Below are 57,469 nucleotides of genomic sequence, written 5' to 3'. Positions count from 1 at the left end.
GTTTGGCCAGCGCCAGAGTGGTCGGCAGATCGTTAGTGCCGCCGCCGTACGCTTTACCGCTGGCGTCATACGGGTCCACCCACAGACGCAGACGCAGCGTGTTGATGCCGTTAGCCTTCAGAATGGCTATCGGGTCCTGCAACTGGTTGTTGGCGTTATAAAATTTAACGCCGAGTTTCTCCAGCTCCGGCAGCGTGGAGATATCCGCCCCCTTGACAAAATCGGCAGGCACCGGCCCGATGGGGCGAATATCCGCCGTATTCGCGGCGCAGAGAGGCACAGCCCAGGCCATGGCCAGGGCGAGTAACACTGTTTTTGGCGTCATGATTTATCCCTTAGTACTTCCTGAAGTCAGACCGGAAACGAAGTATTTCTGCAGTGCCAGGTAGAGGATGGCGACCGGTACGGCAATCAGCACCGCGCCTGCTGCATAGGTGGTATAGCTGGCCCCCATTTTTTGCGAGACCAGGTTGTACAGACCAATCGGCAGCGTGAACTGATCGGGGCTGCGCAGAATGGTACTGGAGAGGATGAAATCCCCCAGCGGCCCGGTGAAGGAGAACAGCGCCACCACGGCCAGGATCGGCTTTGAAAGCGGCATAATAATCTCGATAAACACGCGGAAGTTTCCTGCCCCGTCCATGCGCGCTGACTCATCCAGATCCTTCGGAATGGCGTCGAGATAGCCCTTCATCAGATAGGTATTCATCGGGATCATGCCGCCAACATAAATCAGCACCAGCGCCAGATGGCTGTTAATTAGACCCAGCAGCTGCGACAGCACGAAGATGGCAATCAGCGCTGAAAACTGCGGGATCATCTGCAACAGCAGAAACAGCATCAGACCGTTCTGCCGCCCCTTAAAGCGAAAGCGCGAGAACGCATAGGCGGTACAGCTGACGCTGATTAAGGTCAGCACCATGGTAAAGAAACTGATTTTCATCGAGTTCCAGTACCACGTCAGGTACGGCACCGTACCGTTGAACAGATCACGGTAATGCTGTAACGAGGCGTTCTCAGGGATAATGGAACTGCTCAGCAGGCTGTTACCGGCATTCAGTGATGCCCCGACCGTCCACACCAGCGGATAGATGATGATGGTGGATACCACCAGCACCACCAGCCAGGTGAGTGACAGCCGCAGCCACTTTTCACGTTTTATACTGACTGACTTTGCCATGATGCTCCCTTACGCCATCTCATCTTGTTTAAACGATTTGGTGGCGCGGAACTGCCACAGCGCCAGACCGACCACAAAGATCGACAGCAAAATCGTAATGGTGGCGGCAATCGCGTACTGCGATGACGACATGGTGAGTTTGTAGATCCACGACACCAGGATATCAGTGCCGCCCGCGTTCGATCCCGCCACCGCCGGGCCGCCGTTGTTGAACAGGTAAATAATGTTGAAGTTGTTAAAGTTGAAGGTGTACTGGGTGATGATGATCGGCGCAATCGCGTACATCACCAGCGGCAGCGTGATCGTGCGCAGCCGCGTCCAGGGTCCCGCCCCGTCCATCATCGCCGCTTCATACAGATCATCAGGAATGGCCTGTAATACCCCGGTGGTCATGGCAAAGACAAACGGGAAGCCCAGCCAGGTCTGCATCATAATCAGCGCGGTTTTGGTCCAGAACGGATCGGTCATCCAGGCCTTAGGCGCAATGCCAAAGAAGTCGAGGATCGCATTGTTAATCACGCCAAAGCTGTCGTTAAACATACCGGCAAACACCAGGATGGTGACAAAGCCGGGCACCGCCCAGGGCAGAATGAAAATGGTGCGGATCAGCGGCTTAAAGCGCAGGTCTTTCTGGTTGACCAGAATCGCCAGCATCACGCCGACCGAACACTGCAACGTGGTCGCCAGCAGCGTCCAGACCACCGTCCACTGCAATACGTCGAAGAAGGTCGAGCGCCAGATCGACAGGGTGAAGATATTGACGAAGTTTTTCAGCCCCACCCAATCCACCAGCTTCGCGGGCGGCGTGTGGTAGAGGTTGTAGTTGGTAAAGGCGATGGCAAAACCAAACAGGATTGGGAACACCACCACAAACACCAGCAGGATAAACCCCGGCGTAATCATCAGGTAAGGAAAGCCCTCACGCAGCAGCAGCTGATACTGTTTGCGCACCCCGTGCAGCGGTTTCCCCTCATCGCGACGGCAGCCGTTCAGCCACGCATCGCGTACAGACAGCCCCCATAGCGTGATGCCGAAGGCGACGATCAGCACGCTGATAATGCCCTCCGCCAGCAGGAAGATGGAGTTATCGCGGGGGACTTCTTCCCCCAGCGTTGCCAGCCCCCACAGCCCCTGCTGCAGGAAGCGATGAAACACGCCGTAAAAGCTGGTGAGCAGGATCAGAAAACAGAGCCCTTTAGCCCACTGGCGGTGGTAAAACTGGCCGAAACCCGGTAACAGCGCCAGCAGTGCGCCCGTCAGCGCGTGCTGCCGGGTACGCTTGTTGAGCATCAGTTTTTCACTGGGGGAAATCATCACAGCATCATCCTTCTTCATTCTAGCCGCCCGCAGAGCCGGGCCTACTGGTTGCTGGCCTGCATCGCTTCAATCTGCATGGTGATCTGTTTCACCGCGTTATCCAGCGCCACTTTCGGCTCCTGTTTACCGGTCACGCTGAGCTCCAGAGCGGTGTTAGCCGGCCCCCACACTTCCTGCATCTCCGGCACGCCCGGCATGGCAACGGCGCGCTCCGCCTGCACCGCCACGGCATTGGCTTTTTCATCATTTTTAATCAGCGGATCGTTCATCAGGGCCACCACCGGTGGGATCTCCTGGGTCTTCTGGAAGCGCTCTTTGACGTACTGCGGCTGGTTAATAAACTGAATGAACTGCTGCGCCAGGGTTTTGTCTTTACTCCAGGTCGACACCACATAGCCCTTCACGCCGAGGAACGAACTCATCGGTTTACCGTTAGGCAGTTCCGGCAGCGGGGCCACGCCGTAGTTGATACCGGCTGACTGATAAGGCTGGAACGCCCACGGGCCGTTGATCACCGCCGCTGCTTTTTTCTCGGTAAACAGCGAGTCGATGGCATTCAGTCCGTTATCGCCCAGGATGCCGGAAGGCAGCAGGCCCTGAGTGAAGAAACTCTTGAGATAGGTGACGGCTTCCACGCTGCCGGCGGTATTCAGCCCGATATCCTGAGTGTTCAGCCCGCCCTTACCGTCTTTACCAAAGATGTAGCCGCCCATTGGCGCGATAGCGCCCCAGCTGTAGTAAATCTGGTCAAATTTCGCCAGCAGGCCGTACTGCTTCGCTTCGCGCTGCTTCTGGGAAAAAGCGCGATACTCATCCAGCGTTTTCAACGGTGCAGGCAGCAGATCTTTGTTGTAGATCAGCACCAGGGTTTCCACGGCTTTCGGTACGCCGTACACCACGTTGTTCTGAATAAAGGCCGCCATTGCTGATGGGGTATAGGCCGCCTGATGTGCCGCATCAACGTTAATCGGCGACAGCAGTCCCTGCACCACCGCGCTGCCCAGCTGATCGTTAGGGATCACCAGCACATCAGGACCGATACCGGCCGGCCCATCCAGGCGCAGTTTTTCAATCTGCTGAGCAAACGGCATTTCCTGTACTTTGACTTCCACGTTGAACTGCTTCTGAAAATCAGCAATCGCCGTTTTAATGCCGTCCGATTTCTTAATATCTTCCCAGACGGTAAGTTGCTGTGCGGCGTGCGCAGCCTGTCCCAGAGCCAGGGCTGACAGAAGCAGAGTGATGCAGGTTTTGACTTTCATTGCTGACCTCATGTGAAGGTATAACATTTGTCTGTTTTTTATTTCGCTGATGCTCTTAGCAGTACGGCGTAAGTCCCGAAAAATGCGCCTTACAGAAGAGTAAAGGTCACAGCGCGTCGATGTCACACGCTACGCGGATTGGCGCTTCGCCTCCACTCCGTTCTCGCTAATATGTGATCCGTATTACAGAAATCAAAATCCCCCCTAGGGCGCTCTGCATCTGGAGTTTATAGTCAACCCAGACGCCACAAGGGCTAGCGTGTCACAAGAAAGATTGTAATACGTAATACATTTATTTCTTCAACACCCCTTTCGAAGAGGTTCCGCATGTCCAGCATCAGACTGAGAAACGTGGGTAAGCGTTTTGGTAAAACAGAAACGCTCAATAATATTCAACTGGATATAGAAGACGGTGAATTCACCGTTTTTGTCGGCCCCTCTGGCTGTGGCAAATCCACGCTGCTGCGGCTGATTGCCGGGCTGGAAGAGGTGAGCGACGGTGAGATCCTGATAGGCGATGAGCTGATGAACGACGTGGCTCCCGCCCACCGGGGCGTGGCGATGGTGTTTCAGTCCTATGCGCTTTACCCGCATATGACGGTGGCAGAAAACATGGGCTACGGCCTGAAGGTGAACGGCGTGGCGAAAGAGAAGATCCGCCACCAGGTAGAGATGGTGTCCAGAACGCTGCAACTCTCTCATCTGCTGGAGCGCAAGCCGAAAGAACTTTCCGGCGGCCAGCGCCAGCGCGTGGCGATTGGCCGGGCGATTGTGCGTAATCCACGGGTGTTTATGTTTGATGAACCGCTGTCGAACCTGGATGCGGAGCTGCGCGTGGAAATGCGTCTGCATATTGCCAAACTGCACCAGGAGCTGAAAACTACCATGGTGTATGTGACCCATGACCAGATTGAAGCGATGACGCTGGCCGATAAAATCGTGGTGATGAACTACGGCAAGGTAGAACAGGTGGGTTCACCGATGGCGCTCTACTACAACCCGGTGAACCGCTTTGTTGCCGGGTTTATCGGTTCGCCTAAAATGAATTTCCTGCCCGCGCGCGTTGAGCACTGCACGCCGCAGGGGCTGACCGTCACCGTTAATGAAGGGGCGCACACGCTGACGCTGCCTGCGCCTGCGCGTTCCCTCCAGGCCGGTGATGAGCTGACGCTGGGCATTCGCCCGGACCATCTGCGGGTGAACAGCGATGCGCCGTTACAGCTGGACTTTCACTGTGAAGTGGTGGAAAGGCTGGGTAACAATACCTATCTGTTCGGCCAGGTGTACGGTCACGACGGCTTTAAAATGCTGCTGCCGGGCGACGTGCATTTCCGCCCCTATCAGATGCTGCGCCCCGCCTTCTTCGCGCACCAGTGCATGGTGTTCGATCGCGACGGGCTGCGCATCAGCGCGGATATTCCCCTGCCGCAGGATCAGGCAGCCTGACGTTAGCGTCTTCAAGATACTCGCCGATCAAACTTCCCGAGTGGTTTCGGTTGTTGGGCCCGACCTTCTTTTTCGGTCGGGCCCAATGATTGCACCATTCAAAACCGGCCGGTTTTACACCCTCATCAGAACCAGGCTTCCCACATTGCGCCGACGTTGAACGAATCCAGCTGGGTATCGTCATCGGTGCCGTTGATGCGCGCGGTGCGTTTGTTATCGACGTCACCACCGGTCACATAGAAGCGCAGCATCGGACGGAACTCCGGTCCCATGGCAATGGAAACGTTCTGCGACAGCGTCAGCTTCCAGCCGTGGTTATCGCCGCCCTGGTCGTAATCCACCCGCTGATAGCCCGCTTCCAGCCACGTGGAATGCACGTCGTTCCACCAGTACATCGGGCGCACAATCGCCCCGTAGTTGCGCCGGTCGTCGGTGCTGTCTGCTTTATTCGAATAATCGTGGAAGGCCAGCAGGTACTCCACCTGCGCCTGCTGCGTGAACTTGTAGTTGCCTTCAAAGCTGGCGTAGACGGTGGTCAGCTCATCCGTTTTATTAAACACGCTGTTGTCCGAGTTATTGGAATAACGGGTGATGACTTTGTTCACGCCCTTCTCCCCGGTGTGGCTCAGCACTGCACCGCCCTGCCAGGCCTTCAGCCGCTCTTCGCTCTCAATCGCTTTGGAGTCAAAGCCGTAGTTGGCGTACAGCTCCAGGTCCAGCGGACCGACCTTCATGCCGTGAATTTTCGAGGTCAGCGCGTAGTTGCCTTTATCCCCGGTGCCTGAGCCGCCGGTACAGCTGATGCGCGACGGGTTGCCATCTTCATCCATCACTTCCGGGTTACAGGCCTCAACAGAAGCCACCGTCGCCACGTCAAACTTCACGCCGCCCAGTTCGAAGTTTTTCACCCCGGCGCCCTGGCCGTCGTGGTTCATCCAGAAGTAGTCGTTAATCCCCTGCTGTGGGCGCTGGTGGAAATCACGCCCGGCCCACAGGTAGGCGTTGGGATTGGAGTCAAACAGATTGGTGACGCCCGCATAGGCCTTCTTGAGGTTCACCTCATCGCCCCAGTGGTCGATCATCACGTTGACATCCCAGATTGCGCCGTTGTCGCCTTTAAACGCTTTGGAAAGCTGGAACTCGCCGCCGTTGCCTTCGTTGCCCAGGCGACCGATAGCTGAGGATCCGTTATACGAGCCATCCACACCGACGAATTTCTGATCGCCGCCCTGGAACTGCGCGCCGTAGCGGGCATAGCCGGTAAACTGCACGCCGAACGGGATCGCCATATCCGGCGACTGTGCCGCCGTCTGCGGTTCGGTGATCACATCGGCTTTTTTCGCCACCGCCTTATCAATTTTCGCCTGGCGCTCGGCCAGGGCTTTATCCACGGCACCGTCAATTTTGGCCTGACGTTCGGCCAGGGCTTTATCCACCGCTTTCGCCACAATGGCGTCTATCTGTTCCTGCGTAAACTCTTGTGCAACGACGTTTCCAGAGCAAAGGGCTGCCATCACCGCCAGGGTCACTGGCAATTGATTCGCTATTTTCATAATATTCTCTTTATTACTCCGCCCTTTATTTACGCGTCACCGTGCCGCGCAAATAAAGAAGCGTGAGTGCTGTTATTTTAAAGGTAAGAGGTAAGAATACAGTCAGGTTCAATTATTCTGGTATTTAACGCTCCTCGCGATAAGTCATTAATTACTATTAACGCTGATACAGATGAATAATTTCTTCAGACAATTCACGCGCCAGCAGCGACGTCATCAGATGATCCTGTGCATGGACCATAATTAAGGTCATCGGCTGGCGTCCTTCCCCGGCATCCTGCTCAATCAGCCGGGTCTGCATCTGATGCGCCTGACGTGAAAAGCCGTCAGCCTCGTGCAACAGTGCCTTCGCCCTGGGAATATCACCGCCGCGTGCCGCATGCAGCGCCTCAAAACAGAGGCTGCGCGACTGCCCGGCATTGACGATGATCTCCATCACCGCCTCTTCTAAATCAATCATTGTGACTGTCCTCATAGTTAAACCCGTTCTCGGCGGCGGTGCGCGCAAACCACTCCCCGCTTTTCTTCACCGTGCGCTGCTGCGTGGCAAGATCAAGCTGGACAAAGCCGTAGCGGTTTTTATAGCCGTTACACCACGACCAGTTATCTATAAACGTCCACATGTGATAGCCCAGACAGCGGCTGCCTTCGCTGATCCCTTTATGCAGCCACTTCAGATGTTCGCGGACAAATGCGATACGGTAGTCATCCTGAATCTGACCGTTTTCAATAAAGCGCTGTTCATTTTCCACGCCCATACCATTCTCGGAAATAAAGCAGCGCGGATTATCATAATTAACGCGTAAATTTGTCAGAATGTCATAAATACCCGGCTCATAAATTTCCCAGCCGCGATACGGATTCATTTTTCTGCCGGGCATCTCGTAATTATCAAATAACCATTCCGGCATAAACGGCGCTTGCAGATTCACCGCGCTGTCGCGGCACTTCACCCGACGCGGCTGGTAATAGTTAATTCCCAGCAGGTCAATTTTGCCCTCAGCGATCAGGGCCCGGTCCCCCGGCTGGCAGGCTGGCAGCTGATCGTAGCTTTGCAGCAGTGCCATGAGATCCGCCGGATACTCGCCGCGCAGGACCGGGTCAAGGAAACTGCGGTTAAACAGCAGGTCAGCGTGGTGTGCCGCTTTTACATCCGCCGGATTCTGTGAACGCGGGTACGACGGGGTCAGGTTGAGTACAATGCCAATTTCGCCGCTGTACGACCCGGCACGATAGCAGCGTACCGCCTGCGCATGGGCCAGCACCGTGTGGTACGCCGCCGTAGCGGCGCGTTTAAAGTCGACCACGTTCGGATAGTGGAAGTCATACAGATATCCCCCTTCCACCGGCACAATCGGCTCGTTAAAGGTGAACCAGTGCAGCACGCGGTCACCGAACAGTTCAAAGCACATTTTGGCATAGCGGCTAAAGGCATCCACCACTTCGCGGCTCTCCCAGCCGCCCTGCTGCTGCATCGCCACTGGCATATCAAAGTGGAACAGGGTAATAAACGGCTGGATCCCCTGGGCCAGCAGCTCATCGATAACGTTGTTATAAAACGCCACCGCCTGCGGATTGACCTCGCCGGTACCGTCCGGGATTAGCCGCGACCAGCTGAGAGAAGTGCGAAAACTGTTGTGGTTAAGCTGTTTCAGCAGCGCAATGTCTTCGCGCCAGTGCTGATAAAAGGTCGAGGTATTCTGCGGGCCTACCTGCTGGTGAAAACGGCCCGGCTGGCTGGCGTACCAGGCATCCCAGGTGGTTTCGCCCCGTGCGCGGCTTTCCCCTTCGGTTTGCAGAGCCGAGCTGGCGCTGCCCCACCAGAAGTCGTGCGGAAATTTAACCTTCATTTTTTGACTCTCCAGAGTTATCCGTTATTGCGGGCTGTTTCGCCTGAGGGTGCCGCTGCACTTTGTGCTTTCTGCTGTTCGGTTATCAGTAAAGAGCGCTCGTAGGCGCGCAGGAACGGCAGGTACATCAGGGCCGACATCACCATACAGATCAGGCACATCACCACCGGGCTGAACGCCCAGTTAGCAGCCCATGACGCCCCTATTGGCGCCGGCGTGGTCCACGGCGTCAGCGATACCACCTGCGCCAGCCAGCCCAGTTTAGTGGCGCCATAGGCCAGACAGGCGTTGACCATCGGCACGCAGATAAACGGGATAAACAGCATCGGGTTCATGATGATCGGTGCACCAAACAGAATCGGCTCATTGATATTAAAGAAGCTCGGCACCACGCCCATTTTGCCGATGGTCCGCAGGTGCGTCACGCGGCTGCGCAGCAGCAGGAAGGCCAGCGGCAGCGTGGAACCGACGCCGCCAATCAGCAGATAGTGGTCCCAGAAACCCTGCAGGTAGACGTGAGGTAATGCCGCCCCGGCCGCCAGCGCCGCCTGGTTTGCCGACAGGTTCGCCATCCAGAACGGGTTCATAATCCCGGTCACAATCAGCGCACCGTGAATACCGGCGAACCAGAATATCTGGCACAGCAGCACTGACAGCAGGATAGCCGGCAGGGAATCCGACGCCGACACCAGCGGTTCCAGCAGGTGCATAATCGCCTGCGGCATAATCATGCCGGTCTGCGCTTCGATAAACAGATTGAGCGGATGCAGCGTGCCCATCACCACCACCACCGGGATCAGGATCTCAAAGGAGCGCGCCACCCCGGTCGGCACCTCTTTCGGCAGGCGGATAGTGATGTTGTTCTGTTTCAGCCAGGCGTAAACCCGCGTGGAGTAAATAGCGGTGATCAGCGCGGTGAAAATGCCCTGCCCGGAGAGATACTGGGTAGAGATATGGCCGTCAGCATAGGGGGCTGCCACCAGCAGAAAGGCCATAAAGGCCAGCAGGCCGGACATCACCGGATCAAGATTAAACTGCCGGCCGAGGCTGGCACCAATGCCCACAGAGATAAAGAAGGTCATCACCCCCATACTCAGATTGAACGGCAGCATCAGCTGTTCACGGTAGGTCAGGGAGAAATCCAGCCAGCCGCGCGCAAAGCTGTTAGTGGTGTCGGCGGAGAACGGCGGGAAGATAAACACCAGCATAAACGAGCCGATGATCATAAATGGCAGCGCGGCGGTGAAACCGTCACGGATCGCAATCACATATTTCTGCTGGCCGAGACGCCCGGCCAGCGGAGTAATCGATTGCTCGATAACGGCAATCATTGACTGATATAACGAACTCATATGAACACCTTTTAGTGAACCGCGTTAATCATCGACAGCGCGAAGTCCAGCACCTTGTCGCCGCGCTGCATACCGTAGTCCATCGGGTCGATGGGCTGAACCGGGATCCCCTGCACGGCTGCCTTTTCTGACAGTGTTTTCAGCATATATTTGACCTGCGGCCCCAGCAGCACCGCCTGATAGTGCGGAAACTGGCTGTCGAACTCGGCAACGCCATACGCCTCAATATCGACCTCCAGTCCCCTTTCCTTCGCCGCCTCTACCATTTTTCTCACCAGCATACTGGTCGACATCCCGGCAGAGCAGCACAGCATTATCCTGACCATAAACCCGTTACCTCAAAATGTAATAGAACGTAAATGTGGAAACGATTGGACACCATACGGAAACCGTTTTCCATAAAACGGAAACAGAACTGTGAACCTCATCATAAACCCCTTCGGAAAAGGGTTTTTTCCGCGATGACCCTCACATATTTTCGGCCGATATGGACACTTTTGAGGTGATATGGAAAATCGGTTTCCATGAAAAAGAGAAAACCGCTATACTGTCGATGGCGATATTTTGCGCCGTTATTGCGCTTTTTTTGCAGGCCGTTTATTGCGTTGTACAGGGGAGAAAAATGTCAACAATCAACGATGTATCGCGTTTAGCTGGGGTTTCGAAAGCCACAGTCTCACGGGTGTTGAGTGGTTCACGTGGGGTGAAAGAAGCCAGCCGTCTCGCCGTATTGCAGGCCGCAGAGGAGCTTAACTACCGGCCAAATGTCATTGCCCAGTCGCTGCTCTCCCAGTCCACCGGCTGTATCGGGGTGATCTGCGCGCAGGAGAACATTAACCAGACCACCGGCTATCTCTATGCGCTGGAAAAACAGCTCAGCCAGCATCAGAAGCACTTGCTGCTGCGTTTTGCCAACAGCAAAGCGGGCGTGATGAATGCGCTGGATGAGCTCTCCTGCGGGCTGTGTGACGACGTGCTGATTATCGGTGCCCGCTTCCCGCTGAACATCAACGATGACAATGTGATTCTGATCGACTGTGTTGATGCCGACACGCCCAACAGCATTCAGTTCGACCACGCTTTCGCCGCCGAAACCGCCTGCAATTATCTGATTAGCCAGGGTCGCCGCCAGATTGCGCTGATCCATCCCGATACCCGTGGCCATGCGGATCAGGTGCTGCTGGGCTACAAACTGGCGCTGGAAAATAACTTTTTACCGTTTAACCGTAACCTGGTGTTTATGGACTCCACCTCCTCCTCGGTGGCGGTACAGGTGCTGCTGAATAACGCCACCACCGTCAACTTCAACGCGCTGCTGGTCGCCGATGAGCAGGAGGCGCAGCGGGTGATTGGCCAGCTACAGGCGTTTAATAAGGCCGTGCCGGGGGACATTATGATCTTCAGCCTGGCCGGTTCGCTGGACCTGCCGGGCATTCCGACCATTCCGTCGATTGAATATTCGATGGATGCCATGGCGGCGCGTATCGTCAGCTGGCTGACGGAAAAAACTCAGGATATGCTCGGTGCCTGCGTGTTGCGCGGAGACCTGATCGTTCCGGACCGCCGCAAGCGCTAAGCCTGCCACGGTATCATCCCGCCCCGACCGGAACAGCCGGTCGGGGCCGGCAACAGAATCACCCACAGCGGACGCGATGATAACAAGGATGAGGTCAGACGCCGGATGTTTAGCAATAAAATGGGTGAGAATACCCCCGGTGACGACCCGTTATGCCACGCGCAATGATTATGCGCGGGTCGCCTTTCCGTCATCCTTATTTCTTATGTATCTTTGAGAAATAACAAAAGCTTATTGATAATCTTCTTTATTATTCTATTTGCGGCTTAATAATAATCAGATGATAAATAGCCCGAATAAAATGTAAATAAATGTAAATTTACCAATGTTCCTTTGCTTCCTTGCCGATAGTCTTCTTCGACGTGTTGCATCAAAAAACCCAATGTGGTTCTCCTCGCTGAAAGACTAATTATGATTAACAAGGAATTTAATATGATTACGCACGCTTTTAACTTTAATGATTTCTCGATAAGAAAAAAACTCTTTTCCGGATTTATTATTTTGATCGCTATTATTACCGGTGTATCAGGGTACGGTATCTATTCATTAAAATCGATAGAAAGAAACTCGGTAAAAACCGCGATCACCAATGATATTGGTAACCTGCTGGACATTGCCCGACGCAACCGCCTGCTATATTTGCAAAGCGCCGATGAACAGAAAATGAAAGAAAACGGCGCAGCCATCGTCTCCATGCAAACCCTCTACCAGAATGCCACTAAATTTAACTGGCGCGGGGACACGAAGCAATATTTTACCCGGCTGGGCGAAAATATCGATCGCTACAGTAAAACACGCGCGCAATATCATGAGAAAAGCATCAACAGTAACCAGCTGGCTAAAAACCTTCACCAGCTCAGCGATAAACGTTTTTTAGCTGAGCTCAATAATCGCGTACTCAATACTTCGCCGGGTGCTGAATCACGCAGTGCAATTTTTGATTTATTCTTCGCGCTATCCCTTCTCGGCGAAGCGGGCGACACGCTGATTACGCTGCATACGCCGGAGGCCATGTCGGCCGTCGACCAGGCCTATACTCATGCGGAATCTCTTTATAACGACAGCCTGCCCCAGCTGACGGATGAAACCAGAGCGGTGCTGACCCCGGCGTGGGAACATTATCAGTCTCTGAAAGCTCAGGCAGAAACCTACTTTAAATCCATCGTTGAAACGCAAAAATCGGCCGACGTGATGGGGGTGGCAGCGGCCGACCTGAACCATACCGCAGACCAGCTGATTAAGGCGCAGGCGGAATATAACAGCCGTCTCATCGCCGATACCATTATTATCATCTCGGTCCTCGCGCTGCTGGCAATTGTTATCGGGCTACTGGCCGCCTGGATTATCACCCGCAAGATCACCCGCCCGATAGGTGAAAACCTGGCGCTGGCCCAGCGCATCTCCAGCGGTGACCTGACGGCGCAGATCGCCGCTACCTCCCAGGATGAGCTCGGCGAGCTGACGCAAACCATGGGAGCAATGAATGCCCGCCTGCGCGATATGATATCGGGCATCCGTGAGAGCGTCAGCCACCTGGCCAGCGCCTCATCGCAAATTGCCGCCGGAAACACCGATCTCGCTTCCAGAACCGAGCAGCAGTCTGCGGCTGTGGTGGAAACCGCCTCCAGCATGGAAGAGCTGACCTCAACCGTGCGCTTAAACGCCGACAATGCCCAGCAGGCCAGTAAACTGGCGGCCAGCGCCAGCGCTGACGCGCGTAAAGGCGGTCAGATTGTGGGTGAAGTGGTCAGTACCATGAACGGCATTGCCACCAGCTCGAAGAAGATCACCGAAATTATCAGCGTGATTAACGGCATTGCCTTCCAGACCAATATTCTGGCGCTGAATGCAGCGGTGGAAGCCGCCCGGGCCGGTGAGCAGGGGCGCGGGTTCGCCGTGGTGGCGGGTGAAGTCAGAACGCTGGCGCAGCGCAGTGCTGACGCGGCGAAAGAGATCGAATCCCTGATTAATGACTCCGTGGCGCGCATCGGCACCGGCACCGACCTGGTCAACCGGGCAGGCGCCAGCATGGAAGATATCGTCAATTCCGTCACCCACGTCAGTCAGATCATTGATGAGATTTCCAGCTCGTCAAACGAGCAGCGACAGGGCATTGAGCAGATTGGTAAAGCCGTAACCGAGATGGACTCCACCACGCAGCAGAACGCCACGCTGGTGCAGGAATCCTCGGCGGCGGCGGTTTCTCTGGAACAGCAGGCAAGAAAGCTGAGCGAAATGGTCGCTATCTTTAAGATCTCCGCCAGCCGGGTGCATGAGGGTGAATGGGTCAGCGGCGCGGAGAAAAAAACCGCTCAGGTTACTCCCGCCAGAACGCATAAAGCCATCGAAGAGGAGTGGACGTCGTTCTAAAACAGGATGTATCGCCCGCTGAGCTTTCAGCGGGCAACCCCCGCACTCAGCCCCATGACTCCCCGCTGTTAAATACGATGGAATCCCTCTTCAGCCGCGCTGATGGAGCACGCGTGCACGCTAAATCTCTTTTTTAATCGTCACTTCCCACCCCGGTGCTGGCAGGGCAGATTGCTATACAAAATAAAATATCGTATAACAAACGCCTCCGAGGGGTGTCCTGTGATGGGCTGAGATGGCGTAAGCCGAACCCTTTGAACCTGATCTGGGTCATGCCAGCGAAGGGACGGGTTGGCATTTTACTTGCCTGATCACACCTCCGCATACCCGGATCTCCACTTAAATGAGGGGATTCAGTGTCGAAAATCATTCAGTCAGTCGATTTCAGCCACGGCCTGTACGGACGTTTACGCCAGCAGGCGGGTAACGACTGGCAGGACTACGTTGCTCACCCGTTTATCCACCAGCTTGCTCGCGGCACCCTGCCCGAAGCGGCCTTTCGCCGCTACCTGACCCAGGATTACCTGTTCCTGATCCACTTCGCCCGCGCTTATGCCCTGCTGGTCAGCAAGCTGCACACGCTGCCGGAAATGCGCGCGGCCACCGCCTCGCTGAATGCCATCGTCAGTGAACTGCCGCTGCACGTCAGCTACTGCGCAGACTGGGGGCTGAACGAAGCACAAATGGCCGCCCAACCGGAAGCGCCGGAAACTATGAACTACACCCGCTACGTGCTGGATATCGGCCACTCCGGCGATGCGCTCGACCTGCTGGCGGCGCTGCTGCCCTGCGTGGCGGGCTACGCGGAGATCGGCCTGCGTCTGCTGGCGGCAGAGGAAACGGTGCTGACGGACAGCCCTTACGCCTCATGGATCCGTAACTATGCAAACCCGGACTATCTCAGCGGCGTGCAGGCCGCCATCGCGCTACTGGACACGGTCGGCCAGCAGCGTGGAGCAGCAAGCCGCTTCGCCGCGCTGTCAGATATTTTCACCACCGCCACCCGCCTGGAGTCGGCCTTCTGGCAGATGGGACTGAACGCGGGACAACAGCGGTGATCGCTATGCAATCCAGCTCCCCGCCCGGCATCCGGGTACGCGACCTGACGCTGCGCTTTGGCCAGCGCCAGGTTTTCGACCGCCTCAGCATCGAGATTCCCGCCGGACGCTGTGTCGCGCTGCTGGGGGCCAGCGGCAGCGGCAAAACCAGCCTGCTGAAGACCATAGCCGGGCTGATAACGCCCACCGCCGGCACCGTCTGCGGCAGCGACGGCCAGCCGCTGGCCGGACGTATTGCCTGGATGGGGCAGAAAGATCTGCTGTTTCCCTGGCTGTCGGTTCGCGACAACATCACCCTCGGCGCCCGTCTGCGCAGGGAAAACATCGACACGGCGTGGGCCGACCATCTGCTGGAATGCGTCGGACTGCACGGCCACGGTGACGATCGCCCTGCCATGCTCTCCGGCGGGATGCGCCAGCGCGCGGCGCTTGCCCGTACCCTGTATGAAAGGCGACCGATTGTGCTGATGGATGAGCCCTTCTCCGCACTCGACACGCTGACGCGCGCGAAGATCCAGACGCTGGCCGCCGGGCTGCTGGCGGACCGCACCGTGCTGCTGATCACCCACGACCCGATGGAGGCCTGCCGCCTGAGCCACCGCCTGCTGGTCCTCTCCGGCCAGCCCGCCGGGATCGACAGCAGCCACACTATTGGCGGCCAGCCGCCGCGTGCGCCGGACGATGCCAACCTGCTGAAAAGCCAGGGCGAACTGTTGCAGCAGTTGCTGAGGGCTGCAGGATGAGGGGCTGCCTGGCAGCCCGCATGCGTGGGCCATTGATTTTTTGCGGGCTGATCCTGCTGTGGTGGCTGGCGACGCTGAGCGATATCCCCGCCTTTTTATTACCCTCACCCGCCGCGGTAGCAACGGCCCTGTGGCAAGGCCGCGCCTTCCTTGCGTACCACAGTCTGATTACCGCCTCGGAAGTGTTAACCGGGCTGGTGCTGGGCGTCCTGCTGGGATCGCTGCTGGCTATTCTGATGATCTTCTCCCCCCGCCTGCAACGCTGGCTGATGCCGCTGGTGCTGACCAGCCAGGCCATCCCGGTATTTGCTCTGGCGCCGCTGCTGGTGCTGTGGTTCGGCTTTGGCATCAGCGCCAAAGTGGCGATGGCGGTGCTGGTGATTTTCTTCCCGGTCACCTCGGCCTTCTTTGACGGGCTGAAGCGGGTGAACCAGGACTATCTTGACCTGGCCCGCACCATGGGGGCGTCACGCTGGTCACAGCTGCGCCATATCCGCCTGATGGCAGCGCTGCCGGCGTTTGGTTCCGGCCTGCGTATGGCTGCTGCCGTGGCCCCGATTGGCGCCATCATCGGTGAATGGGTCGGGTCCGCCGAAGGGCTGGGCTACGTGATGCTGAACGCCAACGCGCGCATGCAGACCGACCAGTGCTTTGCCGCGTTATTTATCCTGGTGCTGATGACCGTCCTACTGTGGATGGCCGTCGATACCCTGATCCACCGCCTGATTAACTGGGCACCTGAATAGTGCTGATGACCCTGATAAGGAATGCAGAATGATGAAGAAAACCCTGGCCGCCCTGCTGTTAAGCGGCGCTTTCAGTCATCTGGCCGTGGCCGGTGAGAAACTGACGCTGGTGCTCGACTGGTATATCAACCCCGATCACGCACCGGTGATGGTGGCAGAACAGATCGGGGCGTTTAAAGCGGAAGGGCTGGACGTGAAGATTATCCCCCCGTCTGACCCTTCGCTGCCGCCGCGTCTGGTGGCCGCTAAACAGGCGGATCTCGCCATAACCTATCAGCCGCAGCTGCACTTTTTTGCCGACGAGGGTCTGCCGCTGGTGCGCGTGGGAACGCTGATTAATACTCCGCTGAACACGGTCATCACTCTGGATAAAAACATCACCTCCCCCGCCGGCTTACAGGGGAAAAAAATAGGTTATTCCGTCAGCGGCATTGAGCAGGCGACGCTGGAAACCATGCTGAAGCACGAGAACGTCAGCCCGGATAGCGTCAGGCTGATTAACGTTAACTTCCAGCTGACCAGCGCCCTGCTGGCCGGTCAGGTGGATGCGGTGATCGGCGGCTATCGCAATATTGAAGCCGAGGAGCTGAAACTACAGGGTAAAAATCCGCAAGTGTTTAACGTCGAAGACTTCGGCGTTCCGGCCTATGACGAACTGGTGATCGTCGCCCACCGCGACAGCATCAATGCTCCGAAGGTGAAGAAATTCCTCGCCGCGCTGAAGAAAGGCAACGACTATCTGCAACAACACCCGGAAGAGAGCTGGCAGGCGTTTGCTCAGGCGCATCCGGAGCTGAACACCGAGCTGAACCACGTGGCCTGGCAGAAAACCCTGCCGCTGTTTGCGCGCGATCCGGCGCATCTTGATGTGAATCGCTACAACGCCTACGAGCAGTTCCTGTTCGATAATAAGCTGATTAAGAAAATTACCCCGGTGGCACGTTACGCGGTGGAGCTGCGCTAACCATCGACACGGGGCGACCGGAAAAAATGGTCTTCATCGCGTCCATTGCAAACCATCTACACGGGGCGACCGAAAAAAATGGTCGCCCCCTACGACACCCATATTCCTTTGTAGGGGTCGACCTTCTTTTCCGGTCGACCCGCCATCCCAGGCAAAAAAATTCGCCATAGATAATGATAACCATTATCATAAATTCACCCCCCTTCCGCCGGAGTCACCATGTCCACCGAACCCTCTGAACACATCACCACCGACTGCTGCATCGTTGGCGGCGGCCCGGCCGGACTGATGCTTGGCTACCTGCTGGCCCGTGCGGGCGTGCAGGTGGTGGTGATCGAAAAACACAGCGATTTCCTGCGCGACTTTCGCGGCGATACCATCCACCCCTCCACGCTGCAAATCATGCATCACCTCGGCCTGCTGGATGAACTGCTGCGCCTGCCGCACCAGCGCGCGCCGCGTTTGCAGGCGGAAATCGGCGGGGAAGACGTTACCCTGGCGGATTTTTCGCGCCTGCCGGTAAAGTGCCGCTTTATGGCGTTTATGCCGCAGTGGGATTTTCTCAACTTCCTTACCGAGAAAGCGTCTGCCCTGCCCGGCTTTTCCCTGCGTCAGTCCACCGCCTTCAGCGACCTGCTGTATGACAACGGCAGCGTCACCGGCGTGCTCGCCACCCACGCCAGCGGAACCTGCGAGATCCGCGCGCGCCTGGTGGTCGGCTGTGACGGGCGGCACTCCGGGGTCAGACAGCAGGCCGGGCTGACCGGACGCTCATTTGGTTCACCGCGTGATGTGCTGTGGTTCCCGCTCAACAAACGTGACGATGACCCGGAGTGGAACACCGGCCATAAAGGGCCAAAACAGAACTTTATCATGCTCGATCGCGGCAGCTTCTGGCAGTGCGGCTACTCCATCACCAAGGGGGATTACCCGGCAATGAAGGAGAAAGGGATCGAGGCGTTTAAACAGCAGGTGGCTGCCGTCGCCCCGTTCCCGGCGGCGCGTATGGCAGAGCTGACGGACTGGCAGCCGGTGAAACTGCTGGATATCCGCATCGACCGGCTGGACGCATGGATGAAGCCCGGCGTGCTCTGTATCGGAGATGCCGCTCATGCGATGTCACCGATCGGTGGCGTCGGCGTGAACCTGGCGATTCAGGATGCGGTGGCCGCCGCCAATATTCTGACCCCCGCCCTGCGCAGCGGTAGCGTCCCCTTGCGGCTGCTAAAAAAAGTGCAGAAGCGGCGCGAGTTCCCTGCCAGGGCCACGCAGTTTATCCAGATAAAAATGAGCGGTAAAAAGCGCAAAGAAGGCGAAGGCAGCCCGCTGCCGCGCATTATCAGACGTTTCCCCTTCCTGCCCTACGTCTTCGGCTGGATCATCGGACTCGGCTTTCGCCGTGAGAAACCACGCCGCTTCAGGGCAATATCCTGAAATATTTCGCGTGAATTCAACGGTGGCCGTTCAGATATCGTTTAGGTTACGTTTAACAACTCACGAATAAAAATGATAATAATTATCATCAATTTTTTGGCAGGAATACCGATACCATGACCGCGTTTAAAACCTTACCCGCACTGCTGTTAGCCGCTATGCCATCGCTGGCTTTTGCCACCACTTATCCACTGACCGTCACCGATATGGATGGACAGAAGGTGGTGATCTCCCATCAGCCGCAGCGCGTGATCCTGCAGGATGGCCGTGACATCCTTAACCTGGCCCTGCTGGACCGCGAGAACCCCTTCGGACGCGTGGTGGCTTGGAACAACCTGCTGAAAAAGCAGGATACCGGCAGCTGGGAGATGCTGAAAAAACGCTGGCCGGACGCGGAAAAAATCCTCGACATGGGCTTTTCTGATCAGGGAGAAGTGAATCTGGAAACGGTGATCGCTAAGCAGCCTGACCTGATGATCGCTCAGCTGCGGGCCAAACCCGCTCTGAAACAGACCGGCGTACTGGACCAGCTCAGTGCGCTGAAAATCCCGGTGCTGTTTGTTGACGATGAGCTGCATCCGGTTGAAAACACCGCGGCCAGCGTCACGCTGCTGGGCAAAGTGCTCAATCAGGAAGCCCACGCCAAAGCCTACACCGACTATTACACTCAGAAGCTGAATGCCGTTCAGGCCGCCGTGAAAGACGTGTCGCCAAAACCGCGCGTGTTCGTTGAACCGATTGCCGGAATCGGCGGTGGCGGCGCGTGCTGCTTCACCCACGGCCACAACGGCTGGGGCGCGTTAATTGAAGCGACGGGAGCAAAAAATATCGGTTCCGATCTGCTGCCCGGCACCAGCGGCACCATCGCGGTGGAGAAAGTGATCAGCCTGAACCCGGATTACTACGTGATGAGTGGCTCAAAGCGCGGCGGCAAGACCAGCCCGGTGATCCCGCTGGGCTACAACACCGACGTCAGCGAGATCAAAGCCCGCTTCGACAGCCTGCGCAACCGCACCGGCGTGAAAGATATCCCGGCGGTAAAAGCCGGCAAAGTGGCGGCGGTGTATCACCACTTCTACAACCACCCGTATAACATTATCGGCATTGAGATGCTGGCGAAGGACTTCTATCCGCAGCAGTTCAGCCAGACCAACCCGACCGCAGACTACCACCATATTATCCGCACCTTTACCCAACTGCCGGATGAACCGATTAATATCGAATATCACCCGCAGTAGTGATCTCTTCACCCCTTACCGATCGCGCTGAATCTCAGCGCGATCGCGGCGCGCACTCCTGACCTGATTAACGCCACCCTACATTTTACTTAATATTTTACTTCTGAAATCCATGGCCTCTTCAAGGCTATAGCCACCTTCTGAATTCTCTTTTTTTACCTGTTCAATAAGAAAATGGTAACAGCTGCGCCTGACTTTCTCTTGCTGATGGGTGTAATACACCTCATCCTGACTCAGGTTAGTCCTTCCCTTGGCACTGTTGCATGATTTGCATACGGCAATGAGGTTAGTGGGATCGTTGCTTCTGTCAATGGATGCCTTAGTATTCTGGACATAAGAACGGGCTTTCATACCGGGATTAATATGGTCTATCTCGAACGTCATATCTTCATAGATACCAAAACAGTAAATACAGAGCTTCCCTGTAAAGGTATGCATGCCGGAATAAATCATCTGGTCACTCAGCAGGATCTGTCCGACTGATTCTTGCCTTCCAGGCTCCCCACTTTCAATAACAAACCCATCCGGTAAATTAAAATAAAACTGATTTTCACCCTCTTTGTTTATTTCCCCTTCTTTTTTTTGATAATAAATGAAAACATCATGCCACAATAACAGCTCTTGAATTTTGAAATCCGGTCTCTTTACCGATTTGAATGCCACTTCAAAACGCTTAATCAATTCAACAGCAACTGCTTTTTTGGCTTTTTCTTTACTCAAACTCTTCTTGTTTTTTTTGGGGATGTTGTCTGTTTTTACGCCTTCGGGAAAGGCCTCTGATTTCAATTTTTTTAGATTTAAATCAGCCTGATTCATTCTCAGATTATGATCATCTTCATCTTCATCTTCATCAGCGCTGAAATTATTTATTCTTTTTGCATTCAGACCTTTATTAGGGAAAGGATTTAAGAACTCCCCAGCATCCCGTTCAAATGTGCCGTAATCCCGACATGTCACGGGATTCAAATGATACTCCGGCGTAAACTCCGATCTTTTCGCTCGGTTAAATGTTCCTGCAAGGCCCATAAAAATTGAACCCTGACCCGGCAAATCGGTGTTTTCCAGTAGATAAACCTGAACAGGGGTGTCAAAGCTGTAAATTTCGTGCAGTACCTTACGGATACCCTTTATTTTATAGACAAGGCGGTGATACTTCCAGTAAGCCGCATAATTTTCAGCCGATCTGAGTGCTTTATCAAGGTTAATCGTATCGCTTTTCTTGCTGTTACACCGATGGCAACACAAAAGCAAATTTGAGTAATCGTTATAGGCTTTAGTATGAATACTTTCGAAATCCAGTCGTTCAATCTTTAATTCATCAAGTAAAGATGAAGGGCTTTTATTTGGCATCCCCCTGAGCACTCTCTTCTGCGGATCAAAAGATGACAGGTATTCAATATTTTCCTTTTTCATTACACTGACGGCTTGTTCCGCTATGTTAAGTGCAGACTTATAAGCCAGATAACGAACATAAACCTTGTAAGGAATAACATGGTCTGCGCGACACGATCTCAGCGTAATCTTATTCAGGCAGTATGGGCAAATAACCATCGAGACATTCGCTGTTGCTGTCACATCAGGCACTTTTTTTAAATGATATTCTCTGAGGGTCTGATTAAAACCCTGAGCCTGATGTTGATTCACCAGGTCCTCAACATCACCGATGTATTCCGAAAGTAATGTCGTCACGATCAGCTTAGCCAGCGGATTCGTTGGCGTGCTATCCAGCGATTCAACCAAGCCATCAGCGTTTTTTTTCACCCCTTTCCCATTTTTACCCAATGGCATGCTGATACCTCTCACAATACATCGATAAAAGAACCCTCAACTCGAGGGTTCAACGATTCCCGGTCGGTTAATACTGAGAGAGCATCAGGCTCCCTGTCTGGTCAGTATTTTAGGGGTAATCTGCGTAATGTTATTTTCGTCAGGTTTAGCATCTATGCCGATTGCCACAATCAGCTCTTCCTGATCCGCTTTCGTGGCCTGGGCAAGAGCCACCTTCAGACTGCAGGAGTTCATGACCGATGCGCCTGCTGAGAAGCCATTGTTGCTAAAACCGTACCATTTCCCGTTCTTTTCTTCCTGATACTCAAATCTCACGGCGCGCAGGCTCTGACCACAATCACTGGCGGCAAGCCTGAGACTGTAAGGCGAGCGTGTCGGCAGCCGGAAATATAAATAATTATCCTCCAGGAAGGTTTTTCGGTTATCAACCAGGGTCTCGTCGAGATTCGCATTATTGCCCCTCTCATGACTGATGGCGATCTCCTCTCCCTTTTCATTGATACACATGACGATCATGCGCAAAGCATATTTCTTAACACCCCATGAGTCCGATACTTTTTCCAGGAAAAATTCAATCCCGGAAAGTTTTCCCTCAATCACTAAAGGCGTTTTATCAATGAAATTAACGTCGCATATTTCCTGTACATTTTTGCAGGAAACCTGTTTCAGTCGCTTTGCCCCTTCCGGAAGCGTGTCAACGTTTCTGAGCCGCAGCTTTTGTGCATATTTGGCATTTCTTTCCCGCAGCTCTAAGCTACTGCCGCTGACGGACAGACCGTCACGAACAGAGCATGACAGCACTCGCTTAGCCGCCTCAGCCGTTGCGGGTTCAAGCTCTCCGGCAGTAGTGACACTCCACTTCTGTATCAGACTGGGCTTGAACGGGCTGGCAAAAATGCTCCCTGTTGCGTCGTCGGCAGAGAGTAACAGGGGAAGCGACTGATCGTTGATCGTGGTCTTCATGGCGGAGACGAAGCGGCCAGAATTTTCCTGCAGCCAGAACTGGTGACTGCCGCGCGTATTGGGTTGCGCAATGACGCTAAAAGGCCCGGTGGTATTTATCTCGCTTAAATGCTCGACGTTTGCCACGGAAAGGACGGCATCACCCTCCCCGATCGTTATCTGCACCAGGCGGTCTCCGTTACCGTCCGTGAGCGTTTTTTCAATATAGAGCGGGATTTCAGCCAGATACCATAGGTGACTCTGACGGCCGGCCAGTGCGCGTTTGCGCAGCAGCAGCTTGTCTGTCACCGCTTCGAGCACGTAATCATTGCCCAGCGCGCGGCAGGTCAGTTCACCGGAACCGGGATAATCCCAGACCTGAGAGGCCATGTCGCTCAGCTGACACAGGCTGACCGGATAGACATCCTGTGATGTCCCGTCGGCAGCGGCGGATAAATCAACCGTCAGCGCGAAATAGATATTATCTGTTTTGCCATGCGCGGTTTTTCTGCCGGGGGTTCTCAGGACGATCTGGCCGTTTTCCGTCATTCTCCAGAGCTGCGATGAGACGGTTTCAGGCTCCACCAGCACGGCCTCTACGCCTTCGCTGGGAAGCACCGTGTTCACGGCTATCGCCGCGTCGTGGGCGTGGTTCTGAATGCTGAAGTAAACCTCACGCGCTTTGCGCCCCACCCGCTCACCGTATTCTCCGTAAAACAGAAAAAAGGCTTTATATACCGATAAGAGGTCACGCTTGGTGAGACCGTCAGAAAATCGGGTGAGGACCTGCCAGCATTTGTCCCGCAGATCTTCAGGCAGCAGATTGATACTGGGAATCAGATTTTCTCGCTGTACGCTTGCCCAGCGCCGGTAATCATAGAGTGACTCCGCCCAGGCAGCAGCGTCCTGAACCACCGTCCCTTCCCCACCAATAGCATTGAAGGTCATCGTCTGCATTTCACTGGAGGATTTTGTCCTGGTGGCCTCCTGTTTACTGTTTTCATAGCTGCCGCTGGCTTCCACATCAACGTAAACGGTGCTGAGGCTTGCTTTTACGCCGATACCGAAACGATCGGTAAAGTCAGAACTTTTCTCGCTCCCTTCAAAAAGCTTCTTCTCTGTGGCAAAGAGGCGTCCGCCGACCAGAGTCTGCAGCGGGACAAAATGACCAAAGTCATCGAGAACCTTTTTCAGTTTTTCAAAGCGTCGTCTTTCTTCCGGATCGTTTACGGCCGGTTCAACCGCGCTGGCGTCGCTCACGGCAGGGTCAGCCGCGGCCGTGGCAGCAACGGCACGTTCGCAGGCATCAAAAAACGCTCTGCTCGCACAGGCCTGCGTATTATCAAAAGATAATTCAATTTTAGGCAGGTAGAAGTTAGCCGTGGTGTAAACCGTTTTCCCGACAAAACTGCTGCTCTCTTCCTGTCGTCCGTATTTCGTCAGTGATGCACCCAGCGCAACGCTGTTGCCGAACTTCCCGGCGGCCACGCCCAGCGAAAAACTCAGATTAGTGACGCCATTTTTTTGCGTCTGAAATATTGAGTTTGAGGTTGTGTAGTCATTTTCAAAGTAGCCGGAGAAATTGGGCTTGCGGTATAACAGGTGTGCCGGACGTACCGACGGAACATCTTCAGGGCCTGCTCCTTCATCACGGGCATCTGCACGCATCAGCACATCGCGAAATCCGGCCTCAACCGGATTGCTCAGCGAGTGATCAATGACGACCCCCCGGTAAAAACCCACCCGGTCTAACAGGTCTTCGCGCTGAGCGATGCCGAGATCAAAAAAGTCCGGCTCATCTTTAAATCGGGTCTTGTGGGCCCTGAGCAGATCGACCACCTCGCGCGGGGCAAATTCGTGATTTTCATCAGCGAGCGCGCTGAGTTTTTCAAAAAGCGGAGCGGCAAGGTCAGGAACTTCAACTTTAACCGCCTTCAGCAGCCCGGTGCGGTGGTCTGCCAGCTCGGCGCGCTGCCGTTTTTTCTGCTGTTCAGTTTCTGCCTCGGCCTGCGTAACGGCCATCAGCTCCTGATCCCGCAAAACCTTATCAAAGCGACTACTGATGTCGTCATAACTTTCCGGACCAATATCATGCTCAGACACGACGCTCTCCTTAACGGTAATTAAAGTGGTGCTTCATCTGTCACTTTGCGATCTGCGATGCACAAAGCGGAATGCTGATGACGGCCAGATGCGTTAACCGGGCCGGAGCAGGCCCTCTTCCCTCTGCCGCCTTCCTGTCAGAAGCCGATATTGACCCGCAGCATGATCATCTGGTCACGCGTGCGCTGTGCGTCCATCCCCAGCGTGCCCTGATAGGCAATGCCCGGAGTGATGTTGTGCGGCAGCAGAATATCGACGCCGGTGCCCACCGTCATGGTCTGGCGACTCTGTTCATAGAGTGGAACACGCCAGGTATCATTACCGACATCGGCATAGCCGACGCGGGCGCTGCCGCTGTCGCTGAGTAACTGAGCGTATTCCAGACGACCCAGCAGACGCAGCATGCCCCAGCGCAGCGGAACGCTGTGTTCGCCGCGCAGTCCGGCGCCGGTCACCACCTGAGAGATCGTCTGTGGGGCGTAGGCCAGACTGAAGGCTCCCGCGCCCGTCTCGCTGAAACCGTCTAACCATGTGCGATCGTATTGCAGGCGCGCATAGGGTGAAATCAGACTGTCCGGCGAGCGGAATTCATAGCCGGAAGTCAGGGACGTAAAGAGCTGACGACCCGAACGACTGCCGCGCGCCACCGTATCGGTTCCGGTGACAGCTCGCCTGCTGTCAAAATCCATCAGGCCGTGCCCCAGCAGTCCGTCCACGAAGAACGATCCGGGATGGTAGCTGCCGTACAGGGCAGTGCTCAGCGCCCGCCCGTTGGAGCGCGTTCCGCTATCGCCGATGTCGCTGACGTCACGGCCGAAGCCTATCCCCATTCCCGCCGTTATCGCGGGGCTGAAGCGGTAGTCGGCACCGGTGGTCACCCCCACGGTGGTGTGGCTGAAACGAACGCCTCCGGCTTTATCACCGCCGAAATCAACGTAGCCACCGGTCCAGTAAGAGAGCCGCTGTTCCTGCTGTGCTGAAGCAAAAGGCATTGAGGGAAGTGCCGGCGGTTCCACATTTTTACTGTTGAGGGGTTTCTGCTGTTGCCAGGCCGTGGCCCACATCTCTCGATCGGCATCGTGTTCGGGCCGGGCTGAAGGCATAGAGAAACGGATACCGCTCAGGTCAGAAGAGCGATTCCCGCCGCTGTGCAGCTGTTCAAGGCGGTCACTGAAGTTGCGTACCTGCGCGCGGGCAAAACTCTGCGCGGCCCGGTACTGAGCGCTCACCATGCCGATCACCTCCGCATCCCGGCCCGGATTGGGCCGTTCGCTGATGTTCAGGCTGACACTGGCAGGCTGCGTGGAGCCGGAGGCCCCGGTCAGCACATAGCGCAGCGTCACGGTGCCGCTGGCCTGCGCCGCAGCGCTGAAAAGCAGCTGATAGTCGGCGCCGGAGGCGCGCACCGTGGCCGTTCCCAGGCGACTTTCCGGCGTGTCGAGAAGTTGTGCGCCGCTAAACGGGCCGCCTGTCGCCCCGTTCGTCAGGCTGACGGTCACCGACTGGCCGGCAGTGAGTGAGACGCTGTGGTCAGCCGCCACCGGCGCTTCTGTGGCAATAGTCAGCGTATAAGCGAACTGCCGGGTAATCCCGGCGGCATCCGTGACCTGTACGCTGAAGGTGGTGTTACCGGCCTGCTGAGGGGTGCCGGTCAGCTGGCCATCTGCAAACGTCAGACCGGCAGGCAGCGTTCCGTTCAACTGCCAGCGATAAGGTGCCGTTCCCCCGGTGATGCCGAATACCTGCGTATAGCTCTGCCCGGCCTTACCCGCTGCCAGCGCACCGCCTGCTGGCTGCATCATCAGATCGGTCTGGGGCGCAGCGCTGACGGCAAGCGTGTAACTGGCCACGCCGCTGGCGCCCTGGCTGTCAGAGGCCGTGACCTGAAAGGTGTAGCTGCCAGCGGCGGCAGGCACGCCTGCCAGAACACCCGTGCTGGCGTTCAGCGTTATCCCGGCCGGTAAGGCGGTGGCACTGAATAAATAGGGTGCTGTACCGTCCGCTGCGGTGACGGTCTGGCTCCAGTTACTGCCCGCCGTTGCTACCGGCAGCGCGCCGCCGGAAGGAGAAAGCGTCAGCAGCACCGGCGTGACGGTAAGTGATACGCGGGCGCTGGCGGAGGTGCCGCTGCCGTTGGTGGCGGAATAGGTGAAGCTGTCGCTACCGGCATAGCCCGGCGTCGGAGTATAGGAAACAGCCGTGCCGCTGACCGCTGCGCTGCCGTGAGCCGGGGCGTCCACAATGCTGACCGATGTTGCCGCACCGCCGGAGAGCGTGAGCGGGACCAGATTATTGCTGCTGTTGGCTGCCACCGTGGTCGCGCTGTCACCAGCCACCGGCGATGCGGGGTTGACGCTCAGCGTGTAGCTGACCGTGCCCGCTGCACCGTGGGCATCCGTAGCGATGACCTGAAAGCTGTAGCTTCCTGCTGCGGCGGGAGTTCCGGACAGTATTCCCGCCGACGCGTTCAGCGTGAGTCCCGCTGGCAGCGCAGTGCTGGTCCAGGTATAGGGCGCCGTGCCGCCGGTCGCGGTCAGGTTCTGCGACCAGGCTCTGCCCTCAGTGGCGGCCGGCAGCGCACCGGATGCCGGCACGACCGCCAGCGCAGGGGCGCTAACGGTCAGTGACACGGTGGCCACGGAAGAGGTGCCGCCGCTGTTTGACGCACGCCAGGTAAACGTATCACTGCCTGAGTAACCCGCTGTCGGCGTGTACACCACCGTGGCGCCACTGACCGTAGCGCTGCCGTGGGCGGGCGGGGTGACAAGGTTAATGGCGGTGGCCGCTCCGCCGGTAAGCGCAAGCGTGATGACATTGTTGCTGCTGTTTGCCGCCACGCTATCGGCGCTGTCCGTCGCCACCGGCGGGGCTTCAGCGCGCGTCACGCTGAGGGTGTAAGAGCGGGTACTGCTGTCCTGAGCCGTCACAATCACGGAAACAGTCGTCACACTGCCCGGCGCCAGGCTGATGCCTGGTGACGCCGAGCCGGAGGTGACAGTAGAACCGTTCACCGTCACGGTGGCATGGCTCTCGCTGACGACCGGCGTCACCGTCACCGATGATACGCTGCTGGCAACGGAGGCGCTGTAACTGCTGGTTGCCGCACTAAAAGAGGGCGAGAGCGTTCCCTCAGAAAGGGAAAGTCCCGACAGCGTGGCGTCGCCAGATGCCGATGAGACACTGGTGCAGTTAAACACCAGATTGCCGATCTGGCCGAAAGAGGTGTTGGCGCGGACCGCAAGACCGTTAACCTCCAGGCTCCCTGCGGGCACGGTGAGGGTGACGGTATGGGGCGTATTACTGGAGGCATTGGCGGCGTTGTAGGTCTGCGCATTACTCAGATTAAAACGGGCCAGACTCACGCTGTCGGCATTCATTACGCTGCCGCCAGAAGCCGAACCGCTGTCGGTAAAACTTAACGTCAGGGCATCACCGGCGGCAAAATCTGAGGCCGGATATTTGTTAGCGGGAAAGGAAAGCGACGTCGAACCCGAAAGCGCATTCACGGCGGAACAGCCGTTTGATAGCGCATAGGCCGAAGGTATACAGCACGTCAGCAGAACAGCAGAACTCAGACCGGCATATAACCGTCGGAAAGAAGCAACACACCCCATATTTCACCCAGAATAAAGATAAATAACTGTTAATTATTTTTTAAGAAAAATCTTATTGAGTGAAAATATCACAACTTTTTACAGGCAGAAATACCGATTGAAAAAAAGCCTCAATCTTACCGGCAGCCTCTGATTATGCGGACGCCTGACATTTACAGCCTGATAGCTGACCCGGTATACTTTTTGCCTGTTGTTACGGCCTGCAGACTGATGAGGTTTCCCCTGAATATCTCTCTGGAAAAATTCAGTAAGAGCGACTTTGCTGACTATTTTAAACTCGTCAGCGACACGCATGTTATGGCGATGATTACTGAGCGTGCTATCCCCTTGGATGAAGCCTGCCGCGATTATCAACAGCTGCTAAAAACCAACGCTGAATCCGGGGGGCTGGGTTGCTTCAGAATTACGCATGCTCAGGATGGCCACTTTATCGGACTGGGCAAACTGACCCCGCTCCCTGACCAGCCGGATACCGCCGAGCTTGGGTACATGCTTTTACCGGATTACTGGGGCAAGGGCATTGCCAGTCTGGTCGCTGCCTGGCTTATTGAGCGGGCGCACAGCACTGCGCAGTTAACTCACCTGACCGCCATCATCGATCCTGACAATCTGGCTTCAAGAAAGATTCTGATTAATCACGGTTTTACCTCCCGCGAATTCAGGGAGTTCGATGGACTGCCTGGCGAAATTCTGGCGCGGGCGTTGTAAATCTGCCCGGTATAAAAAAGGAATGACCTGCCGTTTTATGCCTGTAGAGCATACCGCCCCGCAGAGCCGGGGCGGGGTTCGGGCAAATCGCCGTGCGACACGCAGCCCCTGACCTGAAACGAACTTTTCTGAAGCTATTTCTTCTTTTTCATCATCGACTGTAAATCGGCAAAAGGATTATAGGTGGCGGCACCCACATCATTCTGCGCGTCCTCCCCCGCCACCACGCGGGTGCCGTACTGGTCGGCTTCCGTGTATTTCGAGTGTTCGTGGTCATGGCAATACAGACACAGCAGCTCCCAGTTACTGCCGTCTTCCGGGTTATTGGTATGGTCGTGATCGATATGGTGGACCGTTAATTCGCGCAGGTTGGAATAAACAAACTCCCGCGCGCAGCGTCCACAGACCCAGGGATAGATTTTAAGTGCTTTCTCGCGATAGCCGCTTTCCAGCCGCGCGTAGTTTTTTGGGATCAGAGCCATTGCCGTTGTGACCTGTTATCAATCGGTAATTTTATCAGTGGGGTGTCAATATATCGCACAATGGAACTGAAGGAGAAAGGAAAGAGAAACATGACGCTGATTTTCAGGGTGACGGACAGCTCCCGCCGCGCGCGGGTGGCTGTCCGCCAGGGGTTAAACGATCGCCACCTCTCCGGCCCGCACAGACTGGCTGTTCTCTTCACCAAAGCGAATGCGCCGGTGGCTGATATGGTCAATCAGCGCTTCGTCGTGGCTCACCACCAGCAGCGCACAGTTTTGCGCAGCGGCGACCTCGACCAGCAGCTCAATGGTCTGCTGCTGCGTCAGCAGATCGAGGCGCGACGTCGGCTCATCGGCAAACAGAAACACCGGGTCGAGCAGCAGCACGCGCAGCAGAGCGAAGCGCTGTAGTTCACCGCCGGAAATCTCGCCGGGGTAGCGGTCAAGCAGCAGCGGACGCAGCTTCAGGCGCTCCATCAGCGGTGCAATGCGCCGGTCGTCAAGGCGGTGCCGTTTAATCACATCACCCAGCGCCTGACGCAGCGTCACGCGCGGCGCAAACGCCGAGGGGGGATCCTGGAAGATCTTCTGATAGCGCACCGCCGCTATCTGACGGTGGCGCTCCACTTTCCCACTGTCGGCGGCCAGCAGTCCGAGCAGGATATCGCCAAAACTGCTCTTGCCACAGCCGCTGGGGCCGGTAATACCAATCACCTCACCCGCGTGTACCCGCAGAGACTGGCCGCTGAACAGCTGCCGCCCGCCGCGCTTGATACTCAGGTTATGGGCTTCCAGCACCACTTCCCGCGCGTGCTGTGCGGGCTGACGGGCAGCCCAGCGCGAGGGATCTGCCGCCAGCAGCGCACGGGTATAAGGATGCTGCGGCCGGGTCAGCACCTGCTCCGCGCTGCCGCGTTCGACGATCTCCCCACGCAGCATCACCGCCACTTCCCCGCCGATCTGCCGGGCCAGTTCAATATCGTGGGTGATGGTCAGCAGCCCGCCGCCCGCGCGCACTTCCTGCAACAGCAGCGCGATGACTTCATCCCGCCGCGCCACGTCCAGCCCCTTGGTCGGCTCATCGGCCACGATAATGTTCGCCCCACCCGCACGCGCAGCGGCAAAGGCCACGCGCTGGGCCATGCCGCCGGACAGCGCCTGCGGCAGACGGTCGGCGGCCTCTGCCACGCCCAGCGCAGAGAGATCGTGCAGCGCCGCATCGCGCGCCTGCTCCCTTTTCATGCCGCGCAGAAAACGGTAACCCTCTGCCACCTGTTCACCTGCGCGCATGGTCGGGTCCAGCGCCAGCCAGGGTTCCTGCGGCAGAATGCCCAGCGTATGGCCCCAGAGTGCGCGCGCCGGGCGGCTGGCGAGCGGGTGCGACTGACCGGCAAAGTGAAGCGTGCCGCGGGCTTCCAGCCCCGGTGGCAGCGTGCCGATCACCGCCTGGGCCAGCAGGCTTTTACCGGAACCGGTCTCGCCCAGCAGCGTAAACGGCTGTCCGGCCCGCAGGCTAAATGACAGCGGCTGCACCGACAGATCGCCGCCGCTGACGGCCGCCTGTTGAATATCCATCAGGATCATGATTTCTCCCTGCCTGCCAGCAGCAGCAGGCTTAATACCAGTAAAAAGACCACCACCACCGGCTGCAGCAGCGCATAGGGCGCTTCTTCATAGTACGGCAGCAGTTCGGTCATCATCAGCCCCAGTTCCGGAGTCGGTGGCCGCACGCCAACGCTGACAAAGCCCAGCGCCGCAATCGCCATAATGGCACTGGCTGCGCCAAACGCCGCCACGGTCAGCACGACCGGTGCCATCTCCGGCCACAGATGGCGGCGAAAAATCAGCCACGGACTGAGGCCCAGCAGGCGCGAAGCCTGCACGGCGGGCGAGCTGAGTAACGGCCGGGCAATCGCCCGGCTGATGCGGAAATATTCCACCCACAGCAGCAATGAAATACCGACGTACAGCATCACGGCAGAGTCCGGCACCAGCGCGGTCAGCAGCAGCACCAGCAGCAGCCCCGGCAGCGCCAGGAAGGCATCGGCCAGCAGCGAAACGCCGCGATCGACCCCGCCCCCGCGCCAGGCAGCCAGTACACCGAGCAGGATGCCGGGGATCATCGCACTCAGTACGCTAATCAGCGCCAGCCCCAGCGACAGACGGATGGCCGCCGTCAGGCGGGCAAACAGCGAGCGGCCCAGGTGGTCATAGCCAAACGGCGCGCTGAGATTCGGCCATTGCAGTGCCAGCATCAGCTTCTGGCGCACCGGATCCTGCGGCCACAGCAGCGGCAGCACAAAAGCAAATATCACCAGCAGCAGCAACAGCAGTGCCCCGCTCCGTTGCGCCAGCGAGCTGCGGCGCACTATCGTCATCATCATGCATTCTTCCTTCGCGGATCCAGCCAGTAACACAGCCCGTCACTCAGGGCATTGAGCAGCACAAACAGCAGCCCCATAATCAGCGCGGTCCCCTGAATCATCGGCACGTCGCGGGCGAAAATGGCATGCACCAGCGCATGACCAATGCCCGGCCAGGCAAACAGGGTTTCCACCACAATCACTCCTTCAATCAGGTAGATAAACTGCACGCTCAGGTAAGTCACCAGCGGGACGCTGACGTTGCGCAGCCCGTGGCGCCAGAACAGCGTGCGTGCGTTCAGCCCTTTGGTGCGGCCAAACGCATACCAGGCAGAGTCCGTCACCTGGCGCATGGCATTACGCGCCACCCGGCTGGAGACTGCCGCCAGCCCAAGGGCCAGCGTCAGCGCAGGCAACAGCACGTGCTGCACGTCACCATAGCCCGCGGCAGGCAGCCAGCGCAGACCGAGGGCAAAAATCAGCACCAGAATCAGCCCCAGCACAAAGTGCGGCAGTGCCCGCAGCGTGGTCGAGAGCGCCAGCAGCATCCGGTCAAGCTTCCCGCCGGGGGACAGCCCGGCAAGAATACCCAGCGGCGGGCCGAGCAGCAGCGAGAGCAGCAGTGCCACCGCAGCCAGCAGTAGGGTCTGCCCCAGCTGATGACCTATCTCCTCCATCACCGGCGCACCGGATACCAGCGAATTACCGGGGTTGAAGTGCAGCAGCTGCACAAACCAGTCGGCCAGCGCCTGCCAGGCCGGCCGATCCAGCCCCAGCTCCTGCTGTACCGCGCTGGCCGCAGCGGCATCAACGCGGTCATAGCCGTAGCGCCCGGCCGCAATGCGGTAAGCAATATCTCCCGGCAGCGAGCGCATCAGCACAAAGGTCAACCCGCCTACCAGCAGGGCCACCAGTCCGGCCTGCAGCAGGCGATAGCCCAGCATGCGGATCATTCAGCCCACCTCATTTTTTCCAGCCCGAAGGTGCGCTCGAACGGGTCGAGAGTGGCGCCGCTCAGGCGTTGAGAAACGGCGGCAGTCTGCTGATACCACGCCACCGGAATGGTCGGCAGCTCGGTTTGCAGAATACGCGTCAGCTGCTGGCGTTCGGCCTGGCTTTTCGCCGGGTCGCGGCCCTGCACCAGGTCGGCCAGCGTCTGGTTAAACGGGGCGCTGGTCCAGTTCATCGCGCCCCAGTCGCCGCCCCTGGGAGGATAGTCCTGCAACAGCGTTCCCAGCGGGTCCGGCGTCAGCGCGAAGTTACGCGCCACCAGCGCCAGCTCCAGCGTGCCGTCATGGTGTCTGGCGGCAATTTCCCCGGAGTTGGTCGAGTTGATCGCCACCTGGATACCCACGTCGCGCAGCTGTTGCTGGATCGCCGCGGCGATCAGCGGCAGCTCCGGACGGTCAGGATAGGTGGTCAGCGTCAGAGAGAACGGTTTGCCGTTACGTTGCAGAATGCCATCCGCCCCCGGCTTCCAGCCCAGCTCTGCCAGCAGCGCCTGTGCCTGCTGTGGCTGGCTCGTCAGCGGAGTCAGGCTGGCGTTGTGCCACTGTGCCACCGACGGAGGAAACAGCTGATCGGCCGCCGCCGGGTAGCGCAGAATGGCGCGGGCGATACCCTGGCGGTCGAGCGCCATGCTCAGCGCCTGGCGTGCGCGCACGTCATTCAGCAGCGGGTGGCCCGCATTGACCTTCAGCAGGACGCTGCGCGGAATAGAGACGGCCAGCAGCTGGAGGTTGGGGTTGTTCTTCAGGCGGGTACGGCTGGCGGGGTCAAGGTTGAGCACCATATCGGCGTTGCCGCTCTCGGCCAGCAGCGCACGGGTCTCCGCACGGCCTACGGCCATATAGCTGGCCTGTTCAATAGCTGGCGCTTTGCCCCAGTAGTCGTGGAAACGCGACACCGTCAGCTTCTGCGGCGCCTGCAGTGAGGTCAGACGGTAAGGCCCGCTGCCGACGATCTGCACCACTTTATGCGCCGCATCGTAGGAGGCGGGCGCAAGGATCTGGGCGCGGTTTTCGGCCAGCATACTCAGCAGCGGGGTAAACGGCTGGCTGAGCGCGATCACCACCTGCCCTTCCTCTGCGCGAATAGCCGTAATCGGCGCTTTATCCAGCAGGCCCGGTTTGCTGCGCGACACCTCAAGCGCGTTCACCACGCTGGCGGCTGTCAGCGCGCTGCCGTCATGGAATTTCACCTGGGGGCGCAGCGTGAAGCGCCACAGCAGACCATCGTCGGATACGGTCCAGGCGGTGGCCAGGCCCGGCAGCGGCTGACCGGCGGTATCGGCATTGACGAGGGTTTCAACAATCGACATTTTCAGGAAAATATCGCCGGACAGCGTCGGGTCAGTACCTTTAATTTCGAATGGGGCGACCAGCGCGGCGACCCGCTCAGGGGCGGCGCTGGCCGGGGCGGCAACGGCCGCCAGCATCAGAGCCAGCAGCGGCGAGCGTACAAAATTGCGCATTCGGTTATCAATCCTTTATCCAGAGAAGGGAACAACGCAGGCTGACGCCCGCGCTGCGGATGATAACTGTTACTTTATAACATTACAATTAGCAATCTGTGGTTACAATTCCCCGCCTTTAACGGGGATTTTACCTCCTTGCAGGTGCAAATCATTGGCACGGGGCGACCGGAAAAAAAGGTCTCCATCACGGCAGGTGCAAATCATTGGCACGGGGCGACCGGAAAAAAAGGTCGCCCCCTACGGGGATTTCACCGTTTCGGGGGGATACACCACCTCGGCATCACTGTTGAGCGGCATGACCGGAGAGGCCATCACGCCTTCACCTTCACCGTACTTATGTTGTAATGCGCGCTGCATCTCATGCAGGATTTCGCCGTCCAGCTTGTAGTGGCGCAGATAGATCCACAGGGTAAGAATGAAGAACAGCAGCGGTACGCCAACCATAATCCCCTGCATCCCCATGATAGTGCTGGCCGACTGCTGCACGCCCGGCACGTAGCCCACCACGCCCAGCATCACGCCAATCAGCAGCCCGGCAAACGCCGCCCCCGCTTTCACCACCATCGTCTGCACCGAGAAGGCGATGCTTTCGATGCGCACGCCGAGGGCGTAGTCACCGTAATCCACGGTATCCGCCACCATAATCACCAGCATCACCCAGAAGAAGGCCCCGCCGATATTCACCAGAATCCCGGAAAGCGAGATCAGCGTGGCGCTCTGCGGCGCAAAGAGACCCACCGCCAGCAGCAGCAGACAGCTCATGACCGGCAGTACCGACGCGCTGATCCAGATGGCCCGGCGGGAGAAGCGCGCCACCAGTTTCGGGAAGCAGAGAATGGCGATCAGGTTGGCGATCCCGGCGTACATCATGTACCACGGGAACAGCTCCGCCCGGCCCACCACGTAGGTGAAGTAGTAGATGGCAAACGCGGTGATCACGTTGTGCGCCAGGTTCCACGCCAGCGCCATCAGCAGCAGTGCGAACAGCGGACGATTGCGGAAAATCATGCTGAGCACCGCTTTAATGGTGGTCTGCTCCGGCGCGTTCGGTACGGCGGAAGAGGAGTATTTCTCCTCAATATTACACAGCGTGATAATGGCCGAGAGGATAAAGAACACCACGAGGATCAGCGAGAACAGCATAAACCCCTGCCCTTTATCGCCGTCACCGAGGTAGTTGACCAGCGGCAGGCCGATGACCCCGGTGGTGTAACCGGCCAGGCTGGCAAAGAAGCGCGGCCACGGGATCAGCGCCTCACGCTCACGCTTGTCGAGGGTAATGCAGGGCACCAGCGACCAGAACGGCACGTCCATCAGGGTATAGGTGAAGCCCCACAGCAGATAGGTCGCCCAGATCCAGGCTATCAACGCCCCGCCCTCAAAATGGTGGGCGCAGAATACCGACACCAGCACCACAGAGTTCGTCAGCGTACCGATCAGGATCCAGGGTTTAAATTTCCCCCAGCGCGTGCGGGTCCGTTCGACAATCCAGCCCATCACCGGGTCAAAGAAGGCGTCCAGAATACGGGCGACCAGGAACAGCGACGCCACCATGCTGACCGACACACCGACCACATCCGTGTAGTAGTACATCAGATACATATAGATAATGCCGATAGCAAAATCCTTGCCGAAAGCACCCAGCCCGTAGCTGATTTTTGTTTTTACCGAAACAGTCATCGTTGTCTATCCCTGCCAGTGTCATCGTAAATGGCGACCCCCGGTGAGGTCGCCACGATCCAGAGAGCGCTCCCGCTGCGGGGTTAACGGTAGGCGGGCAGCCAGTCACCGTGGGCGGCGATCAGTTCATCACACAGCTTCACCGTGTCATCGATCGACAGTTCGGCGGAGGTGTGCGGGTCGAGCAGCGCGGCGTGATAGATATGCTCTTTGCGCCGGGTGACAGCGGCCTCGATGGTCAGCAGCTGGGTATTAATATTAGTGCGGTTAAGCGCAGCGAGCTGCGGCGGCAGGTTACCGACATAGCACGGCGTCACGCCCTGCCCGTCCACCAGGCACGGAACCTCCACGCAGGCCTCTGACGGCAGGTTGGTAATCAGCCCGTGATTCAGCACGTTACCGCCAATTTTATACGGTACATCAGTTTCCATCGCTTCAATCATCCATGACGCATACTCATGGCTGCGGGTATGGGTGAGGTTCTCATTTTGCGTCAGCTTATCGCGCTGCTGATGCCAGCGGTCGATCTGCTCGATGCAGCGGCGCGGATACTCATCCAGCGGAATATTGAAGCGTTCAATCAGCTCAGGATAGTGGCGCTTAATCCAGTACGGCATATATTCCGCATTGTGCTCGGAGGATTCCGTCACGTAATAGCCAAACACGCGCATGATTTCATGCCGCACCATATCGTCATGCTTATCCGTCAGCGCCAGCGCGCGCCGCCTGATCTCAGGATAGATATCTTCGCCATGGCGGGTGATGTTCAGCAGCCACGCCATATGATTAATCCCGGCTATCTGCCACTTCACGCCGTCCGTTGGCATATCCACTGACTTCAGCAGCGTTTCCGCACACACCTGCACGCTGTGGCACAGCCCGACGGTCTTAATTCCGCTGTGGTGCAGCATTGCTCCGGTCAGTGACGCCATCGGGTTGGTGTAATTCAGCAGCCAGGCATCCGGGCAGACCGCCTCCATATCGCGGGCAAAGTCCATCATCACCGGGATGGTGCGCAGCGCGCGGAAAATCCCGCCAATGCCGAGCGTGTCGGCGATGGTCTGGTGCAGGCCGTACTTTTTCGCAATCGCAAAATCCGTAATGGTACAGGGGTCGTAGCCGCCCACCTGGATGGCATTGATCACATAGCTGGCTCCCTCCAGCGCACGGCGGCGCTGATCAACGCCGGCAAATTTCTCAATACGCGCTTTACCCTGACAGAGGTTGGTATTGAGGTTGTTCAGCATCCGCCAGGAGTCGTTAAGACGTTCCGCATCAATGTCATACAGGGCGATATCCACCTGCTGTAATGTCGGCGTGGCCAGAATATCGCCCAGCACATTCTTCGCAAATACCGTACTTCCCGCCCCGAGAAACGTAATTTTCATGGTCATGCCCTTTTGCATCAGTGAAGTGAAGTTGCCCTCACTTTAGGCAGCAGGCGGGCGGCTGCCTATGTCATTTTTTGACATTGATATGGTGAAAAATGACGGCCAGATTGAACTGTGATCTGGCTCGCTAATTACCGGTTACGGTGAAGAAAATCAGCGGGCAATGTCACAAAACACGCTTTCCTCACGCTCCATTGCCGATATTCGATGCTGTAATAACATGAAAAACAATGGAAAGTTTTCATGCAAAAAGATATCCATCCTGACGATATTGCCCAGTTTGGTCTGAACATTTACCAGTACGGGCATGAGGTCTGCGCCAGCCAGCACAGCTATGGTCCGGCAGTGCGCCAGCATTATCTTATCCATTATGTGATAAGTGGTGGCGGTACGCTGTTCAGCGGAAATCAGCGCTGGCCGGTACGTCAGGGCGAGGCATTTCTCATCCACCCGCACGAGATAACCACCTACACGGCAGACAAACAGCGGCCGTGGGAATATATGTGGCTGGAGCTGGATGGATTAATTGCGGTGAGAAGCCTGGAAAAATGCGGGCTGCGGCGCGATATGCCGATCTGGCGGCCAAAAGATCCCCTTTCCTCTGACGACGCCCGTCAGCATCTGCAACAGCTGGTCGCGCAGGACCCGCTGCATTCGCTGCGCATCGCCGGGCTGAGCTGCCTGTTTCTTGATGCGTTAATCGCTAATGTGGCTGACGGGGGAAATGAAGACAACGGCTGTGGCAACAAGCACCTGGACCATGCCGTGCAGTATATGGAACGCCATTATCATCGCAGTTTTACTATTGGCGAGGTGGCAGAATACTGCAATATTGACCGCAGCTATCTCAGCCGTCTGTTTCAGCAGCAGTTTGGCTATGGTCCGAAACACTACCTTTTATTGCTGAGAATGGATGTCGCCACGTCGCTGCTCTCAGACCCCAACCTGCCGATAAAAATTATCGCTTATTCATTAGGTTATGCCAGTCAGATGCAGTTTGCTAAGGTGTTTCAGCAGCATTTCCACTGCTCGCCGACCCGATGGCGGCAGGAGAAAACCCAATCGACCTGAAAGGACGCTGAGATTCTGCCATACTCTGTGCCACTGTCCGGCCACTGGCCGGATTCTCCGTAACCGCGAGGCGCCCGATGAATTCTGAACTCAGCCCATCCCCGGCCTACGGCCAGCTCCACGCCGCCCTGCTGGAACAGCGTTCCCGCGTGCAGTCAGCGGAGGTGATTCACACGGTGAATCGCGCCTTACTGGCCGGGGAGCGGGTCAGCGCCGCCTTTTATGACCTCAGCCTGCTTAAATTACTGCAACAGCGAAAAATTCTGCCACTTACCACGCCTGAAACCACGCGGGAAATCGAGGCATTCATTGCTGAACTGAATCCGGTGGTGCCCGCACGGCTGGCCGATGAGGCGCAGTTCTGTGAGCTGCAACAGCAGGTTAGTCAGCTGAGTGAACATTTTCACTGGCAGCACGCCAGCCTGCTGCTGGTACAAAACGCCCTGTTTGTTCGCACCTGGCTGCACTGGCAGCAAACGCTGGAAACCCTGTTCAGCGCCGGCGATAACGCCGCGGTATTTCAGCGCCTGGAACAGGTGCTGAAGGACTCCAGCGGGAAGATCCCGGTCCTGGGGGAGGCTCGCGAACTCTACCGCGCACTGGAAGGATTACTGGTCAGCTGCCGTCAGAAAGCAGAGGAGCACAGCAGCGAACAGAATGCTCTGGCCGGATACACTGCCGCTGCCGATATCGCCAGCCGGGGCATTATCACCTTCGGTGCGACCGCAGAAGCGGTGCTGCGCGGCCGCCCGCTGCCGACCGAAGCCCAGCTCAGCGCCCGCATTAAACAGCATCACGCCAGCGTCACCGACCGCACCCATCCGTGGTTTTCTGCCCTGTAATGGCCTTGTAAACCGTATATTCCGGCCGCTGGCCAGGCGCCATGCTGTGCGGCGCTGTTTGTAAATCAGCGCTTCAGGCGCTACTCTGGCGGCGGTTTCCACTAAGAATGATGGGTATTGATTCACTATGCCAGCCCCCGCCAAACGTAAGAACGATCCCGAAGGGTTAAAAAAACGCATCCTCGCCAGCGCGCTGACCACCTTTGCCGCTTTCGGCCTGCAGGGCGCGCGGATGGAACAGATTGCGGAAGAAGCCCAGACCACCAAACGCATGGTGGTCTATCACTTCACCAATAAAGAGCAGCTGTACATCGAGGTTCTGCACATGGTGTATCGCGAGATCCGCCAGCATGAAACCGGGCTGAACCTCGCCGAGATGTCCCCGACAATGGCGATGGCCCGTCTGGCCGAGGCCAGCTTCGACTACCACATTTCACATCCGGACTTTATGCGGCTGATCTGTAGTGAAAACCTGATGCGAGGCCGCTACATCAGCCAGTCAGAGACAATTAAAGCGCTGAACCAGAGCGCGCTGGATGTGCTGGATACGGTGCTGATGCGCGGCAGGGAGAGCGGAGAGTTTGATCCGGAGGTCAGAACGGTGGATGTCCATCGCCTGATTAGCAGCATCAGCTTTCACAACGTGGCTAACCACTACACCTTCAACACGTTGTTCGGCGGCAATGAAACCGGGCAGCAGAGCATTGCGCGTAACCGTCAGCTGGTGGTCGATGCCACGCTGCGCTACCTGCGTCCGGCCGGGTAACGCGTTCGTTTTCATCACCCCGCCGCAGGCGGGGCGATCGCTGCCAGCGGCAAATTATTTTTCCTGACCAAATAACGGCACCGGCTGCCCGCTGATATAGCGTTTGCGCAGCTTCGCAGAAATATGGTCCATGATCATCACAATCACTACCATTACCAGGGTGATAAACATCACCACATCCCAGTTCCACAGGCGCATGTTTTCGGCATACACCAGTCCAATCCCTCCCGCGCCCACGAAGCCCAGCACGGCGGCCGAACGGGTGTTCGACTCAATCTGGTACAGGCTCAGCGCGAGAAAACTGGGGAACGACTGAGTGAAGATGCCGTAACGGTGTTTCTGCAGGCTGTTCGCCCCCACCGCATTCAGCCCGCGCCCCGGTGAACGCTCCACCGCTTCATGACCTTCGGCATACAGTTTCCCCAGCAGCCCGACGTCCTGCATGATGATTGCCAGCACCCCGGCCAGCGGCCCCATACCGACCGCACGCACGAAGATCAGCCCCCAGATCGCCATATCAATGCCGCGCAGAATATCCAGCAGGCGGCGGACCACCAGCGCGACGGGACGCAGCAGCGGCGTGGCCATCACGTTGCGTGCTGCAAGGAACGAGAGCGGCAGCGCCAGCAGCGTCGCGGTGATCGTCCCGGCGAACACAATCGCAATCGTGATGAAAATCTGACTGAAATAGTAAGCAAACGGCCAGTTCGCCACGTCATGCCAGACAAACATGCGCATAAAATAGTGCGCCAGCTGGCCCAGGCCAACGGTCAGCTGCTGCCAGCTGATACCAAACTGAGTAAAGAAAAATACGTAATAGAGCACAATGGCCGCGGCAATCAGCCCGATGCGGCGCAGATAAGCGCGCTGGATGGCAAACAGCGCCTGATGCTGCTGTTTCATGCCATCCAGTTTGTCACTGCCAGTTAATCCGATCATCAACGGTTTCCTTCCACCACGCGTCGGCGTACCCGCCCGGATAACATATCCAGCAGCGAAACCACCACAATAATCAGCAGCAGCGTCATGCTGACCTGATCGTAACGATCCAGCTTGATGTTGGTCATCAGCTCCTGGCCAATCCCCCCCGCTCCAACCAGCCCGAGGATCGTGGACTGGCGAAAGTTCACCTCGAAGCGCATAAAACCATAGGAGAGGAACACCGGTTTCACCTGCGGCCACAGCGCAAAACGCATACGCTGCAACGACGATGCGCCACAGGAGGCGAGGCCGCGCACCGGTTTATCCGAGGCGCTTTCAATCGCCTCATAGAACAGTTTGGTCAGGCTGCCGATGGTGTGCAGCGCCAGCGCCAGAAAGCCGGGGATCACCCCGATGCCAAAGGCCATCACAAACATCACCGCCCACGCCAGCTCCGGCATGGTGCGCAGGAAGGCGACGGCGGTACGAATAGCAAAACTGACGGCGCGCGGCGTCTGGGTATTGCTGGCGGCAAAAAAGGCCAGCACCCCGGCGACCATCACCGACGCCAGCGTGGCGGCCAGCGCCAGCTGTAACGTTTCCCAAATCAGCGGCAGCTGAATATGCAGACGATACCCCCAGTAGGCCAGCGATCCTTCTGTATGGCTGTCGGCAAACAGCTGGGAAACGTGAAGTACCGGGACGGTTTCGGCGAGGTAGTCGAAGAAGTTTGGCAGTGACACCCAGATGGTGTGCAGATTAAATTCAGCCATATGGCCGGAAGCCAGGTACAGCGCCAGCAGCGTCAGCGACCACAGCAGCGTATCGCGCTTCTGTCTGCCACGAACCTGCTGGTAATAGCGTTCAAAATCGGGATGTGTCATGCGGATACCTGAGTCAAGGGCCGGCAGTCGCCAGCCCTTATCAGTGGAGAAAATAGCGGTGATTAACGGGCTTTGGTCAGCGCGCGTTTCATATCAATAATCGCCTGGTAGTCAGCCACAGTGGCCGGGCCGATATGCTGTGCGCCACCTACGGCTTTGACGAAACAGCTGTGATGTTCGGTATCCAGCTTTTTAATCGCGCTGACCAGCTTCGCTTTAAAATCAGCCGGCAGCTTGTTGCTGACCAGCACCGGGCCGTTCGGGATCAGCGGCGACTGCCAGATAATGCGGATTTTTTTCATCAGGTCCGGATTACCGGCGCGGATCATACGGGTGAATGCGCCGCTGGTGTAACCGGTGTTGTAATCACCGATCATTGAAGCCCAGGTCACGGCACCCTCAAACTGACCGTTCAGCACGCCGAGCACATCCTGCTCGTGGCCGCCGGAGAAGGTCACGCTGGAGAAGTGGCCGTTGTACTTATCGTCCACCGTGCCGCCGAACTCTTTCTTGAAGCTTTCATTCGGGATCAGGAAGCCGGAGGTAGAATCCGGGTCAGCCATGCCGAATGATTTGCCCTTCAGGTCGGCCAGGGTTTTGTACGGGCTGTCGGCTTTTACCACCACCACGGAGTGATAACCGCGTGATTTATCGGCGTCGTCCACCACGATCCCCACGACATCGACCGCTTTCGGGTCGTTGATGTAGACCGAAGCATAGGAGGAAGGGGACATGCTGAGCACCATGTCCACTTTGCCGCCAATCAGGCCCTGGATCACGCCAGAGTAGTCAGACGAGTTACGCAGTTTTGTATCAACATTCAGCTCTTTGTCGAAGAAGTCTTTCACGCACTGGTTATCACCAATCTGCTGCGTGGCATTCTGGCCGCCAAGGATACCTAAATTCAGTTCTTTTGGTGCGTCGGCGGCAGACACGTTGGCTGCCATCACACTACTGATTACCGCTGCGAGAATGATTTTTTTCATTGCTGAGTTCCGTGTCCCATAAAAGTGTTATTGCCCCAAAGACCGGCTGTTGCTCAGTCAGGAATGGAGGTTTTCGTTCAGTTGAGAAATTTCGTCGCCGTACAACAAATGCAGGAGATCGTCGGTCAGTTCTGACGGGTGTCCGTCAAACACAATGCGGCCCTTAGCGATGCCAATGGCGCGCGTACAATACTCTTTCACCAGCTCTACCGAGTGCAGGTTGACCATCACGCTGATGCCGTTATCACTCACCTGACGCAGTACGTCCATGATGCGGCGGGTGTTTTTCGGGTCGAGGGAGGCGACCGGCTCATCCGCCAGTAAAATTTTCGGGTTCTGCATCAGCGCACGGCAGATCGCCACGCGCTGCATCTGCCCGCCGGAAAGATTTTCCGCGCGCTGCAGCGCCTGCGGCAGCATATTCAGCCACTCCAGCAGACCGATAGCGCGGGCGCGGTCTTCATCGGGGAAGATTTTAAAGAAAGATTTCAGCGTCGAGGTCTGGCTCAGACGGCCCAGCAGGACATTGGTCAGCACATCCAGACGCGGCACCAGGCAGAAATCCTGGAAAATCATGCCGCACTCACTGCGCCACTGGCGCATCTGCCGGGTGTTCAGCTCAACGATGTTCTGCTGCTTACCATTCTCGTGAAAGTTGAGGATCTCGCCTTCGCTGGCCGGAATCGTCCCATTCAGCACATGCAGCAGGGTCGATTTCCCTGCACCGCTGCGGCCAATTACCGCCACCAGCTCGCCGGAATGCAGATCAAAGTTAATATCGTGCAGGACGCGATTCTGCGTACCGTAGGATTTCCCTAAGCCATTAACCGACAGCACTTTCGGGCGCAGCGCTGCCTGCGGGGCCGTCTGATGCTGGGGGGCAATCTTCAATAATGCCTGTGCCATATGTTTACCAAAGTCAGGTTGCGCGTTATCCGCTGTGCGCCCTATTAACCATGTGTGCAATGAAAGTTTAATGACAACGGGGTGATGGAAAAATGACAGGCTGAAATACTCTCAGCACCCGGAGTGATAAGCACCTATTGTCAAGAAGGGGTTTAGCGCAGGTGAATAAGGTGGACGTGCGCATACTGCCCAGGAAATGGACAACATTTTTTAATCATGGGTAATTAAGGATGAATAACATGACAATACCCGTTTATTTATGGCTAAAGGATAAGCGCCAAACCGCCGGGCCATGCCTCAGAAGGCTGTATCATTATCGGAAATACCACACGTAACCGTATCTGGTCATCCGGTGACAGGGCAGTTGAGTGGTGGAATGATACGCGCCATATTTATGTTTTTGTTTATTTTTATTCCCAACTTAGTTTTTGCTACTCCCTATTCAAATTGGGCGAATCTCATTCAAAATATTTCCTCAGGGGACCAACATACATTGGAAGAATTATCCGAAACTGTGATACGCATTAATCACTCTTTTAGCGACTCACAATCGATAGAGTTCGTAGAGGCAATTGGTTTTGCACTAATCAAAAACCCTCTTACAACACTAAACTCAACAAATAAGTTAGTTAACAACAAAGATGTTCTGGTCCAACGCTACGATACTGGAACTGTATGCTCACTCCCTCTCATCATGGAGTACTCCAAAAAATCCACGCTGCTCTACTACAAGCTTGCCTCAGAATCGTTGAAAAAAGCAGGTTTACCCGCCAGAGAGTGCCTCAAAAATATGCAAGCCTCCTTTGAGGAAGTGGAATCGGAAGAGGAACGGGGCACGATGAAGTGGGGGGAAAAAGAGTTCACGCCATAGATCTGCACAACCACACTCATTTTATTGCCAGAAAACACCTAAAACTGCCCGTTCAGTATTAAAACGCCATTCACCTCCCAGAGGGGGAATTTACATTAGTGCAATAAATCATAATTTATCCAGGCACGTTGCGGCTAAACTCATGGCACAGCAATAACAGACAATCCCGCAGGAAAAATATCCTCACTTTCTGTCTGACTGAAGTATTGCAATATTAAAGCCTGTGGCTACTAAGGAAGATCATACGTATGAAAAACAGGATGTTGTCTGCCCGCAATCATAGCGGGTTAAGTCATCAGAGTCGTTCACGAAAAGTTCGCTGGATTAAAATCGCCATTATTCTTCCGCTAGCTGCTGTTTTCATTGCCTGGGGAGCAACGCTGGTCATCCCTGCCCCTGCCAGCTCGCAGAAAACCTTACTCCCTCCCGCTGACCCTGAACAGATTCAGCGCGGTGCGTATCTGGCTCGCGTCGGCGACTGCATTGCCTGCCACAGCCGGGCCGGAGAACCGCCGTTCAGTGGAGGGGTGGCTATCGCCTCACCGATTGGCGGGATGGTTCCGCCCAATATCACCCCGGATAAACAGTTTGGCATCGGTCACTTCAGCTACGCTGACTTTGACAATGCCGTCAGATACGGCATTCGTAAAGATGGATCCACGCTCTATCCGTCGATGCCCTGGCCCTCTTACAGCCGTATTTCGCAGCAGGATATGCAGGCGCTCTACGCGTATTTTATTAACGAAGTAAAACCCGTGCCGCAGGCCAGCGCTGAAAACACCATCCCGTGGCCGCTGTCGCTGCGCTGGCCCATGACCTGGTGGCGCTGGTTCTTTGCGCCAGAAAGCGGCCCGGTATTGCAACACACGCCGGACGACCCGGTGCAGCTGGGGGCGTATTATGTCACCGGACTGGGGCATTGCGGCGCCTGCCATACCCCGCGCGCCATCACCCAGCAGGAAATGGCCTATGACGACCCTTCAGGAACAGACTACCTGTCGGGCGGGCAGGTCATTGACGGCTATGCCGCGCCGTCTTTACGGGGCGAACTGCGCTCCGGTCTGGGAATGAGCCATAGCAATGAGCTGGTCGAACTGCTTAAAACCGGCGTCACGGACAAAACAGCGACCTTTGGCCCGATGTCAGAGGTGGTCACCAATTCAACGCAATATATGACGGAGCACGATCTTCAGGCCATCGCCACCTATCTGCGCACCCTGTCTCCGGCCGTTACCCAGTCTCAGCCTTATTACACGATGAAGACCTATACCGCCTTCAGCAAGGGAGATGTGTCCAGACCCGGCGCTGAAATCTATTTAACACACTGTTCAGCCTGCCATTTAACCAACGGACTGGGTTATCGCAAAAAATTCCCGGCGCTGGCGCTGAATTCTGCTGTTAACAGTGCCGATCCTGCCGGGTTAATCAGCATCGTGCTGAACGGTGGCACCCAGGCTGAAAGTGCATTGTCGGGGCCCGGCTATGCCATGCCGGGCTTTGCCGGACAGTTAAGCGATCGGCAGATTGCCGACGTCGTGAGCTTTATCCGTTCATCCTGGGGAAATGAATCTGCGCCCGTTGCGGCATCCGCCGTCAAGACGTTGCGAAAAAATGGCCCCTCCGCCGCAACGAAATAAATTCAGATTATCGACAAAAAGGAGTTTTAATGAAAATCAGAATCCCCCGCGCGCGCCTCAGCTCTCTGCTATTCGTCGCGGTCATCAGCGCCGCCCTGCCCGCTATCGCTGACGCGACGGATGAATATCCCCCCGGAACGGTAAACCAGCTGGCGAAAGCCAACAGCTGCATGAGCTGCCACGGCCCTGGCGGCATCAGCCAGTCACCTGAATGGCCCAATATTGCCGGTCAGAAAGCCCCCTATTTAGAAAGTCAGCTGAATGCCTTTCGCGATGGCAGCCGGAAAAACGGCATGATGGAAAACATCACCAAAAATCTGACGGCAGCCGATATGAAACAGCTGGCGAAATATTTCAGCGAGTTACCTGTTGAAAATAAATAAAGCCGAGGGTGATATGAATAAACGCTCTGTAACGCGTCGAAGTGTACTGAAAACCATAACCGCTCTGGGTGTTGTCGCGTCCGGCTGGCTCAACCCGCTGCTCAGCTTTGCCAGAGAAAGTAAACCCGACCTGCTACAGCCCTTTAAGGGCATTCTGGTCTGGCGGTCGGATCCCGCCTGGCTCCGCTGGTTCTGGGGAATGACGTGGTACAGCATCAAGCCGCGCCGCTTTCCGGCGGTGATCGCACAGCCGCAGGACGCCGGGGACATTCAACTGCTTCTGGCCTATGCGGCACAGGCCGGGCATCAGGTCGCTCTGCGCAGCTCCGGGCATAACATTACCCACTCACCGCTGCGTCATAACGCAGTGACAATCGATTTATCCCTGTTTAATACCATCGACATTGATGCCGGTTCAAAGACCGCCTGGGCAGGTCCCGGCGTGTTCAGCCAGCAACTCAATGAGGAAACTTTTCAGCACGGGCTGGTGTTCCCCGGCGCGCACACCGGGTTTGTCACGCTGGGCGGGTTTCTGCTGGGCGGCGGAATGGGCTGGAATATGCCCGCCTACGGAATGGGATGTGCATCGGTGCTGGCTGCCGAACTGATGCTGGCCGATGGCCGCATCGTCACCGCCTCGGCCACGGAAAACCCCGATCTCTTCTGGGCTATACGCGGCGTTGGCCCCGGTTTTTTTGCCGTGGTGCTGCGTTATAAACTCCAGCTGCATCCGGCACCGGCCGCGGTGATGAACACATTTTATTTCCCGCTGGACCGCCTGGGTTCCGCCATTGAAGAGGTTCTGACGCTGCTGCCCGCCAATAATCAACGGTCGGAAATCCTGGGGGCGCTCGGCAGGTTCTCGCCCCCCGGTACGCCTGCCGCAGAACAGCGCTGGCACTATGTGCTGAACGTTATCTCGTTTGGCGCAACTGAAGAGGCAGCGACAGCAGTGGCGGAAATTTTCAACCGCAGCAGGCTGCCAGAAATCTGTACATTACACAGCGTGCACAACCGGTCGCTGAACTATCTCGACCTGTTCTCCGCGCTGGGTGCGACCGATGCTTACAGCACCAGCCGGACCAGTGAAACGGCCTTCTTTACCGAACATCCCGAAAAGGTTTTACCGGTTATCGCCGGGCTGCTGGAGCAGGAAGCCGTTGACTCACGCTCGTTCGGATTCTCCGTGATTGATACCAATCCTACCGTGCCGGAACCCTGTAGCTTTACCCACTGGGCACCACACTATGTGTCGTGGTATCTGATTGGCGAAAATCAGCAGGACTTCGCTGCAAACGAACGGCTGATGAAGAAACTGAATGCGGCGATCGCCCCCTGGGCCAGCGGCTATTACATCAATGAAATTGATCTCTCCATTGCGCCGGAAATGGCAAGGCAATGTTTTTCTGATGAAAAATGGCTGCGGCTGAATGAGCTGAGAGAAAAATGGGATCCTGAAAAGCTGTTTTTCAGCTATGTCACCAGCGATCCTGACCATTAGACGTGGAGGGGCGAGGTGCGCCTCGCCCGCGGTGGAAGGCGGAACGCAACCCTACGCGCTGCGTTCCGCCAGGAGCGCGGAGAAATCCCGCAGCGTCTCACTCAATGGCCCGTTATTACTCAATGTGATGCACCCTGCCGGCCCCGGCTGCGCCGCGCGTTTCAGACGCTGGCCGATCGCCGCTTCATCCTCACGCCCGCGCTGGCGCAGGCGTGAGGCAAGGATCTCCGGCGACACCTGTAAGCAGACGGCCAGCAGCCGGTCACCGTAGCGCTGTTGTGCCGCGTCCAGATGCAGCCGTGAACCGTTCACCACCACGTCCAGCCCGGCGGCCAGCCACTGGTCGATCTCAATGCCCAGCGCGTAACAGAACTGGTGGGCCTGCCAGTCAAGGGCAAACAGGCCGTGCTCACGCCGCCGCCGGAACTCCTGCTCGCTGAGGGCAACGTGGTTCTCGCCCCCGGCGCTGGCGCTGCGGGTAATGTAGCGATGGGCAACAATCATCCGCTCCGGTGCGCACTCGCGCAGGGCCAGCAGCAGGCTGTCTTTACCGGATCCGGAAGGCCCCATCAGCCAGATCAGCCGCCCCATCAGAACACCGACCTGCCCTGAGCCCACACGCGGGAAACATACACCTGCTCGCGGTGCTGACGCACCAGCACCAGATCGGCGCGTTTGCCCTCAGCGATCGCCCCGCGATCGTCCAGGCCGATAGCGCGGGCGGGGTTACGGGTGACCAGCGCGACCGCCTGCGGCAGGGTCATGCTGTTGCGCTCGTCGGCGGCGAGACGGAAAGCCGCATCCAGCAGGCTGGCGGGATAGTAGTCTGATGAAAGAATATCCAGCAGGCCGAGCTGTGCCAGCTCGCTGGCCGCCACGTTACCGGAGTGCGAACCACCGCGTACGATATTTGGCGCCCCCATCAGCACGTTAAGGCCCATCTCGCGCGAAGCGCGCGCCGCCTCTTCGGTGGTCGGGAATTCGGCGATGGTACTGCCGACACCTTTTGATTCCACCACGTGTTCCCAGGTGGCGTCATCGTGGCTGGCCAGCGGGATATCATACTGACGGCACCAGGCGGAGATCGCCTCGCGGTTCGGCACTGACCAGCGGGCCGCCAGACGCAGCTGATCGACCTGATACTCGTCGAGCTGAGCGTCACTGAGCTGATATTTTCCGCCAAAATAGGTGCGCCACGCCGCCAGCGAGACATACTGGCGCTGACCCGGAGAGTGGTCCATCAGCGACACCAGCGACAGCGCCGGGTTGCACATCAGCTGTTCAAACAGCGGCAGCGTGGAGTCATGCGGCAGCTCGCAGCGCAGGTGCAGCCGATGTTCGGCACGGTTCAGCCCGTGCTTCTGCGAGTGACGAATCGCATCGATCATCTTATTCAGATTTTCCATCCGGTGCCCGCCGTCGCGCACGTCGCCCACGCCGATGGCGTCCAGCACCGTGGTGATGCCGCTGGCGATAATCAGCGCGTCATGGCTGCTCATCGCGGAATGGGCAGGCCAGTCCACCTTCGGGCGCGGGGTGAAGAATTTATCCAGGTTGTCGGTATGCAGTTCGACCATGCCCGGCATCAGCCAGCCGCCCTCACCGTCGATGGCCGCCGGAAGCTGGCTCTGCGTGTCGGAGTAAGCGACAATCGCGCCATTTTCACAGGCCAGCGAACCCGCAACGACTTCATTTTCCAGAATCAGTTTGACGTTATTGATGATCATTCGGCGTGCTCCAGAGCAACGGGCTGCATCACATGCAGACGGTCAGCGATGCGATCGCGCACCGCGGTATCATGAAAAATGCCCACTATCGCGGCGCCGCGCTGGCGGGCCTCTTCAATCAGCGCCACCACCGCGGCACTGTTGATGGCATCAAGCGAGGCGGTAGGTTCATCCAGCAGCAGGATCGGCGAATCGGCGATAAAGCCGCGCGCGATGTTGACGCGCTGCTGCTCACCGCCGGAGAAGGTTGACGGGGCCAGAGACCACAGGCGCTGCGGCACGTTGAGGCGCGAAAGCAGGGATTTTGCCCGCTCCTCACTCTCCGTGCGCCCCACCCCACGCTCCAGCAGCGGCTGCATCACCACCTCCAGCGTGGTAATGCGCGGGATCACGCGCAGAAACTGGCTGACCCAGCCGAGGGTATCGCGGCGAATGGTCAGGATCTGCCGCGCCGGTGCGCTGACCAGGTCCACCCACTGCTGCTGGTGCTCCACCCAGATATGGCCACTGTCCGGCAGGTAGTTGGCGTACAGCGAGCGCAGCAGCGTGGATTTACCGCTGCCAGAATGGCCGTGCAGCACCACGCATTCCCCTGCGGCAACCTGCAACGAGGCGTTACGCAGCACCGGCAGTTCGGCACCGTGCTGGTTGTGCATCACAAACGTTTTTGACAGATTTTCGACGCGCAGTTTCAGATTCATTTTCATTCCCTGCAAACAAGGTTAATCCCCATGCGGGGCGACCGGAAAAAATGGTCGCCCCCTACGGAATTACGGAATTACGGAATTACGGAATTACGGAATAATGGTGCCTGCGCCCCTGGTTCCGGGCGGGACGGTTTCACACAATCGACGACACCAGCAGTTGGGTATACGGGTGATGCGGGTCGTCCAGCACCCGGTCGGTCAGACCGCTCTCCACCACCTTTCCCTCTTTCATCACCAGCAGACGGTGGGCCAGCAGGCGTGCGACGCCAAGATCGTGGGTGACAATCACCACCGCCAGATTAAGGTCACGCACCAGGCTGCGCAGCAGATCGAGCAGGCGTGCCTGTACCGACACATCCAGCCCGCCGGTGGGTTCATCCATAAACACCAGCGTGGGATGGGTCACCAGATTGCGGGCGATTTGCAGGCGCTGCTGCATACCGCCGGAAAAGGTGCCCGGCAGGTCATCAATACGCGACAGCGGGATCTCCACATCCTGTAACCATTTGCCGGCGGTTTCGCGGATCTGTCCGTAATGGCGCTGGCCGACCGCCATCAGGCGCTCACCAATATTGCCCCCGGCAGAGACCTGCGGCCGCAGGCCGTCCATCGGATACTGATGCACGACGCCCCATTCGGTGCGCAGCAGGCGGCGGCGGTCGCTTTCGCTCAGGGCATACAGATCCTGCCCCTGATAGATAATCTCGCCCTGCTGCGGAGCCAGGCGGGCAGAAATTGACTTCAGCAGCGTAGTTTTACCGGAGCCGGACTCACCGACAATGCCCAGCACCTCACCCGGATACAGCTCAAACGACACATCGCTGAAGCCTTTTCCCGGCGCGTACAGATGGGTTAACTGATTGACCGCCAGCAGGGGAGTTTCGCGCTTCATGATTTTTTTTCCTGTTGCTGATGGCAGTAGTCGGTGTCGGAGCAGACAAACAGGCGTGAACCGGCGTCGTCGAGCACCACTTCATCCAGATAGCTTTCGCGCGATCCGCACAGCGCGCAGGGTTCATCCCACTGCTGAACGGTGAAAGGATGATCGTCGAAATCCAGGCTTTCCACTCTGGTATACGGTGGAAGCGCGTAAATACGCTTCTCACGCCCGGCACCGAACAGCTGCAGCGCGGGCATCATATCCATCTTCGGGTTGTCAAATTTCGGGATCGGTGACGGGTCCATCACGTAGCGATCGTTCACCTTCACCGGATAGGCATAAGTGGTGGCGATGTGGCCGTAGCGGGCGATATCTTCATACAGTTTGACCTGCATGATGCCGTACTCCTCCAGCGCGTGCATGGTGCGGGTTTCAGTTTCACGCGGCTCAATAAAGCGCAGCGGTTCCGGGATGGGCACCTGGTAAATCAGGATCTGGTCTTCGCTCAGCGGCGTTTCAGGAATGCGGTGACGGGTCTGAATCAGCGTGGCATCTACCGTACGCTCGGTGGTGGCTGCCCCGCTGACGCGCTGAAAGAAGCGGCGGATGGAGACCGCATTGGTGGTGTCATCCGCCCCCTGGTCGATCACCTTCAACACGTCATGCTCGCCAATCACGCTGGCCGTCAGCTGAATGCCGCCGGTGCCCCAGCCGTAAGGCATCGGCATCTCGCGGCCGGCAAACGGCACCTGATAGCCGGGGATCGCGACGGCTTTGAGGATGGCGCGGCGGATGGTGCGTTTACTCTGTTCATCAAGATAGCCGGGGTTGTAACCGCTCAGTTCAGTCACGTTGCGTCTCCTGGTATTCCGCCCGCAGGCGTTTCAGCAGTTCCAGTTCAGCCTGGAAATCCACGTAATGAGGAAGTTTCAGATGCGAGACAAACCCTGCTGCTTCAACATTATCCGCGTGTGACAGCACAAACTCTTCGTCCTGCGCCGGGCTGGTAATGCGTTCGCCGTGTTCGTCGGTCTGTAAGGCGCGGTCCACCAGCGCCATCGCCATCGCTTTACGCTCCGCGCGGCCAAACACCAGCCCGTAACCGCGGGTGAAGTGCGGGGCGCAGTCATCAGGGGTGGTAAAGCCGTTGACCATTTCACACTCGGTCAGCATCACTTCACCGATGTCCAGCGCGAAGCCCAGCTCTTCCGGCACGATCTCTACCGTCACGTAACCCGTGCGGATCTCCCCGGCAAACGGATGGGTACGCCCGTAGCCGCGCTGCGTGGAGTAGCCCAGCGCCAGCAGGAAACCCTCATCACCGCGCACCAGCTGTTGCAGGCGGGCCGAACGCGGCATCGGGTAGGAAGGGGCATCGCGGGTGATATCGAGCGGTTCGCTGCCGTCATCCTCTTCGCGCAGGGCCAGACCTTCACGCGTCATCAGGTCAAACATATGTGGGCACTCCGCCGCCTGCGGCTCTTGCGCGCGCGGCGTCAGCGGCGCTTTGCCTTCAGCCAGCAGGGTGAAATCCAGCAGGCGGTGGGTATAGTCAAAAGTCGGGCCGAGCAGCTGCCCGCCGGGCAGATCTTTATATACCGCAGAGATGCGGCGCTCGACGCGCATTGCCCCCGTGTCCAGCGGCAGGCTGTCAGCCAGGCGCGGCAGCGTGGTGCGGTAGGCGCGTAGCAGAAAAATGGCCTCCACCAGGTCACCGCAGGCCTGCTTGATGGCCAGCGCCGCCAGCTCACGATCGTGAATGCCGCCTTCGGTCATCACGCGGTCCACTGCCAGACCCAGCTGCTGGTCAATCTGGACACAGGACAGCTCCGGCTGTTCACTGTCCCCCCGGCGCAGGCTTTCCTGCAGCTGATGGGCGGCGGCTATGGCCTTCTCGCCCCCTTTCACCGCAACGTACATCAGCAGACCTCCACGTCGGTGCTGCGCGGCAGAGCCATCATGTTTTCACCGCAGGTGAAGATCAGGTCAATCCCCTGTGGGAAACGGTGGTGGCGGTCACGCAGATAGCTCAGCACGCTTTCCGGCAGCTGCGGGGCAATCGCCCGGCGCTCCATCAGGCCGGGGCCGCGCAGGCGCAGCGTCAGGCCACCGCTGAGAGCGGGAACATCAACGATCAGCGTGCTGCTTTTTTCAGGCGACATATTGTCACCGGGAGAGAAGCTGTCGATGCGGGTACCGGAGCGGGCATGCAGCAGGGCAAACGGCGCATCGGGGCTGTCGGTGACCGGCGCACCGGTGTGGAAACGCAGATTGCTTAACAGCGCGTCGTCGCGCAGGGCATCGTCAATCCACAGGGGGGTTTCGTGGTCCACCAGGGTCATCATCACGGCGGTAGCGGCAGACGACGCTTTGCCCCAGGCCGGCAGTGCAGGCAGTGACACCATCACACCCGGCTCACTCATCGCTTTAAGAATACGACGGAAGGCGCGCTGGGAATCCGCAACGGGGTGGCTAAAACTGGCAAGTAAGGTCATGCGTTGTCTCCCCGGACAAGGGTAAAGAAATCGACCCGGCTGCTGGCGACTTCCCGTGAGCGCAGCGCCAGCTGCTCCTCACGCAGGGCCGCCAGCGGCACGATAATCTGCTGATATAAGTGCTGTGAGCTGTCACCCTGCAACAGGGCATCGAGCAGCGCGCAGCGTTCGGCGTGGGCTTTATCACGCCCCAGGAGATAGCTGTAGCCGCACACGCCGTTTTCAAGACGCACCACGGCGCGCGTTACGGTGGTATCACCGAGAATAAAGCGGCGACCGGTGCCGCCCATGCGCGCCTGTAAACGGGTCAGACCCGTTTCCGGGGCGCGCAGCAGCTGATACTCCGGCAACTCTGCAGGCCAGTGCGCCAGCAGCTGCTGTGGCTGACTGTGGGCCAGCACCGATAACCAGTGCTGACGTGCCTTATGTGCTTCCATTTAGTGCTCCAGCGTCAGTTCAATCATGTCGGCACGCGTCAGGCTGACGGAGTATTCCGCCATGCTGCCGCCGTCGGTACAGGTGTTCAGGGTGCGCACGCACAGCAGCGGCGCGTGCAGGGAAACTTCCAGCAGGCCGCTCTCTTTCGCCTGTGCCCGGCGCGCGGTAATGCGCGTCTGTTTGCGCGTCAGCCCGGCGGTAAGATGCTGGCGGATAAAATCATGCAGTGAACCGCTGCTGAACTTTTGCAGCTGCGGCCACCAGGTCAGATCCGGCAGATAGTGGTTAATCACGCAGACCGGAACGCCGTTAACCCGACGCAGCGTGCGCAGGTGGATCACCGTATCGCCCTCATTACAGGCCAGCGCGGCAGCCACTTCGGCATTGCAGGGGCGCAGCACCGCCAGCAGACGTTCGCTGGTCGGGTGGCTCCCCTGCTCCATCAGGTTCTGGCTGAAACGCGCCTGGGCATGGAGCGGATAATCATACGGGCGCATCAGCACCAGGATGCCCACGCCCTGACGGCGCTGAACCAGGCCTTTGTCCACCAGCTCATCCACTGCACGGCGCAGGGTATGACGGTTAACGGCATAGTGCGCCGCCAGCTGTTTTTCCGACGGCAGATACTCGCCGCTGCGGTAGCGGCTGCGCAGCTCGTCTTCCAGCTGAGCCGCTATCGCCTGATACAAAGTGGTCGGATGTCTGGATAAGTTGAGCATAAAAAAATCTCCACGGGACAAAGTGGGCAGCCGGGTAATTTGCGTTAAGTTCCCTGCTGCTGATGGCATTTACATTGCAGGTGTTGTGTGACAGTGCGGTTAACGCCAGATGAAGGTTTTTAAAAAGCGCGGAGAGTGTGTCAGGATAGACAGCGTCAGAATGGGGCAGAAGGAAACCGCGTGGATAACAAAAGCGAGATCGTGCAGGCCGGGGCTGTTTTGAACCAGCGGCTGGCAGAACTGGGAGAGGTGGATTTTCTTTATCTGCGTCAGAATAAGCTCGCACCCGAAGAGGCGCTGGTGCTCTCCAGCCATTCAGATGAGTGGATCACCGACTATCGCGATCGCCGCCGCTATCTGAAAGATCCGGTGGCTCTGGCCGCCCGACAGCGCATTTCCCCGTTTAACTGGCGGGATTGCACACGTCCTAATGTCGGGATATGCGATGCTGGCAGCCAGTGCCAGCGTGTAAAAGGCTTTACCTTCGCGGTTCACGACGAGCAGCAACAGATGTCACTGCTGAGCGTGATACGCCGCCACGACAACCTGACGTTTTCCCATGATGTCATTTGCCGGCTGGCGAATTTGCAGATGCTGTTAATCCTGCTGCACGAAAAAACCCATCTGCGGCCCAAAAACAGCCCTGCGCTGTCGCCGCGTGAGCAGGAAGTGTTGCTGTGGAGCAGCCGGGGTAAAACCTACGGTGAGATCGCCATCATCCTGGGGATTCAGCTCAGTACCGTGAAATTTCATATCGCCAATGCCACGCGCAAACTGGGCGTCAGCAATGGGAAACATGCGATTCGCCGTGCGCTCGAAATGAACTATCTTCCCTCCCCCCTCTACTAAAGGCTAGCTGGACGCGGCTGTCTCAGGCTCTACACTTGTCCTTCACTTATTGATTATCAGGAAACGTTATGTCGTCGTCTCCCGCCCGTCTTCCCGCTGCGGTTTATACCCTGGGATTTGGTGTTTTTGCACTGGTCACCAGCGAATTCCAGGTTGCTGCTCTGATGAATATCATGAGCGCCGATCTGCATATCAGTCTGCCGATGACCGGTTATCTGATTACCGTTTATGCGCTGGCCATGGCGATTGGCGGCCCGTTGCTCGCCCTGCTGCTGCTGAAGCATCCGCCGCGCCGCAGTCTGCTGATCCTGCTGGTGCTGTTCGTCGTCAGCCAGGCGCTGGGGGCGGTGGCGGGCAGCTATCTGCCGCTGATAGTTGCCCGTATTCTCACTGGCGCAGTAGCGGGGGCCTTTATCGGCTGCGCGGTCGGGACCGGGGTCAAATTAGTGCCTGCTGAACAGATTTCCGGGGCGATTACTGTGGTGCTGGGCGGGCTGATGATTGGCACCGTGCTTGGCCTGCCGCTGGCCAGCTTTATTGGCAATCTGGCAGGCTGGCGTATCAGCTTCTGGTCGGTCGTGGTGATTGCGCTGCTGGCCCTGTGGCTGACGTACAAAACGGTGCCTGCCACGCTGGAACCGGATGAGATCAACCTGGCGGATGAGCTGCGGGCGCTGAAAAACCCGACGCTGTGGCGCGCCTACAGCACCAGCCTGCTGATTATTGGCGCGACCTTCGCGGGCTTCAGCTACTTTACCCCGATCCTCAGTTCGCAGAGCGGTTTCAGCCAGGGGGAAGTGACCGTGCTGCTGCTGGTGTATGGTAGCGCCACGGTGCTGGGCAATGCCGTGGTAGGCAGGCTTGCCGGGCGTTATGCGCTGCCGGTGATAGCCACTGGTCTGCTGGCACTGGCCTGCTGCTTCGCGCTGTTTGCCAGCTTTATTCAGCTACCGTCAGTCGCCATCGCCTCGGTGATTGGCGTCGGGCTGTTCGGCGTGACGATGAACCCGGCGATGGTGACGCGCGTGATGGCAGCGGCCGGCAATCGTCAGCTGGTGAACACGCTGCACACCTCGATGATTACCTTCGGCCTGATGCTGGGATCGTTGCTGGGAGGACTGGGGATTGAGTACGGTTTCGGGCTCAGCGCACCGCTGTGGATCGGAGCAGGTATGGCGCTGTGCGGGCTGTTAACGCTGATCCCGGATATGAAAACACAGCAACGCGAAACCTGTCGGGGCTGAACATCG

At 57.5% G+C, this 57,469-nt stretch carries 51 protein-coding genes and 1 riboswitch (1 of these 52 cut by a window edge); of the genes, 19 read left to right on the top strand and 32 right to left on the bottom strand.

The window, feature by feature from the left end; all coding sequences use genetic code 11:
• The 4 genes in view from ABEH87_RS01970 to ABEH87_RS01955 are tightly spaced (at most 44 nt apart) and all read right to left on the bottom strand, a layout consistent with a single transcriptional unit that may run on beyond the window.
• A protein-coding gene (locus ABEH87_RS01970; protein WP_346574551.1) for a glycosyl hydrolase 53 family protein crosses the window boundary here: on the bottom strand, positions 1 to 292 show its start. The gene continues 869 nt to the left of window position 1, outside the view; 292 of the gene's 1,161 nt are visible here — the first part of the coding sequence; the start codon lies at positions 290 to 292; its stop codon lies off the left edge, out of view.
• Between the two features lie 36 nt (positions 293 to 328).
• Entirely contained in the window at positions 329 to 1,180 is an 852-nt protein-coding gene (locus ABEH87_RS01965; protein ID WP_346573430.1) for a sugar ABC transporter permease, read from the bottom strand.
• A gap of 9 nt (positions 1,181 to 1,189) precedes the next feature.
• Positions 1,190 to 2,494, bottom strand: a complete 1,305-nt coding sequence (locus ABEH87_RS01960) for a sugar ABC transporter permease (RefSeq protein WP_346574550.1) — start codon at positions 2,492 to 2,494, stop codon at positions 1,190 to 1,192.
• A 44-nt stretch (positions 2,495 to 2,538) separates the two neighbouring features.
• Entirely contained in the window at positions 2,539 to 3,759 is a 1,221-nt protein-coding gene (locus ABEH87_RS01955; RefSeq protein ID WP_346573428.1) for an extracellular solute-binding protein, read from the bottom strand.
• Positions 3,760 to 4,086: 327 nt separating this feature from the next.
• Between ABEH87_RS01955 and ugpC the strand changes: the two genes are divergently transcribed.
• Positions 4,087 to 5,205, top strand: a complete 1,119-nt coding sequence (gene ugpC, locus ABEH87_RS01950; protein WP_346573426.1) for a sn-glycerol-3-phosphate ABC transporter ATP-binding protein UgpC — start codon at positions 4,087 to 4,089, stop codon at positions 5,203 to 5,205.
• Positions 5,206 to 5,330: 125 nt separating this feature from the next.
• Here ugpC and ABEH87_RS01945 read toward each other — a convergent pair whose 3' ends face one another.
• The 5 genes from ABEH87_RS01945 to ABEH87_RS01925 all read right to left on the bottom strand — a co-directional run bounded on the left by ABEH87_RS01945 (position 5,331) and on the right by ABEH87_RS01925 (position 10,286).
• Entirely contained in the window at positions 5,331 to 6,758 is a 1,428-nt protein-coding gene (locus ABEH87_RS01945) for a carbohydrate porin (RefSeq protein WP_346573424.1), read from the bottom strand.
• A 157-nt stretch (positions 6,759 to 6,915) separates the two neighbouring features.
• Positions 6,916 to 7,218 (bottom strand): PTS lactose/cellobiose transporter subunit IIA, encoded by a 303-nt coding sequence (locus tag ABEH87_RS01940; RefSeq protein ID WP_346573422.1) that lies wholly within the window; start codon positions 7,216 to 7,218, stop codon positions 6,916 to 6,918.
• Complete coding sequence (locus tag ABEH87_RS01935; RefSeq protein ID WP_346573421.1) at positions 7,211 to 8,608, bottom strand: glycoside hydrolase family 1 protein; 1,398 nt, start codon at positions 8,606 to 8,608, stop codon at positions 7,211 to 7,213. Before ABEH87_RS01935 ends, ABEH87_RS01940 begins: the two co-directional genes overlap by 8 nt.
• 17 nt (positions 8,609 to 8,625) lie before the next feature.
• Positions 8,626 to 9,960 (bottom strand): PTS sugar transporter subunit IIC, encoded by a 1,335-nt coding sequence (locus tag ABEH87_RS01930; protein WP_346573419.1) that lies wholly within the window; start codon positions 9,958 to 9,960, stop codon positions 8,626 to 8,628.
• 11 nt (positions 9,961 to 9,971) lie between these two features.
• A complete protein-coding gene (locus tag ABEH87_RS01925) occupies positions 9,972 to 10,286 on the bottom strand; it encodes a PTS sugar transporter subunit IIB (RefSeq protein WP_346573417.1) in 315 nt (104 codons plus the stop codon).
• Positions 10,287 to 10,582: 296 nt separating this feature from the next.
• Here ABEH87_RS01925 and ABEH87_RS01920 point away from each other — a divergent pair, with 296 nt between their 5' ends.
• The 8 genes from ABEH87_RS01920 to ABEH87_RS01885 all read left to right on the top strand — a co-directional run bounded on the left by ABEH87_RS01920 (position 10,583) and on the right by ABEH87_RS01885 (position 20,089).
• On the top strand, positions 10,583 to 11,536 hold the full coding sequence (locus ABEH87_RS01920) for a LacI family DNA-binding transcriptional regulator (RefSeq protein ID WP_346573415.1): 954 nt from the start codon (positions 10,583 to 10,585) through the stop codon (positions 11,534 to 11,536).
• Between the two features lie 432 nt (positions 11,537 to 11,968).
• Positions 11,969 to 13,906 (top strand): methyl-accepting chemotaxis protein, encoded by a 1,938-nt coding sequence (locus tag ABEH87_RS01915; RefSeq protein WP_346573413.1) that lies wholly within the window; start codon positions 11,969 to 11,971, stop codon positions 13,904 to 13,906.
• 201 nt (positions 13,907 to 14,107) lie between these two features.
• Positions 14,108 to 14,210, top strand: a riboswitch (TPP riboswitch).
• A gap of 61 nt (positions 14,211 to 14,271) precedes the next feature.
• Positions 14,272 to 14,964 (top strand): TenA family protein, encoded by a 693-nt coding sequence (locus tag ABEH87_RS01910; protein ID WP_346574548.1) that lies wholly within the window; start codon positions 14,272 to 14,274, stop codon positions 14,962 to 14,964.
• A gap of 5 nt (positions 14,965 to 14,969) precedes the next feature.
• On the top strand, positions 14,970 to 15,707 hold the full coding sequence (locus ABEH87_RS01905; protein ID WP_346573411.1) for an ABC transporter ATP-binding protein: 738 nt from the start codon (positions 14,970 to 14,972) through the stop codon (positions 15,705 to 15,707).
• Positions 15,704 to 16,453, top strand: coding sequence for an ABC transporter permease (locus ABEH87_RS01900; protein WP_346573409.1), 750 nt, complete (start codon positions 15,704 to 15,706; stop codon positions 16,451 to 16,453). Before ABEH87_RS01905 ends, ABEH87_RS01900 begins: the two co-directional genes overlap by 4 nt.
• A gap of 28 nt (positions 16,454 to 16,481) precedes the next feature.
• Complete coding sequence (locus ABEH87_RS01895) at positions 16,482 to 17,417, top strand: ABC transporter substrate-binding protein (protein WP_346573407.1); 936 nt, start codon at positions 16,482 to 16,484, stop codon at positions 17,415 to 17,417.
• Between the two features lie 219 nt (positions 17,418 to 17,636).
• Positions 17,637 to 18,851, top strand: coding sequence for an FAD-dependent oxidoreductase (locus ABEH87_RS01890; protein ID WP_346573405.1), 1,215 nt, complete (start codon positions 17,637 to 17,639; stop codon positions 18,849 to 18,851).
• 116 nt (positions 18,852 to 18,967) lie between these two features.
• Positions 18,968 to 20,089: an ABC transporter substrate-binding protein gene (locus tag ABEH87_RS01885; RefSeq protein WP_346573403.1), complete on the top strand. Its 1,122-nt coding sequence runs from the start codon at positions 18,968 to 18,970 to the stop codon at positions 20,087 to 20,089.
• A gap of 78 nt (positions 20,090 to 20,167) precedes the next feature.
• Here the strand turns inward: ABEH87_RS01885 and ABEH87_RS01880 are convergent, their stop codons facing one another.
• The 3 genes from ABEH87_RS01880 to ABEH87_RS01870 all read right to left on the bottom strand — a co-directional run bounded on the left by ABEH87_RS01880 (position 20,168) and on the right by ABEH87_RS01870 (position 28,428).
• Positions 20,168 to 21,877 carry an HNH endonuclease gene (locus ABEH87_RS01880; RefSeq protein WP_346573401.1) on the bottom strand — a complete coding sequence of 570 codons (1,710 nt, stop codon included), beginning with the start codon at positions 21,875 to 21,877 and terminating at the stop codon, positions 20,168 to 20,170.
• 84 nt (positions 21,878 to 21,961) lie between these two features.
• A complete protein-coding gene (locus ABEH87_RS01875) occupies positions 21,962 to 24,922 on the bottom strand; it encodes a hypothetical protein (protein ID WP_346573399.1) in 2,961 nt (986 codons plus the stop codon).
• A 137-nt stretch (positions 24,923 to 25,059) separates the two neighbouring features.
• Positions 25,060 to 28,428, bottom strand: coding sequence for an autotransporter domain-containing protein (locus tag ABEH87_RS01870; RefSeq protein WP_346573397.1), 3,369 nt, complete (start codon positions 28,426 to 28,428; stop codon positions 25,060 to 25,062).
• A gap of 318 nt (positions 28,429 to 28,746) precedes the next feature.
• Here ABEH87_RS01870 and ABEH87_RS01865 point away from each other — a divergent pair, with 318 nt between their 5' ends.
• Positions 28,747 to 29,244, top strand: coding sequence for a GNAT family N-acetyltransferase (locus ABEH87_RS01865; RefSeq protein ID WP_346573396.1), 498 nt, complete (start codon positions 28,747 to 28,749; stop codon positions 29,242 to 29,244).
• Between the two features lie 134 nt (positions 29,245 to 29,378).
• Here the strand turns inward: ABEH87_RS01865 and yajD are convergent, their stop codons facing one another.
• The 7 genes from yajD to ABEH87_RS01830 form a co-directional block, all read right to left on the bottom strand.
• Complete coding sequence (gene yajD, locus ABEH87_RS01860) at positions 29,379 to 29,726, bottom strand: HNH nuclease YajD (RefSeq protein WP_346573394.1); 348 nt, start codon at positions 29,724 to 29,726, stop codon at positions 29,379 to 29,381.
• A 153-nt stretch (positions 29,727 to 29,879) separates the two neighbouring features.
• On the bottom strand, positions 29,880 to 31,310 hold the full coding sequence (locus tag ABEH87_RS01855; RefSeq protein ID WP_346573392.1) for an ATP-binding cassette domain-containing protein: 1,431 nt from the start codon (positions 31,308 to 31,310) through the stop codon (positions 29,880 to 29,882).
• Positions 31,307 to 32,107 carry an ABC transporter permease subunit gene (locus tag ABEH87_RS01850; RefSeq protein ID WP_346574546.1) on the bottom strand — a complete coding sequence of 267 codons (801 nt, stop codon included), beginning with the start codon at positions 32,105 to 32,107 and terminating at the stop codon, positions 31,307 to 31,309. The genes ABEH87_RS01855 and ABEH87_RS01850 overlap by 4 nt, the downstream gene beginning before the upstream one ends.
• Complete coding sequence (locus tag ABEH87_RS01845; protein WP_346573391.1) at positions 32,107 to 33,042, bottom strand: ABC transporter permease; 936 nt, start codon at positions 33,040 to 33,042, stop codon at positions 32,107 to 32,109. The genes ABEH87_RS01850 and ABEH87_RS01845 overlap by 1 nt, the downstream gene beginning before the upstream one ends.
• Positions 33,039 to 34,562 carry an ABC transporter substrate-binding protein gene (locus ABEH87_RS01840; protein ID WP_346573390.1) on the bottom strand — a complete coding sequence of 508 codons (1,524 nt, stop codon included), beginning with the start codon at positions 34,560 to 34,562 and terminating at the stop codon, positions 33,039 to 33,041. The genes ABEH87_RS01845 and ABEH87_RS01840 overlap by 4 nt, the downstream gene beginning before the upstream one ends.
• Positions 34,563 to 34,802: 240 nt before the next feature.
• Positions 34,803 to 36,245 (bottom strand): melibiose:sodium transporter MelB, encoded by a 1,443-nt coding sequence (gene melB / locus ABEH87_RS01835; RefSeq protein WP_346573388.1) that lies wholly within the window; start codon positions 36,243 to 36,245, stop codon positions 34,803 to 34,805.
• 83 nt (positions 36,246 to 36,328) lie between these two features.
• Positions 36,329 to 37,633 (bottom strand): alpha-glucosidase/alpha-galactosidase, encoded by a 1,305-nt coding sequence (locus tag ABEH87_RS01830; protein WP_346573386.1) that lies wholly within the window; start codon positions 37,631 to 37,633, stop codon positions 36,329 to 36,331.
• Positions 37,634 to 37,879: 246 nt separating this feature from the next.
• Here ABEH87_RS01830 and ABEH87_RS01825 point away from each other — a divergent pair, with 246 nt between their 5' ends.
• The 3 genes from ABEH87_RS01825 (at position 37,880) to ABEH87_RS01815 (ending at position 40,315) form a co-directional block, all read left to right on the top strand.
• On the top strand, positions 37,880 to 38,707 hold the full coding sequence (locus ABEH87_RS01825; protein WP_346573385.1) for an AraC family transcriptional regulator: 828 nt from the start codon (positions 37,880 to 37,882) through the stop codon (positions 38,705 to 38,707).
• A gap of 77 nt (positions 38,708 to 38,784) precedes the next feature.
• Positions 38,785 to 39,549, top strand: coding sequence for a hypothetical protein (locus ABEH87_RS01820; RefSeq protein WP_346573384.1), 765 nt, complete (start codon positions 38,785 to 38,787; stop codon positions 39,547 to 39,549).
• 127 nt (positions 39,550 to 39,676) lie between these two features.
• A complete protein-coding gene (locus ABEH87_RS01815; protein WP_346573383.1) occupies positions 39,677 to 40,315 on the top strand; it encodes a TetR/AcrR family transcriptional regulator in 639 nt (212 codons plus the stop codon).
• 54 nt (positions 40,316 to 40,369) lie between these two features.
• Here the strand turns inward: ABEH87_RS01815 and phnE (ABEH87_RS01810) are convergent, their stop codons facing one another.
• The 4 genes from phnE (ABEH87_RS01810) to phnC form a co-directional block, all read right to left on the bottom strand.
• Entirely contained in the window at positions 40,370 to 41,254 is an 885-nt protein-coding gene (phnE, locus tag ABEH87_RS01810) for a phosphonate ABC transporter, permease protein PhnE (protein WP_346573381.1), read from the bottom strand.
• Positions 41,254 to 42,120, bottom strand: coding sequence for a phosphonate ABC transporter, permease protein PhnE (gene phnE / locus ABEH87_RS01805; RefSeq protein ID WP_346573379.1), 867 nt, complete (start codon positions 42,118 to 42,120; stop codon positions 41,254 to 41,256). Before phnE (ABEH87_RS01805) ends, phnE (ABEH87_RS01810) begins: the two co-directional genes overlap by 1 nt.
• Positions 42,121 to 42,182: 62 nt before the next feature.
• Complete coding sequence (gene phnD / locus ABEH87_RS01800; protein ID WP_346573377.1) at positions 42,183 to 43,106, bottom strand: phosphonate ABC transporter substrate-binding protein; 924 nt, start codon at positions 43,104 to 43,106, stop codon at positions 42,183 to 42,185.
• A gap of 57 nt (positions 43,107 to 43,163) precedes the next feature.
• Positions 43,164 to 44,012, bottom strand: coding sequence for a phosphonate ABC transporter ATP-binding protein (gene phnC, locus ABEH87_RS01795; RefSeq protein WP_346573375.1), 849 nt, complete (start codon positions 44,010 to 44,012; stop codon positions 43,164 to 43,166).
• Positions 44,013 to 44,364: 352 nt separating this feature from the next.
• Here phnC and ABEH87_RS01790 point away from each other — a divergent pair, with 352 nt between their 5' ends.
• The 4 genes from ABEH87_RS01790 (at position 44,365) to ABEH87_RS01775 (ending at position 48,404) form a co-directional block, all read left to right on the top strand.
• Complete coding sequence (locus ABEH87_RS01790; protein ID WP_346573373.1) at positions 44,365 to 44,883, top strand: hypothetical protein; 519 nt, start codon at positions 44,365 to 44,367, stop codon at positions 44,881 to 44,883.
• A gap of 248 nt (positions 44,884 to 45,131) precedes the next feature.
• Positions 45,132 to 46,520 carry a cytochrome c gene (locus ABEH87_RS01785; protein WP_346573371.1) on the top strand — a complete coding sequence of 463 codons (1,389 nt, stop codon included), beginning with the start codon at positions 45,132 to 45,134 and terminating at the stop codon, positions 46,518 to 46,520.
• Positions 46,521 to 46,549: 29 nt separating this feature from the next.
• Positions 46,550 to 46,903: a cytochrome c gene (locus ABEH87_RS01780; RefSeq protein WP_346573369.1), complete on the top strand. Its 354-nt coding sequence runs from the start codon at positions 46,550 to 46,552 to the stop codon at positions 46,901 to 46,903.
• Positions 46,904 to 46,916: 13 nt separating this feature from the next.
• Positions 46,917 to 48,404: an FAD-binding oxidoreductase gene (locus tag ABEH87_RS01775; RefSeq protein WP_346573368.1), complete on the top strand. Its 1,488-nt coding sequence runs from the start codon at positions 46,917 to 46,919 to the stop codon at positions 48,402 to 48,404.
• 51 nt (positions 48,405 to 48,455) lie between these two features.
• Here ABEH87_RS01775 and phnN read toward each other — a convergent pair whose 3' ends face one another.
• The 9 genes from phnN to phnF form a co-directional block, all read right to left on the bottom strand.
• Entirely contained in the window at positions 48,456 to 48,995 is a 540-nt protein-coding gene (gene phnN / locus ABEH87_RS01770; protein ID WP_346574544.1) for a ribose 1,5-bisphosphokinase, read from the bottom strand.
• Positions 48,995 to 50,131 carry an alpha-D-ribose 1-methylphosphonate 5-triphosphate diphosphatase gene (gene phnM, locus ABEH87_RS01765; RefSeq protein ID WP_346573366.1) on the bottom strand — a complete coding sequence of 379 codons (1,137 nt, stop codon included), beginning with the start codon at positions 50,129 to 50,131 and terminating at the stop codon, positions 48,995 to 48,997. The genes phnN and phnM overlap by 1 nt, the downstream gene beginning before the upstream one ends.
• Positions 50,128 to 50,832, bottom strand: coding sequence for a phosphonate C-P lyase system protein PhnL (gene phnL / locus ABEH87_RS01760; protein WP_346573364.1), 705 nt, complete (start codon positions 50,830 to 50,832; stop codon positions 50,128 to 50,130). The genes phnM and phnL overlap by 4 nt, the downstream gene beginning before the upstream one ends.
• A gap of 139 nt (positions 50,833 to 50,971) precedes the next feature.
• Entirely contained in the window at positions 50,972 to 51,730 is a 759-nt protein-coding gene (phnK, locus tag ABEH87_RS01755) for a phosphonate C-P lyase system protein PhnK (RefSeq protein ID WP_346573362.1), read from the bottom strand.
• The gene (locus ABEH87_RS01750) at positions 51,727 to 52,569 is read right to left on the bottom strand and encodes an alpha-D-ribose 1-methylphosphonate 5-phosphate C-P-lyase PhnJ (RefSeq protein ID WP_346573360.1); all 843 of its coding nucleotides are present in this window, start codon (positions 52,567 to 52,569) and stop codon (positions 51,727 to 51,729) included. Before ABEH87_RS01750 ends, phnK begins: the two co-directional genes overlap by 4 nt.
• Positions 52,562 to 53,638, bottom strand: a complete 1,077-nt coding sequence (locus ABEH87_RS01745; RefSeq protein ID WP_346573358.1) for a carbon-phosphorus lyase complex subunit PhnI — start codon at positions 53,636 to 53,638, stop codon at positions 52,562 to 52,564. The genes ABEH87_RS01750 and ABEH87_RS01745 overlap by 8 nt, the downstream gene beginning before the upstream one ends.
• Complete coding sequence (gene phnH / locus ABEH87_RS01740; RefSeq protein WP_346573356.1) at positions 53,638 to 54,213, bottom strand: phosphonate C-P lyase system protein PhnH; 576 nt, start codon at positions 54,211 to 54,213, stop codon at positions 53,638 to 53,640. The genes ABEH87_RS01745 and phnH overlap by 1 nt, the downstream gene beginning before the upstream one ends.
• Positions 54,210 to 54,650, bottom strand: a complete 441-nt coding sequence (phnG, locus tag ABEH87_RS01735) for a phosphonate C-P lyase system protein PhnG (protein ID WP_346573355.1) — start codon at positions 54,648 to 54,650, stop codon at positions 54,210 to 54,212. Before phnG ends, phnH begins: the two co-directional genes overlap by 4 nt.
• Entirely contained in the window at positions 54,651 to 55,370 is a 720-nt protein-coding gene (gene phnF, locus ABEH87_RS01730; RefSeq protein ID WP_346573353.1) for a phosphonate metabolism transcriptional regulator PhnF, read from the bottom strand.
• Positions 55,371 to 55,550: 180 nt separating this feature from the next.
• Here phnF and ABEH87_RS01725 point away from each other — a divergent pair, with 180 nt between their 5' ends.
• Together ABEH87_RS01725 and ABEH87_RS01720 are read left to right on the top strand one after the other, a co-directional pair.
• On the top strand, positions 55,551 to 56,219 hold the full coding sequence (locus tag ABEH87_RS01725) for an autoinducer binding domain-containing protein (RefSeq protein WP_346573351.1): 669 nt from the start codon (positions 55,551 to 55,553) through the stop codon (positions 56,217 to 56,219).
• A 68-nt stretch (positions 56,220 to 56,287) separates the two neighbouring features.
• On the top strand, positions 56,288 to 57,463 hold the full coding sequence (locus ABEH87_RS01720; RefSeq protein ID WP_346573350.1) for an MFS transporter: 1,176 nt from the start codon (positions 56,288 to 56,290) through the stop codon (positions 57,461 to 57,463).
• The last annotated feature ends 6 nt before the right edge of the window (positions 57,464 to 57,469 follow it).

The sequence above is a fragment of the Erwinia sp. Eh17-17 genome (assembly GCF_039675725.1).
Taxonomy (GTDB): Bacteria; Pseudomonadota; Gammaproteobacteria; order Enterobacterales; family Enterobacteriaceae; genus Erwinia.
Note: the sequence above shows the minus strand (reverse complement) of the source record. Positions and strands in the feature narration are given on the sequence as shown.

Bases quoted from the DNA above. Each gene is read 5' to 3' on its own strand.
- ABEH87_RS01965 (WP_346573430.1), bottom strand. From the start codon at position 1,180: ATGGCAAAGTCAGTCAGTATAAAACGTGAAAAGTGGCTGCGGCTGTCA.
- ABEH87_RS01960 (WP_346574550.1), bottom strand. From the start codon at position 2,494: ATGATTTCCCCCAGTGAAAAACTGATGCTCAACAAGCGTACCCGGCAG.
- ABEH87_RS01955 (WP_346573428.1), bottom strand. From the start codon at position 3,759: ATGAAAGTCAAAACCTGCATCACTCTGCTTCTGTCAGCCCTGGCTCTG.
- ugpC (WP_346573426.1), top strand. From the start codon at position 4,087: ATGTCCAGCATCAGACTGAGAAACGTGGGTAAGCGTTTTGGTAAAACA.
- ABEH87_RS01945 (WP_346573424.1), bottom strand. From the start codon at position 6,758: ATGAAAATAGCGAATCAATTGCCAGTGACCCTGGCGGTGATGGCAGCC.
- ABEH87_RS01940 (WP_346573422.1), bottom strand. From the start codon at position 7,218: ATGATTGATTTAGAAGAGGCGGTGATGGAGATCATCGTCAATGCCGGG.
- ABEH87_RS01935 (WP_346573421.1), bottom strand. From the start codon at position 8,608: ATGAAGGTTAAATTTCCGCACGACTTCTGGTGGGGCAGCGCCAGCTCG.
- ABEH87_RS01930 (WP_346573419.1), bottom strand. From the start codon at position 9,960: ATGAGTTCGTTATATCAGTCAATGATTGCCGTTATCGAGCAATCGATT.
- ABEH87_RS01925 (WP_346573417.1), bottom strand. From the start codon at position 10,286: ATGGTCAGGATAATGCTGTGCTGCTCTGCCGGGATGTCGACCAGTATG.
- ABEH87_RS01920 (WP_346573415.1), top strand. From the start codon at position 10,583: ATGTCAACAATCAACGATGTATCGCGTTTAGCTGGGGTTTCGAAAGCC.
- ABEH87_RS01915 (WP_346573413.1), top strand. From the start codon at position 11,969: ATGATTACGCACGCTTTTAACTTTAATGATTTCTCGATAAGAAAAAAA.
- ABEH87_RS01905 (WP_346573411.1), top strand. From the start codon at position 14,970: ATGCAATCCAGCTCCCCGCCCGGCATCCGGGTACGCGACCTGACGCTG.
- ABEH87_RS01900 (WP_346573409.1), top strand. From the start codon at position 15,704: ATGAGGGGCTGCCTGGCAGCCCGCATGCGTGGGCCATTGATTTTTTGC.
- ABEH87_RS01895 (WP_346573407.1), top strand. From the start codon at position 16,482: ATGATGAAGAAAACCCTGGCCGCCCTGCTGTTAAGCGGCGCTTTCAGT.
- ABEH87_RS01890 (WP_346573405.1), top strand. From the start codon at position 17,637: ATGTCCACCGAACCCTCTGAACACATCACCACCGACTGCTGCATCGTT.
- ABEH87_RS01885 (WP_346573403.1), top strand. From the start codon at position 18,968: ATGACCGCGTTTAAAACCTTACCCGCACTGCTGTTAGCCGCTATGCCA.
- ABEH87_RS01880 (WP_346573401.1), bottom strand. From the start codon at position 21,877: ATGCCATTGGGTAAAAATGGGAAAGGGGTGAAAAAAAACGCTGATGGC.
- ABEH87_RS01865 (WP_346573396.1), top strand. From the start codon at position 28,747: ATGAGGTTTCCCCTGAATATCTCTCTGGAAAAATTCAGTAAGAGCGAC.
- yajD (WP_346573394.1), bottom strand. From the start codon at position 29,726: ATGGCTCTGATCCCAAAAAACTACGCGCGGCTGGAAAGCGGCTATCGC.
- ABEH87_RS01855 (WP_346573392.1), bottom strand. From the start codon at position 31,310: ATGATCCTGATGGATATTCAACAGGCGGCCGTCAGCGGCGGCGATCTG.
- ABEH87_RS01850 (WP_346574546.1), bottom strand. From the start codon at position 32,107: ATGATGACGATAGTGCGCCGCAGCTCGCTGGCGCAACGGAGCGGGGCA.
- ABEH87_RS01845 (WP_346573391.1), bottom strand. From the start codon at position 33,042: ATGATCCGCATGCTGGGCTATCGCCTGCTGCAGGCCGGACTGGTGGCC.
- ABEH87_RS01840 (WP_346573390.1), bottom strand. From the start codon at position 34,562: ATGCGCAATTTTGTACGCTCGCCGCTGCTGGCTCTGATGCTGGCGGCC.
- melB (WP_346573388.1), bottom strand. From the start codon at position 36,245: ATGACTGTTTCGGTAAAAACAAAAATCAGCTACGGGCTGGGTGCTTTC.
- ABEH87_RS01830 (WP_346573386.1), bottom strand. From the start codon at position 37,633: ATGAAAATTACGTTTCTCGGGGCGGGAAGTACGGTATTTGCGAAGAAT.
- ABEH87_RS01825 (WP_346573385.1), top strand. From the start codon at position 37,880: ATGCAAAAAGATATCCATCCTGACGATATTGCCCAGTTTGGTCTGAAC.
- ABEH87_RS01820 (WP_346573384.1), top strand. From the start codon at position 38,785: ATGAATTCTGAACTCAGCCCATCCCCGGCCTACGGCCAGCTCCACGCC.
- ABEH87_RS01815 (WP_346573383.1), top strand. From the start codon at position 39,677: ATGCCAGCCCCCGCCAAACGTAAGAACGATCCCGAAGGGTTAAAAAAA.
- phnE (WP_346573381.1), bottom strand. From the start codon at position 41,254: ATGATCGGATTAACTGGCAGTGACAAACTGGATGGCATGAAACAGCAG.
- phnE (WP_346573379.1), bottom strand. From the start codon at position 42,120: ATGACACATCCCGATTTTGAACGCTATTACCAGCAGGTTCGTGGCAGA.
- phnD (WP_346573377.1), bottom strand. From the start codon at position 43,106: ATGAAAAAAATCATTCTCGCAGCGGTAATCAGTAGTGTGATGGCAGCC.
- phnC (WP_346573375.1), bottom strand. From the start codon at position 44,012: ATGGCACAGGCATTATTGAAGATTGCCCCCCAGCATCAGACGGCCCCG.
- ABEH87_RS01785 (WP_346573371.1), top strand. From the start codon at position 45,132: ATGAAAAACAGGATGTTGTCTGCCCGCAATCATAGCGGGTTAAGTCAT.
- ABEH87_RS01780 (WP_346573369.1), top strand. From the start codon at position 46,550: ATGAAAATCAGAATCCCCCGCGCGCGCCTCAGCTCTCTGCTATTCGTC.
- ABEH87_RS01775 (WP_346573368.1), top strand. From the start codon at position 46,917: ATGAATAAACGCTCTGTAACGCGTCGAAGTGTACTGAAAACCATAACC.
- phnN (WP_346574544.1), bottom strand. From the start codon at position 48,995: ATGGGGCGGCTGATCTGGCTGATGGGGCCTTCCGGATCCGGTAAAGAC.
- phnM (WP_346573366.1), bottom strand. From the start codon at position 50,131: ATGATCATCAATAACGTCAAACTGATTCTGGAAAATGAAGTCGTTGCG.
- phnL (WP_346573364.1), bottom strand. From the start codon at position 50,832: ATGAATCTGAAACTGCGCGTCGAAAATCTGTCAAAAACGTTTGTGATG.
- phnK (WP_346573362.1), bottom strand. From the start codon at position 51,730: ATGAAGCGCGAAACTCCCCTGCTGGCGGTCAATCAGTTAACCCATCTG.
- ABEH87_RS01745 (WP_346573358.1), bottom strand. From the start codon at position 53,638: ATGTACGTTGCGGTGAAAGGGGGCGAGAAGGCCATAGCCGCCGCCCAT.
- phnH (WP_346573356.1), bottom strand. From the start codon at position 54,213: ATGACCTTACTTGCCAGTTTTAGCCACCCCGTTGCGGATTCCCAGCGC.
- phnG (WP_346573355.1), bottom strand. From the start codon at position 54,650: ATGGAAGCACATAAGGCACGTCAGCACTGGTTATCGGTGCTGGCCCAC.
- phnF (WP_346573353.1), bottom strand. From the start codon at position 55,370: ATGCTCAACTTATCCAGACATCCGACCACTTTGTATCAGGCGATAGCG.
- ABEH87_RS01720 (WP_346573350.1), top strand. From the start codon at position 56,288: ATGTCGTCGTCTCCCGCCCGTCTTCCCGCTGCGGTTTATACCCTGGGA.